Below are 40741 nucleotides of genomic sequence, written 5' to 3'. Positions count from 1 at the left end.
CCCCCGCCTGTGGACGATCAGGCTGCCCATGGTGTCTGCGGTGATCTCGTCGGCATAGGGCTCCGCCAGGGCCCGGATGACCTCCCGGATCTCCCCCTCGTCCCCCGAGGGGCCGTGGGCCCGGTTCAAGGTCTGGATCAATTCAAACAGTTCCATAGTTCACTCCTATTTTCATGCACTCTCATATTCTTTGGGCGGAGGCTGGGCCCCCTCACCCCAGCAGGCCGGGCACCTCCGGCACCGGCAGGGGGCCGAACAGCGCCGCCGCGGTCAGGCAGGCGGCCACCCCAAGGGCGGCCAGCGTCCACCGGGCCCACCGGGCGGTCAGGCAGCGGCCCAGGGCCGCCCAGTATTTCTGGAGCAGCCGGATCTCCACCACCATGAACAAGATCCACAGGGGATCTCTCCGCAGGGCGAAGGCCGCCCCGGACATGGCATAGCTGAGGACCGCGAACTCCACGGTCTCCAGCAGGGCCTCCAGGACCCGGCCCTTTCTCTCGTTCACCTAGCCCGCTTCCTCTCTCACAGCCGGGCGGCCTGGTCGGCCACGAACAGCCGGGTCAGTGCGAGCATGTCCTCAAAATCCGCCAGGCTGCCCACGCTGGCCGGGGCGTGGAGATAGCGCACAGCGGCGGAGAGGGCGGCCACCCGCACCCCGGCCCGGGAGCGCTGGATGGTCCGGGCGTCGTTGCCCCCGGCGATATACTCCTTGGTCTGCCAGGGGATGCCGTTGTCCTCCGCCAGCCGGCGCAGGTCCTCAAAGAGCCCGCGGTCGTAGATGGTCCCCCCGTCCATATAGGAGATCACGGGGCCCCTGCCGGGGGCGCACACTCTGCGGTGTCCCTCCACCCCGGGCAGGTCAGCGGCGGTGGTGGTCTCCAGCACCAGGGCGGTCTCCGGAGCCACAGAGAAGGCGGCCCCAAAGGCTCCCCGGGTGCCCACCTCCTCCTGGGCAGTAAAGACGAAGACCACGTCCATGGGCAGGTCCTCCTCCAGCAGCTTGAGCAGCACGGCACAGCCCACCCGGTCGTCGATGGCCTTGGCCTTGAACAGGCCCTCCCCGAACTCCTCCGGCGTGCAGACGAAGGAGCCGTAGGTCCCCGGCTCCACCCTGGAGAGGGCCTCCTCCCGGTCCCTCGCCCCGATGTCCAGGTAGAAGGCGTCGGTCTTGGGGACCTTCTTCTCCTCGTCCCGGCTGACCAGGTGGATGGCCTTGATCCCCACCACGCCGGGCACCCGGTCCGGGCCCAGGACCACCGGCTTGCCGATGGCCACCCGGCGGTCCACGCCGCCCACGAAGTCGAATTTCAGAAAGCCCTCTTCGGTGACGTGGGTGACGATGAGCCCCACCTCATCCATGTGGGCGCACAGCATCAGCCGGTCCCCGGCCGCTCTGGCCCCCTTCTTCCACACGATCAGGTTGCCCAGGGGGTCCACCTTCATAGACCGGGCCCAGGGCCTGGCCCGTTCCGCCAGGAACTCCCGCACCTGGTCCTCGTCCCCCGACACGCCGTTCAGGGCGCACAGGGTCTTCAGCAGCTCCTTCATCGGGACTCCGCCTCCTCTCCGATCCCCTCCACAAAGGCGGCCAGCAGCCGGGCCAGGTCCTCCAGGTCCCGGCGGCTGATGACCTCGATGGGGGTGTGCATATACCGCAGGGGCAGGGAGAGCACCGCCGTGGCCACCCCCTCCCGGCTCACCTGGAGGGGCCAGCCGTTGGTGCCGGAGTGGCCCGCCATTACCTCGGTCTGGACCGCCATCCCCAGCTCCTCCGCCTTGCGGCGCATCCGCTGTTCCATCCAGCGGGTGCAGTTGGGGCCCACGCCGATGACGGGCCCCTTGCCCAGAGGGAAGGTCTTTTCCTTGGGGGCATCCGGGCTGTCCCCGTGGGTCACGTCCACCGCCGCGCACAGGTCTGGGACCACCCCATAGGCCGCGGTCACTGCCCCGGTGCTGTCCACCTCCTCGCACACGCTGCCCAGCACGTACAGGTCCACATCCAGCCTCCGGTCCTTCAGCAGCTCCAGGGCCCCCAGCAGGGCGGCGAAGCAGGCGCGGTCATCCAGGGACTTGCCGCAGATCAGCTCCTGCCCCAGAGGAAAGCAGCCCCCGCGGAAGACCGCCGGGGTGCCCACCGGCACCCGGCGCTCCGCCTCCTCCTGGCTCAGCCCCACATCCAGGCAGAGCTCCCGGATGGGGATGGACTTGTCCATGTCCTCCCGGGTCTGGACATGGGGGGGCAGACAGGCCACCACCCCAGCCAGGGGGGGATCGGTGAGGACGGTGAGCTCCCGGTCGGGGAGCATCCTGGGGTCCACTCCGCCCAGGGGGGCAAATTTCAGATACCCTTCTTCATGGCCGGTGACCACAAAGCCGATCTCGTCCAGATGGGCGTCCAGCAGCAGCCGCTTCGCCCCCTCCCTGCCGCACCGGCGCAGGGCCAGCACGCTGCCCATCCGGTCCACGGTCACCTCGTCCGCCAGAGGGCGGAGCAGCTCCGCCGCCGCCCGGGACGCCGGCCCCTCGAATCCGCTGGGGGCGCCCAGGCCGCACAGGCGGGAAAGTATCGCATCATGATCCAACTCAGTGTTCCTCCTTTGTGCTTCCGGTCACAGGGACCGGACCAGCTCCTTGAACGCCCGGCCCCGCTCCATGAAGTTCTTGAAGCGGTCGAAGGCCGCGCAGGCGGGGGACAGCACCACCACGTCCCCCGGCCCCGCCGCCCGGCGGGCGGCCTCCACCGCCCCGGCCAGGTCCTCGGTCTGGATGATCTCCGGGCAGCCGCGGCCGCCCTCCGCCTCCTCCACTGCCTGCCGGATGGCCCGGGCCGTGTCCCCGGTGAGGACCAGGGTCTTGACCCGCTCCCGGATCTCCAGGGCCAGGGCGTGGAAGGGGATGCCCTTGTCATAGCCCCCGGCGATGAGGATCACCGGCTCCGGGAAGGACTCCAGGCAGGCCACGGTGCGGCTGGGACTGGTGCCGATGGAGTCATTGTAGTACTTCACTCCGTCCAGCTCCCGCACCAGCTCGATGCGGTGCTCCACCCCCTGGAAGCGGGCGGCCACCGCCCGGACGCACTTGTCCGGCACCAGTCCGTCCACGGCGGCGATGGCCGCCATGTAGTTTTCGATGTTGTGCACCCCGGGCAGCCGGATGTCCCGGGTGGGCAGCACCTCCCGGCTGCCCTGGGCGTTGGTGAGCCAGATGGCCCCGTCCCGGAGGTAGACCCCCTCCTCCAGCCGCTCCCGGCGGCTGAAGAAGGTGACCGCCCCCCCGGCCTTCTCCGCCAGGTCCCGGGTCAGCTGGTTGTCATAGTTGAAGATGGCCCGGTCCTCCTCCCCCTGGTGGAGGAAGATGTTCTCCTTGGCGGCGATATACTCCCCCATGGATCTGTGGTAGTCCAGGTGGTTGGGGGACAGATTGGTCATTACGGCGATGTGGGGGCTCTGCTCCATGGTCATCAGCTGGAAGGAGGACAGCTCCAGCACCGCAAAGTCCTCCGGCTCCATGCCGGACACATCGGGCAGCAGGGGCTTGCCGATATTGCCCCCCACATAGACGTTGTATCCCGCCTCTTTCAGGAACTCCGCAAGGATGGTGGTGGTGGTGGTCTTGCCGTCGCTGCCCGTCACACCGATCAGGCGGCAGGGGCACAGGCGGAAGAACAGCTCCATCTCCGAGGTGACCTCCGCCCCCCGGGCCCGGGCCGCCTCCAGGGCGGGGTGGCCGGGGTGCAGGCCGGGGGTGCGGAAGATCACGTCCTGATCCAGCCCCTCCAGATACGCCTCCCCCAGCCGCAGCCGGGCTCCCAGGCTCTCCAGCTCCTCCGCCTGCTCCTCCACCCGCTCCCGCTGGGCCCTGTCGCACACGGTCACGTCCAGATCCGCCCGCAGCAGCATCCGGATCAGCGGCGTGTTGCTGACCCCCATGCCGATCACGGCGATCCTCTTCCCCCGCAGACTGTCGAAATATTCCCTGATGTCGGACATGGGATACGCTCCTTTCCCGATTTGGGCCGCCGCGGCCTGAGGCCGCGGAAAAAATTTGACTGGTTTTATGGGTTTTATGGTATGTTATCACAGAAGAAGAAAAATTTCAATGAAACACTCCGCCGGAATTTCAACGGGATTCTTGCACTTTTTCCATTCCTGTGCTATTCTTGTTAAGATAGGGGTCTTCTTCCCTTCCCGATCTGAAATCACGACAGAAACGAGGTCTTTTCCATGGAGCAAGCCAACTCCGCCCCCCGCAAGCGCATCTTCAGCGGCATCCAGCCCAGCGGCGATCTGACCCTGGGCTCTTATATGGGAGCCATCAAGAACTGGGTCCCCCTTCAGGATGAGTACGACTGCATCTACTGCATCGTGGACATGCACGCCATCACCGTCCGCCAGGACCCGGCCCTGCTGCGCCGGCGCACCCTGGAGCAGCTGGCCCAGTATATCGCCTGCGGCCTGGACCCGGTCCGGAGCGTCGTCTTCATCCAGAGCCACGTGCCCCAGCACGCCGAGCTGGCCTGGGTGCTGGGCTGCTACACCCAGTTTGGGGAGCTGTCCCGCATGACCCAGTTCAAGGACAAGTCCAAAAAGCACGCCGACAACATCACCGCCGGCCTGTTCACCTACCCGGTGCTGATGGCGGCGGACATCCTGCTCTACCAGGCCGACCTGGTCCCGGTGGGTCAGGACCAGAAGCAGCACGTGGAGCTGTGCCGGGACGTGGCCCAGCGCTTCAACGGCGTGTACAGCGACACCTTCACCCTCCCCGAGCCCTTCATCCCCAAGATGGGCGCCCGGGTGATGAGCCTGGGGGACCCCTCCAGCAAGATGAGCAAGTCCGATCCGGACGGCTGCGTCTTCCTCATGGACGCCCCCGAGGTCATCCAGAAGAAGTTCAAGCGGGCAGTCACCGACAGCGAGACCCAGGTCCGCTTCGACCCGGAGCACAAGCCGGGCATCTCCAACCTGCTGACCATCTACTGCGCCGCCACCGGCAAGAGCCCGGAGGAGGCGGAGGAGGTCTTCCAGGGCCAGGGCTACGGCGTGTTCAAGCCCGCGGTGGGCGACGCGGTGGTGGAGCTCCTCCGGCCCATCCGGGAGGAGGCCGGCCGCCTCATGGCCGACAAGGCGTATCTGGAGGGCATCTACAAGGAGGGTGCGGAGCGCGCCTCCCACCTTGCCGCCAAGACTCTGCGGAAGGTCTATAAAAAGGTGGGCTTTGTGGCCCGCTGACCGGGCGCCCGCTCCCGCCTCCTTCCCCACATCAATTCTGCAAAAGGGGTTTTCCCATGAACGTTCCCACGGATATTTCCCTTCAGGTGGTGGGCTCTGTGGCCGCCGCCCTGCTGGTGGCCGCGGTGGTGGCTCTGATCGCCACCCCGGTGGTCCGCTCCCTGGCCTTCAAGATCGGCGCGGTGGATGTCCCCCGGGACAGCCGCCGGATGCATGACCACCCCATCCCCAGGATGGGGGGGCTGGCCATCTTCTTCGGCTTCATCCTCAGCGTGCTGCTCTTCCTGCCCCTCACCACCCAGCTGCGGGGCATGCTGCTGGGCGCGGTGGTCATCGTCATTCTGGGCATTTTTGACGACATCTATGCCCTGTCCGCCAAGCTGAAGTTCGCCGTCCAGATCGGCGCGGCCCTCATCGCCGTGCTGATGGGCAACCAGATCGACTACCTCTCCAACCCCAACATCTTCAGCAGCGACCCCTACTGGCACCTGGGCGTGCTGTCCATCCCCATCTCTGTGCTGTGGATCGTGGCCATCACCAACGCCGTCAACCTGATCGACGGGCTGGACGGCCTGGCCTGCGGCGTGTCCACCATCAGCTCCATGACCATGCTGGTCATCGCCCTGACGGTGGCCGAGGCCCAGGTGGCCATCCTCATGGCCGCCCTGGCCGGCGCCTGCATCGGCTTTCTCCCCTATAACCTGAACCCGGCTAAGATCTTCATGGGGGACACCGGCTCCACCTTCCTGGGCTTCGTGCTGGCCACCGTCTCCATCCAGGGGCTGTTCAAGTCCTACGCCATCATCTCCTTCGCCGTCCCCTTCCTGGTGCTGGGCCTGCCCATCTTCGACACCTGCTTCGCCATCCTGCGGCGGCTGGCCCGGGGGCAGAGCCCCATGGCCCCCGACCGGGGACACATCCACCACCGGCTCATCGATATGGGCTTCACCCAGAAGCAGGCGGTGGCGGTGCTCTATCTCATCAGCGCCATCCTGGGCCTGTCCGCAGTGGTGCTCACCACCAACAACGCCATGAAGGCCATGCTCTTCCTGCTGGCCCTGTGCATGGCGGGCGCCTTCGGGGGCAGGCTCTACCTGTCCCACAGCGACAGCGGCGGCTCCGGCGCCGCGGGGGAGGCCAAGGGCCGGCAGCACCGCCCCCCCTCCAAGACCCAGATCGCCGGCAACGACAATTTCTTCGGTGAGGAGGACCGTTCCGACAAATGAACCGTATCCGAGTCATGACCATCTTCGGCACCCGGCCGGAGGCCATCAAGATGGCCCCCCTGGCCCTGGAGCTCTCCCGCCGCCCCCAGATCGACGCCTTGTGCTGTGTCACCGCCCAGCACCGGCAGATGCTGGACTCCGTGCTGGACATCTTCCGCCTGGTGCCCGACTTCGACCTGAACATCATGGAGCCCCGGCAGACCTTGTCCACCATCACCTCCAAGTGCCTGCTGGGCATGGAGGAGGTGCTGGAGCAGGCCCGACCCGACCTGGTCCTGGTCCACGGTGACACCTCCACCACCTTCGCCGGCGCCCTGGCCGCCTTCTACCACCGGGTGCCCGTGGGCCACGTGGAGGCCGGCCTGCGCACCTATGACAAATACTCCCCCTACCCGGAGGAGATGAACCGCCGGATGGTCAGCGCCATCGCTGACCTGCACTTCTGCCCCACCCCCTCCAACCGGGACAATCTGGCCCGGGAAGGGATCGAGCAGGGCGTCTTTCTGACCGGCAACACGGTGATCGACGCGCTCCAGACCACAGTTGTAAAAGACTTTCATTTTTCAGAAGGCGTCCTCAATGATTTGGATTATGTCAACCGAAAGGTGATCCTGGTCACCTGCCACCGGCGGGAGAACTACGGAACGCCTATGGCCCACATCATGACCGCCCTGCGCCGGGTGGCCGACGCCTTCCCCGACGTGGAGCTGGTCTATCCGGTCCACCTCTCCCCGGTGGTCCAGGAGGCGGCCCATCAGTACCTGGACGGCCACCCCCGCATCCACCTCATCGCCCCACTGGCGGTGGACGAGATGCACAACCTGATGGCCCGCTGCCATCTGGTGATGACCGACTCCGGCGGGCTCCAGGAGGAGGCCCCCGCCCTGGGCAAGCCGGTGCTCGTCCTGCGTCGGGAGACGGAGCGCCCCGAGGCGGTGGCCGCGGGGACGGTCCAGCTGGCGGGCACCGAGGAGGAGCCCATCTTCCAGATGGCCTCCCGCCTGCTCACCGATCTGGCGGCCTATGCCGCCATGGCCCACGCCGCCAACCCCTACGGCGACGGCCGGGCCTGCGGGCGCATCGCTGACGCCATCGAGTACCGCTTCGGTCTGCGGGCGCAGCCCCCCGCCCCCTTCCATCCCTGACCTCTGTCTGACCCCACGAGAAAGGAGCCGGCCATGGACCAAAAAAACCGCCTGATCATCGCCATCGCCGTCACCCTTCTCATCGTGGCGGCCATGTTCACCAGCTTCGGCCGCAGCCTCTTCTCTATGCGCACCGAACATATCCAGCTCCCTGAGCCCGGCGCCTCCTCCAGCAGCCAGGAGGGGGGAGGCTCCTCTCAGTCCGCCGAGCTGTTCCAGCGGGTGGAGGTGACCCCCCAGACCGTCCAGAGCGTCATCCGCACCCTGGAGCGCTCCACCAGCTATTACTGGGAGCTGACGGTAGAGACCTTCTGGACCGGGGGCTCCAGTGCCACCTCCGTCCAGACCTGGGTGGACGGAGGCTGGTCCCATACCCGTCAGGTCCTCCCCTCCGGTCTGATCCGCCACGACCTCATCAGCGAGGACACCGTCTACTACTGGTATGAGGGGTCCTCCGACTACCTCACCGCCCCGGCGGAGGGCGGCTCCGCCGATCTGGCCCAGCACATCCCCACCTATGAGACCGTGCTGGACGCGGACCCGGAGCAGATCACCGGCACCGGCTACGACGACTCCAGGGGGGGCATCCCCTGCATCTATGTGGAGGTATCCGCCCCCGGCGGGGAGCGGGTGGACCGCTACTGGATCAGCGTGGAGAGCGGGCTGCTCATCTCCTCTGAGACTCTGGAGGGGGAGGAGCTGCTCTACCGCATGACCGCCTATTCTCCCATCCAGTCCTGCCCCTCCGGCACCACCTTTCAGCTGCCGGACGGAACGGTGCTCCACAGCATTTGAGGAGGAGCTCACCCCCCTTGCTTCTCCTCCTTCCTGTCATCCGCCAGCCCCAGCAGGAGCAGCAGCCCCAGGGTGATGACCAGGTCCATGTTGTCCCCCTCCACCAGCAGGAGCAGGATGATCAGGATCAGCAGGATATCCCCGCTGTCCAGCTCCTCCAGCCGGAGGACTTTCAGGATGCCGTTGATCCCCCCCTTGTCCCCGCCGAACAGGGCGTTCAGCGGGCTCTTCTCCCCTGAGAGCAGGTCCCCCAGGCCGCCAAAGCCCATGGGACCCGGGGCAGGCCGGCGGCCTCCTCCTCCGGGCGCGCCCCGGGCTGCCCCGGGTGGAGGTCCTGCGGAGCCCCGGGGCCCGTTCTCCCCCGGCTCCCCCCGCTCCGGCCCGGGCGGATGGGGCGCCGGACGCCGGGCCCCCTCCTCCGGGCCGTCCTGCTCCACCACCCGGGTATAAGTACCATTCTGGGGGATATAGCGGTTATACATCGCCCCGCCCCCCTTCTCCCATGCCGCGGAAGAGGACCCGGATCACCCGGGCCAGCCGGGAGATCTGCACCGCCCGGTCCAGCTTGGCCAGGCGGCTCTCCTTCAGGAAGGGGCGCAGGGCGTTGAGCAGGGCCACCGTTCGGTCGTCCTCCCCCTGATACTCCCGCAGCAGCCGCATCCCCATCTGGATCATGCCGGGGTCGATCTCCCCCAGGGCGGCCAGCGGGTCCTCTCCCCCCGTCAGGGCCGGCGGAGCGCTCCCCGCCGAAGCGGGCGCCTCCGCCTCCCTGGCGCCGGTCTGCTCCGCCCCCTGGGCGGCCTCCCCCGCCGGGGAGGCCTGCGGCCGGGGAGCGCCGCCGCCCAGGGACTGGGCCAGCGCCATGATCTGCCCCATGGCGGACGGGTCATTGAGGATCGCGTTCAGCTTGTCTTCCATCTCCCCCACAGGGCAGCCCCTCCTTTCCCCCTCCTGTGCGGGGACTCAGTCGGTCAGGCCCGACTGCCTGGCCTGGCGGCTGATGCGCTCCACCAGCTCGCCTCCCTCCGGGGTGTTCATCAGCCGCTGCATCATTCCCACCAGCTGGCTGGTGTCCCCTTTCACGGCGGCCTCCGCCGCCCCCTGGATACCGCCCCCCTGCCGCAGCAGCTCCATCAGCCGCTGGGCATCGCCGGATCTGGCCAGACGGTTGAGGGCCTCCTTATTTTTGACCAGATCGGCGGGCAGGCTCTCCTGCCCCTTTTTGCCGCTTCTTTCCTGATTCATACCGGATCTCCCTTCCAAGAGGATTTCATTCCAGTATATGCGCCAGACGAGGTAAGGTGACTCTTTTGAAAATTCTTGTGTTTTCCGACTCCCACCGCTACACCGGCGGCATGATCCAGGCCATCGAGGAGCAGCAGCCCGACCTGGTGGTCCACCTGGGCGACCTCCAGCGGGACGCCGAGGAGCTGGCCCTCCTCTACCCCAAGCTGTCCATGGTCACCGTGCCCGGCAACTGCGACGGTTGGACCACAGATCCTCTGGAGCGCCAGTTCATGGTGTGCGGCAAGCGCGTCCTCCTCTCCCACGGGCACATCTGGCATGTGAAGCAGGGGTATGACGCCGCCCTCCGGGCGGCCCGGAACGCCGGGGCCCACCTTCTGCTCTTCGGCCACACCCACCGCCCCTGCTGCTTCCAGGAACCGGACGGCCTCTGGGTCCTCAATCCAGGCAGCGCCCGCAGCACCTTCGGCCTCGTCCTCCCAGAGGGGGAGGCTCTCTCCTGTTCCCTGCTGGACATGCCCTGATGGGCGCCTCTGTACAAAAAACACCCCCGGGACCCGTTCACGGTCCCGGGGGTGTTTTTTATATGTCTCAGCCCTGGGCAGCGGCCTCCTCAATGGCCGCCTCAATGGCCGCCTCCTCCGCCCGCATGGCTGCCAGAGTGCGGTCCAGCAGCTGGTCCAGCTCCCAGCCCAGCAGCTCCGCCCCCTGGGCGATCACGTCCCGGGAGCAGCCTGCGGCGAATTTCTTGTCCTTGAATTTCTTCTTCAGGGACTTGAGCTCCATGTCGGACACGCTTTTGGAGGGGCGCATCAGGGCGGCCGCCCCGATCAGCCCAGTGAGCTCGTCCACCGCGAAGAGGACCTTCTCCATCTCCTGCTCCGGCTTGATGTCCACACAGTGGCCCCAGCCGTGGCTGGCGGTGGCCCGGACGATCTCCTCCTCCACCCCGGCCTGCCGCATCAGCTCCTGGGACTTTTTGCAGTGCTCCTCCGGCCAGCGCTCAAAATCCAGGTCGTGGAGCAGACCCACGATCCCCCAGAACTCCTCCCGGTCCCCATAGCCCAGCTCCCGGGCAAACCAGCGCATCACGTGCTCCACTGTAACGGCGTGGCGCAGGTGGAACTCCTCCTGGTTATACTGGGTCAGCAGGTCCCAGGCCTGCTCTCTTGTCATGGACATCTCTGAAACACTCCTTTTTCACTTCTGAGCTCCTTCTGTGCTCCTGGGGACGAAGCTCCCCCGACCCTCCCCCGCCGGGGACGGGCATACAGACAGAGCGGGGCTTTTGACTGTTTTAATAGGCCACGACCACGCCGCCGTCGTTGGCGTAGACGGTGGTGATCCCGCCGGCCTCCAGGATCAGGACCTGCTGGAACTGGCATTTGGCCTCGATCTGCTCCTTCAGGGCGAAAGCCCGCTCCAGGCAGTTGCAGTGGCACACCGCCGCCACCCGCCCCTGATGATCCGGGTCCGCCGCCATCCGGTCCACCAGCTTGCCCAGAGCCTGCTTCATGGTCAGGGCCTGGCCCAGCTTGCAGATCTCCCCCTGAGGGGTGGCCCCCATCAGCAGCTTGATCCGCAGCGCCCCGGTGACCACCGCCTGCAGCTTGGTCAGCCGTCCGTTCTTCCGCAGATTCTCCAGGGACTCCAGCACGAAAAGGGTCTGCATCTGGCAGATATACTGCTCCACTTCCCGGACCACCTTCTTGAAGGGCATCCCGGAGGACGCCAGCTCCCGGATCTTCAGCGCCGTCAGCACCTCTCCAGAGGAGGCGGAGCAGGAGTTGAACACGTGGACGTTACGCTCCGGTTCCTCCTCTTCCAGCAGGACCCGGGCCTGGACCGCGCTGTTGTGGGAGCCGCTGAGCAGGGCGGACAGGGTGACCACATAGATGTCATCCGCGCCGCACTGGTAGGCGTCCAGATAGCTCTGGGGGGCGGGGCAGGCGGTGGAGGGGGCGTCCTCGCTCTGCTTCATGGCCCACAGCAGGTCGCTCCGGTCCAGGGAGGCGTCGTCCACGAAGGAGCTGTTCTCCACCCGGATGGTCAGAGGCACCTTCACAAAGCAGGGGTCCTTCAACATGGTCCCGGTCAGGTCGCAGCAGCTGTCCACAATGATCTTGAAACTCATACTATTCATCCCCGAACATGATATTAGATATTAGATTTACGATACTATACCACAGTTCCGCCCAAATGTAAAGTAAAACCGCGGCGCCTCCCGTGTGCAGGATCGCCCCGGAGGGCGCAGTCCCCCGCCGCTTACCGAGGCGGACCTCTGTAACCGCCCAAACCCTCCCCTTTAGGGAGAAATGCTGCGGCGTGGGCTGTCCCCCTCTCGGCCCCGCCCCCAAAGCCTTCCCCCCTCCGGGGGGATGGTGTCACGGCGCACGCCGCGACGGATGAGGGGTCTTCCTTTCCCCGTCCCGCTTTTTCGAGAAGGGCAGGACAAGCTCCGCCCCTACATGGGCCGGAAGGGATCAGCGCCTCCACAGAAAACCGGGGCCTGGGGCAGTGTACTGCTCCAGATCCCCCCGCGGCCCGGGTCAGTCCTCTGGGAACAGCTCCGGCTCCTCGGCGCGCAGCTCCTTCAGGATCTTCTGGTCCGCCTTGGAGGACAGATCCAGCCGCTCATAGAGGTCGGGGCGGCGGCGGCGGGTACGCAGGATGGACTGCTTCCGCCGCCACTGGTCCACCTTGGCGTGGTTGCCTGACAGGAGGATGGGGGGCACCGCTCTCTCGTGCCACACCTCCGGCCGGGAATACTGGGGCGCCTCCAGTGCACCGTTCCAGTGGCTCTCGTTCTCATAGCACTCCGGGTCGGACAGCACCCCGGGCACCAGCCGGCACACCGCGTCCGCCACCGCCATGGCCGGGATCTCCCCGCCGGTGAGCACAAAGTCCCCCAGGGAGATCTCCTCGTCCACGCACTCCTCCACGAACCGCTCGTCGATCCCCTCGTAGTGCCCGCAGACCAGGATCAGCCGCTGGTAGCTGTCCTTCAGCCGCCGGGCATCCCCCTGGCGGAAGGTCCTGCCTGCGGGAGATAAGTAAATGGTATGGACCCGCTCCCCCGCCTCCTCACAGATGTGCTTCCAGCACTGGTAGAGGGGGTCGGCCTGCATCACCGCCCCCCGGCCGCCGCCGTAGGGGTAGTCGTCTACCTGCCGCTGCTTATTCAATGTGTAGTCCCGGATCTGGTGGCACTCGATGCGGATGTAGCCCCGCTCCTGCCCCCGGCCCAGGATGGATTCGCACAGCATGTCCCCCACCACGTCGGGGAACAGGGTCATGATATCGATACGGTACATAGTCAGTCTCTTTCCTCACTTGGCGTTTTATCCCCTTGATTATACGCAATCTCCCCCTGTTTTTCAATGGATGCCGGCCTTTTTCCCCAACTCTTTTTCCCGCCCCGGAAAAAGGGCCCGCGCCGGGCCTCCGCACTTGGGGCCCGGCGCGGGCTGCGCTCCGGTCTTACTGCTGTCCTGTGGGCTTCTGATTGGAGAACTTGGTGTAAGCCTGGCTGATCTTGTCCGCCTGGGCCTGCTCGGGCTGGTACCAGCCCTTGGACTGGGCCAGCTGGAACAGCTCGGTCTGGGTGTGGTGCCCCTGGTTGAACAGGCCGAGGAAGGCGTCCCGCAGGGGGATGTTGACGCACTCCGAGGCGTAGGTGTCATAGTTGGAGGTCATCTTCTTCTCACTGCACAGAAAATCTGTCATACGCTCCTGATCGTTCATTCGTTCTCCTCCTCAGCGCAGCTGATCCAGCAGGGTGTTGTAGTTCTGAAGGTGTTGGCTGGCGCAGTTCTGGAACATGGTCTTCAGCTCCTGGTCGGTGCTCTCCTGGACCGCGGCCAGATACTTGCAGTGGAGCACCCGCTCAAAGTCCAGCTGGTCATTGAGGGCCTGGAGCTCCTTGGTGGTCAAAATGGGCATACGAATTCCTCCTTCAGCCGTCATCGGCTCTGATCTACGGCCTTAGGTTTCCCGCCTTTTTCCAAATTATACGGCATTTTAGGGGTCCCCTGCCGATCAAACAGAAAGATCACATATTCCCTTCCCCGGATCTGGCCCACCGTCCCGAAGCAGAAGAGGGGGACCAGCGGGAACTGCCCGCCGCCGCGGAAGGAGGCGGCCAGCCGCACCTCCTCCCCGCCCCGCTGTACCAGCAGGGGCCCCCAGCTCCGGGCCGCCTGCACCAGCACTGGGTCGGACACCAGCTTCCAGGGCTCCTCCTCCCAGTACCACTCCCCGGCGCTCTCCTCTGTAAAAGGATAGGCCATCACAGCCTTCCCTCCCGCCACCGGCCAGCAGCCCGCATCCTCCAGAGTACGGCGGCTCAGGGTCCGGCTCAGCACCAGCTCTCCCCCCTCCGGCACCAGCGTTCCCAGCAGCAGCCGTCCCTTTCCGCCGCCCCGCAGCCACACCTTATAGAGCCCCTGGCCGTCGTTCTGGCGGCGCGCCTCGGTGTGCACCCTGGGGCCGTCCTCCCGCAGGGAGAGGGTCCCGCCTCCCTCCAGCATGATCTTTTCCACCACGGCCTGTCCCTCCCTCTCCCCGTCTCGCTCCACTTTATGCACCCCGGGGGCGTGGATATGCCGCTGTGGGAAAGGCGCCGGCCGCATGCCCGCGGCCGGCGCCTTTCATCCCGCCTGCTCCTGAAGGGTGAGGGCGATTTCCTCCCGTTCCTCCCCATAACAGATCTCCATGCTGTACTGCTGACGGAAGGGGAGCAGGAGCCCCTCGGTATAGCTCCCGTCCGGCGTGTTGGCCAGCCGGCACCAGACCTCTCCGCCCGCCGCATACCCAGACAGATAAAGCGTCCCGCCGTCAGAGACAGAGTAGCGGAACTGCTCTGCTTCCGTTCCGTTATGGGTCACCAGCAGCTCCGTCAGATAGATCTGCTCCGCCTCCTCCAGCGCCATGGCCTCCTCCGTCGCCTTCAGAGCCAGGGCGTTGTACTCCTCACTGCGCTCCGGGAAATCCGCCCCGCTCTGAGCCATGGTCTCTGCTGAGGCCCACTTTCCCTGTATGAGCACGGACCGTTCCGCCTCGCTGGCCTGTCTGACGTTCAGGACCACAGAAAAATGCGGACCTGCTCCGGCATAGGAATAGGGTGCCCACCCCAGGTCCTCCTGGCTTGGGACATAGCCCTCCACGGGATAGGTGCCCGTAAAATCCTCATAGGATATCGGGCTCCCGAGCTGCCTCCCGCATCCTGTCCCGACGACGCACAGCAGGAGCGCCATCATCCACGCACCGATCCGTCTCATCCCTTTCCCGCCTCCTTGTCCTCTCAATTGTACCACAAGCCGAATCAATATCCCATTTATGTTTTTCCCGCTCCATTAAGATTTTTTAATTTGTCCCCGCCTTTTTCAGGTCTGTCTCATTTTTCTCTTGACAAAGCCGGCCTCCTCCGCTAAAATAACATTCAACAAATGCAGTGACGGGAAAAAAGACAGGGTCAGCCCCCTTCAGAGAGCCGGTGGTTGGTGGGAACCGGCGTGCGGCCCCCTGTGGATACTGGTCCCCGAGCAGCTTGTCCGAATCTGTGAGTAGGATGAGACGTATGGCCCCGTTACCGGCCTCAGCCTTGTTCGAGGCTTATGAGGGCCGCTTTCGGGTAACCGGCGGCCGAACCAGGGTGGTACCGCGTCATTTCCGACGCCCCTGACTTGAAAAAGTCGGGGGCGTCGTTTTTGTCCCCCGCAGAATGTAAAGGAGGCACCCCATATGAAACCCGGATATCAAAAGTACATCCCCTTCCAGCCCCAGCCCATCCAGGGCCGCACCTGGCCGGACCGCGTCATCACCCAGGCCCCCGTCTGGTGTTCTGTGGACCTGCGGGACGGCAACCAGGCTCTGGTGGACCCCATGAACCTGGAGGAGAAGCTGGAATATTTTCACACCCTGGTGGACATCGGCGTCAAGGAGATCGAGATCGGCTTTCCCTCCGCCAGTGAGACCGAGTATGAGATCTGCCGCGAGCTGATCGAGGGGGGCCACATCCCTGACGATGTGACCATCCAGGTGCTGGTCCAGGCCCGGGAGCACCTGATCCGCAAGACCTTCGAGGCCATCCAGGGCGCCAAAAACGTCATCCTCCACTTCTACAACTCCACCTCCACCCTCCAGCGCAAGGTAGTCTTCCACATGGACACCGATGAGATCACCAAGATCGCCACCGATGCCGCCGACCTGATCTACGAGATGTCCCAGCCCCTGATCCAGTCGGGTATGAACCTCCGGTTCGAGTACTCCCCCGAGTCCTTCATGGGCACGGAGATGGACTATGCCGTGGAGGTCTGCCAGGCGGTGCTGGAGCACCTCCACGCCGCCCCGGAGCGTAAGGTCATCCTCAACCTGCCCACCACGGTGGAGAACTGCATGCCCAACCAGTTTGCCGACATGCTGGAGTATTTCATCCGCAGGCTCCCCTCCCGGGACTGCGCCATCATCTCCCTCCACCCCCATAATGACCGGGGCACCGGCGTAGCCACCACCGAGATGGGACTGCTGGCCGGGGCGGAGCGGGTGGAGGCCACCCTCTTCGGCAACGGTGAGCGCACCGGCAACGTGGATATGATCACCCTGGCTCTGAATATGTACACCCAGGGCGTGGACCCCAGGCTGGACTTTTCCAATATCAACAAGATCCGGGAGATGTACGAGCGCTGCACCAAGATGAAGGTGGGCGAGCGGCAGCCCTATGCCGGCGAGCTGGTCTTCACCGCCTTCTCCGGCAGCCACCAGGACGCCATCAACAAGGGCACCCAGTATATGAAGGAGTCCAACTCCGACTTCTGGGAGATCCCCTACCTGCCCATCGACCCCGCCGACGTGGGCCGGCAGTATGAACCCATCATCCGCATCAACAGCCAGTCGGGCAAGGGCGGTTCCGCCTATGTGATGGAGCACAACTTCGGCTTCGACCTGCCCAAGCTGATGCACCCCGAGTTCGGCGCCGTCGTCCAGAAGGAGACCGACCGGGTGGGCACCGAGATCGCCCCCGAGCGCATCTACGAGCTGTTCAAGGAGGAGTACCTGAACATTGACGCCCCCTACCGGATGCTCAAGCACGCCTTTACCGAGAGCATCGACGCCGAGGGGCACTCCCATGTCACCTTCTGGGGCACCATCCAGCACACGGACACGATCTTCCAGGTCTCCGGCGAGGGCAATGGCCCCATCGACGCCTTCTTCAACGCCATCAAGGACGAGAAGATGTCCCACTTCACCTTCCTGGATTACAAGTCCCACGCCATCACCGACGGCTCCGACTCCCAGGGCGTGGCCTACATCCTGCTCCAGGACCAGCGGGACGGCAGGAAGTACTGGGGCGTGGGCGTCTCCCATAACATTAACCTGGCCCCCCTGCGCGGCATCCTCTCTGCCATCAACCGCTCCAAGCGGAGCGCTCAGTAGCCTGAGCAGTGCTTTCCCCCGGCGCACATGCCGCGGGGGAAAACAGATCACAACTTGATTTGCGCCTGCGGGCGCGAACTCTGCGAGGCTCTTCCATAAGCTCCGGCCCGGCGGCCCTCTGGATATTCCAGCGGGCCGTCGGGCCATTTGTTTACTTTAACTCATTCCATAAATTTTATTCACCGTTTTTTAACATATTATTTTTTCTTTTCTTATTGACTTTTTCAATGTTTAGAATATACTAATCCTTGTAAATAGCTTGAAGAAGGAGGCTATCTTATGTCTAACAAGTCTATCACAAAGGAAAAAGCGGTCGCCAAAGCGCCCGCCCGCATGTCCAAGAAGGACCCCCTCACCAAAAGCCAGCTGGAGCTCATCAACGCCTGGTGGCGGGCATCCAACTATCTGGCCGCCTGCCAGCTCTACCTGCTGGACAACCCCCTGCTGCGGGAGCCCCTGAAGCCCGAGCACCTGAAGCGCACCATCGTGGGCCACTGGGGGACCTGCCCTGGTCAGAACTTCATCTACACCCACCTGAACCGGGTCATCAACAAGTATGACCTGGACATGATCTACCTCTCCGGCCCCGGCCACGGCGGTAACGCCATGGTGGCCCAGGACTACCTGGACGGCTCCTATACGGAGATCTACCCCAACATCAGCCGGGACGCCGAGGGCATGAAGAAGCTGTTCAAGCAGTTCTCCTTCCCCGGCGGCATCGCCAGCCACGTGGCCCCCGAGACCCCCGGCTCCATCAATGAGGGCGGCGAGCTGGGCTACTCCCTGTCCCACGCCTTTGGCGCGGTCATGGATAACCCCGACCTGATCGCCGCCTGCGTGGTGGGCGACGGCGAGGCGGAGACCGGCCCCCTGGCCACCGCCTGGCACTCCAACAAGTTCCTCAATCCCAAGACGGACGGCGCGGTGCTACCCATCCTCCACCTCAACGGCTTTAAGATCGCCAACCCCACCGTCTTCTCCCGCATCTCCCACGAAGAGGCGGAGATGTTCTTCAAGGGCTGCGGCTGGGAGCCCCGCTTCGTGGAGGGGGACGACCCCATGGTCATGCACCAGAAGATGGCCGCCGCCCTGGACTGGGCCGTCCGGGAGATCCAGCGCATCCAGGAGTACGCCCGCTCCACCGGCGACGTCACCCGGCCCCGCTGGCCCATGATCGTCCTGCGCTCCCCCAAGGGCTGGACCGGCCCCAAGGAGGTGGACGGCAAGCCGCTGGAGGGCTGCTGGCGCGCCCATCAGGTGCCCATCGCCGTCCACGACGGCGCCCCCGGCCGCGTCCAGGAGCTGGAGCAGTGGCTGAAGAGCTACCGCCCCGAGGAGCTGTTCGATGAGAACGGCACTCTGATCCCTGAGCTCCAGGCCCTGGCCCCCAAGGGGAACCGCCGCATGGGCGCCAACCCCCACGCCAACGGCGGCCTGCTCCTCCGGGACCTGCGCACCCCCGACTTCCGGGACTACGCGGTGGATGTTCCCCAGCCCGGCGCGGTGGAGGCCCAGGACATGACCGTTATGGGCACCTATGTCCGGGACGTGATGGAGCTGAATATGGAGTCCCGGAACTTCCGGGTCTTCGGCCCCGACGAGACCGCCTCCAACCGCCTCTCCCCCGTCTTTGAGGTCACCGGCCGCCGTTGGGAGGACCCCATCGACGAGCACCTGGACGAGAACCTGGACCGGGACGGCCGGGTCATGGACTCCATGCTCTCCGAGCACCTGTGCCAGGGCTGGCTGGAGGGCTATCTGCTCACCGGCCGCCACGGCTTCTTCAACAGCTACGAGGCCTTCATCCGCATCGTGGACTCCATGGTTGCCCAGCACGCCAAGTGGCTGAAGGTGTGCAACCAGCTGCCCTGGCGGCAGAAGATCGCCTCCCTGAACTACGTCCTCTCCTCCAACGTGTGGCAGCAGGACCACAACGGCTTCACTCACCAGGACCCCGGCTTCCTGGATCACGTGGCCAACAAGAAGGCGGACGTGGTGCGCCTCTACCTGCCCCCGGACGCCAACTGCCTGCTCAGCTGCTTCGACCACTGCATCAAGAGCCGCAACTACGTCAACGTCATGGTCGCCTCCAAGCACCCCCGTCCCCAGTGGCTGACCATGGAGCAGGCCGTCAAGCACTGCACCCAGGGCATCGGCATCTGGCAGTGGGCTTCCAATGACCAGGGCTGTGAGCCCGACGTGGTCATGGCCTGCTGCGGCGACACCCCCACTCTGGAGACCCTGGCTGCTGTCACCATCCTGCGCCACTACCTGCCCGACCTGAAGATCCGGGTGGTCAACGTGGTGGACCTGATGAAGCTCCAGCCCCACACCGAGCACCCCCACGGCCTCACTGACGAGGACTATGACGCCCTCTTCACCAAGGACAAGCCCATCATCTTCGCCTTCCACGGCTATCCCACCCTGGTGCATGAGCTGACCTACCGCCGCCGCAACAAGAATCTGCACGTCCGCGGCTACAAGGAGGAGGGCACCATCACCACGCCCTTCGACATGCGGGTGCAGAACGACATCGACCGCTTCGACCTGGTCATCGACACCGTCAAGCGTCTGCCCCAGCTGGGCAACACTGCCTCCTATCTCATTCAGGAGATGCAGGATAAGCTGGTGGAGCACCGCCAGTATATCACCACCTACGGCCAGGACCTGCCCGAGGTCCGGGACTGGAAGTGGAACGACGGCAAGGGGAACTATTGATCCCTCCCCCATCGCAGTCCATCCGTGCAATGCGGAACAGGGACAGGGGGCGGTATGCATCGCATACCGCCCCCTGTCCTTTTGTTATGAGACAGAAAGAGCCGTCCCACTGGTCTCAGGGGGACGGCTCTTATCTATTCTGAATTCTGATCGATCTGGCCGCCCGGTCACAGGTGTTTTCTCGCCACGGCCTCAGCGATCTGCTCCCTGCTCTGCTCTGTCTCCTCAGGGGCCCGCATGCAGAACTCCTGGAACAGCACGTCCAGCACAAAGAGCTGGGCCATCCGGGCATTGACGGAGCCGGCCTGGAGCGGCCCCTCGTCGGCGCCGCACTGGAGCACCACATCCGCCAGCTGGCCCCCCGGCGATTTGGGGAAACGGGACACCAGCACCACCTTCACCTGCCGCTGCCGGGCCACCTCCAGCAGGTCCTGGAAGTCCCGGGTGGAGCCGGAGTAAGAGAAGAACAGGACCAGTTCGTCCGGGTCCATCAGCGCAAGGGTATTCATCTGAAGGTGGGAGTCGGGCACAAACAGGAATTTGGGGGACACGGTGGAAAAGAGGGTCCAGGCCTCCTCTGAGAGCACCATGGAGCTGCCCTGTCCCATGCACACCACCCGGCGGGATCGCCGGAGCAGGTCCACGGCCCGGGACACCTGTCTGGGGTCCAGCAGCTGGATGGTCTGCTCCAGCACCGCCACATTCTCTCCCAGCAGCTTTTTGCACATGGCGTGAAAGCCGCTGCTCTCTTGGAGGATGGCCGCGTCCGCCCGGTGGCTGTCCCGGGTCATCGATGCCTTGGCCAGCTCCAGCTTGAAGGCGTTGTATCCAGTCAGCCCCAGCCTCCGGCAGAAGCGGGAGATGGTGGCGTCAGCCACGGTGCACTCCTCCGCCAGCTCGGAGATGGACATGTACTGGACATCGATCCGGTGCCTCAGCACATAGTCGGCCACCTTCTTTTCCGAGTTGGTCAGCTGAAAATACTGGCTGCTAATGGTCTCAAATATGTTATGCGCCGTCATGCTCTCTCCTTCCTCTTCTCCCCCGGCCGTCCTCCGGCCCTCAGTTCTGCTCCAGGATCTGCCCGATCAGCTGATCCGCCATGATCAGGCTGCGGGGCACGTGGAAGGGCCCTTTGAAGGTGCAGCCCTTGCAGGCGGGCTCGGTGGGCTTGCCGTCCCGGCGGAGATAGCCGTACCACTCGCCGTACTCCGGGTCCGCGAAATAGGTCTTGCAGTAGTCCACGGTCTTGTAGAACCAGTCCAGATACTTCTCGTCCCCGCTGTCCCGGTACATCATCAGACTGGCGATCAGGATCTCGTTGTGGGGCCACCACAGCTTCATGTCGTGCTCATAGGCCTCCGGCGGGAATCCCATGCAGTCCACGAAGTAGAGCAGGCCGCCGTACTCCTTGTCCCAGCCCCGCTCGATGGCCATATCAAAGACCTCCATGGCCTTCGCCCGCAGCTCCGGGTCGTCCTCGTACTTGGCCTCCTCCATCAGGAACCAGCTGCACTCGATGTCGTGGCCCGGATTGACGAAGCGGCCGGCGGAGATGTCGGACCAGAACTCGCCGTTCATGCCCACGGTCTCCAGGGTGCACTTCAGCTCCGGCTTGTGGTGATAGCGGAAGATGGTCTCCACGCACTGCTTGGCCCGGGCGTCATAGACCTCCCGGTGCTCCGGGTCGCAGCGGCGCATCACTGAGGTGATGTTCAGATAGATCATGGGGTCGGCCAGGGCGCGGCCGCTCCGGGTCTCCGGGATGGTCTTGGGGCCCATGCCGGCGGGGTCCTTGATGAGGCCGTTGTTCAGCTGATAGATCAGCTCATAGGCCCGGCGGGCCCGCTCCAGGCACTCCCTGTCCCCCGTGACCGCGTAATACTCCGCGTTGGCCAGGGCGTAGAAGCCCTCGGAGAAGCAGTAGCGGCGCTGGCGCAGCGGCTTGCCGTCGCCGGTGACGGTGAAGTACATCCGGCCGTCCGCCTCCCGGTTGATGCAGTGCTTCTCCATGAAGTCCAGACAGCTCTTGCTGGCCTCCAGCCACTCCGGCCGGGTGCCGTAGACGGTGCACAGATAGGCGTAGGTCCAGCCGCACCGCCCCTGCATCCACACGCTCTTGTCCGTGGAGAACAGGCGCCCTGTCCGGTCGATACAGGTGTAGACGCCGCCGTGCTCCTTGTCCATGCCGTATTTCAGCCAAAATTCGGCACTGGACGCCAGTTCCTTCCTGACCCACTCCCTGGTCTCCTGCAATCTCTTTCTGTCCATAAATTTCAACCCCTTATGACGGCAAAAGCCGCTGTTTTTTGGATTTTTCCACAACGATCCAAATCTGTAACTCCATCATAGCACTCCAGGAAAGTTTTTTCAATGAAATAATTTGTGAAAAATTTTTCCCGCATTTTAGGTGACAATCCACTCCCTGCATGATACAATTATACAAGAGCGTTGGAATATCTCCCCCCTCGATTGGGCGTCTTGCTCCAAACCGCGCTTCCGGCTTCTCATTATATCCCCGAACGACGGGAATCGCAACAGCCAGAAAGAAGGACTTCCAAAAATTTTAGGAGGCGATTTGTCGTGAATCAGTACGGTATCCAATTTGAGGTCAAAAACAAGCCCAGCCTGGACCCGGAGTTCATGCCCATCCTGAAGTTCAACCGCGCGTTTCTTGAGACGGCGAAGAAGCCGGTCTCCATTGCCCTGGAGCGCTCCGGCGGCCAGGTGGCGGTGTGTGACACCTTCATCCACGGCACCCCGGAGATGCGCCAGGCCGACCAATACTACATCGACCGCCTGGTCAAGTCCATGCTGTGGATGAAGGGCGGCTTCAAGGTGTATGTCAGCGGGGACGAGGACATTTACAACTATCTGAAAAAGACCTTCGCCCCCGGCGGCGCCCGGTCCTTTGACTCCGACTTCATGGCCGGCGTGTACGAGCGCCCCTTCGAGGTGGTCTTCTGCGACAAGGTCCCCCAGGAGGCGGGCGCCTCCCAGGCTGTCGGCCGCCATCTGGCGGGCTGCCGGGTGGGCTTCGACGCCGGCGGCAGCGACCGCAAGGTGTCCGCTGTCATCGACGGCGAGCCCGTCTACTCCGAGGAAGTGGTCTGGTTCCCCAAGATCACCGAGGACCCCGACTATCACTATGACGGCATCGTCTCCGCTTTCAAGTCCGCCGCCGAGAAGATGCCCCGGGTGGATGCGGTGGGCGTCTCCTCCGCCGGCATCTACATCGACAACCGGACTATGGTAGCCTCCCTGTTCCTGAAGGTGCCCAAAGACAAGTTCAACGAGAAGGTAAAGGACATCTATATCCGGGCCGCCCGGGACGTGTTCGGCCCCGACATCCCCCTGGTGGTGTGCAACGACGGCGACGTGTCCGCCCTGGCGGGCGCCATGGGCCTGGGCGAGAACAACGTACTGGGCATCGCCATGGGCACCAGCGAGGCTGTGGGCTATGTGGACGAGAAGGGCAACATCACCGGCTGGCTCAACGAGCTGGCTTTCATGCCGGTGGACGTGAACCCCGACGCCATGGAGGATGAGTGGTCCGGCGACATCGGCTGCGGCGTGAAGTACTTCTCCCAGGACGGCGTCATCAAGCTGGCTCCCCGGGCGGGCATCAACCTGTCCGAGTCCCTCTCCCCCGCGGAGAAGCTGAAGGAGGTCCAGAAGCTGATGGATCAGGACGGCAACAACGCCGCCGAGATCTACCGCTCCATCGGCACCTATCTGGGCCACGCCCTGGCCTACTACTACGACCTGTATCACTGCAGGCACGTGCTGCTCCTGGGCCGGGTCATGTCCGGCAAGGGCGGCGACCTGGTTCTGGAGGAGGCCAAGCGGGTGCTGGCCGACGAGTATCCTGAGTGCTCCGGCAAGCTCTTCCCCGCCCTGCCCGACGAGAAATCCCGCCGCGTGGGCCAGTCTGTGGCCGCCGCCAGCCTGCCGGAGGTGTAAGCGCCCATGATCATCGGCAACGCCAAGCTGTTCCTGGACGGCGCCTTCCAGGAGGGCTCCCTCACCTTCGAAAACGGCGTCATCACCGCTGTGGGCCCCGCCCAGGGTCCCTGTGACCTGGACGCCGGGGGAAAGTATCTGGTCCCCGGCTTCCTCGATGTCCACACCCACGGGGCCATGAACGAGGACTTCTCCGACGGGCGGCCCGAAGGACTGCCCATCATGTCCCGCCACTACGCCGCCCACGGCGTCACCTCCTTTCTGGCCACCACCATGACCCTGAAGGAGGAGACCCTCACCCCCGCCATGCACGCCATCCGGGACTTCCGCCGCCCGGCGGACGGCGCCAAGTGCGCCGGCATCCACCTGGAGGGTCCCTTCCTGTGCTACGCCAAGCGGGGCGCCCAGGCGGCGGAGAACCTGCACGAGCCGGACGCTTCCATGTTCCACCGCCTCAATGAGGCCAGCGGCGGCATGGTCCGCCTGATCACCGTGGCACCGGAGGAGGAGGGGGCCATCCCCTTTATCCGGGAGGTCTCCCAGACCTGCACCGTCTCCCTCGGCCACACCACTGCCGGCTATGAGACCGCCATGGCGGCCTATGGTGCGGGGGCCAGCCACGCCACCCACCTCTTCAACGCCATGCCCTCCTTCCTCCACCGGGAGCCCGGGGTCATCGGCGCGGCCCTGGACAGCGGCGCCACGGTGGAGCTGATCTGTGACGGCCTGCACATCCATCCCGCCGTCATCCGGGCCACCCACAAGCTGTTTGGAGACAAGCTGGTCATCATCAGCGACTCCCTGCGCTGCGCCGGCATGCCCGACGGCGAGTATGAGCTGGGCGGGCAGCCCATCGAGATGAAGGGCGGCAAGGCCACCCTGCGCGGGACCGACACCCTGGCCGGCTCCTCCTCCAACCTGCTCTCCGAGCTGCAAAACGTGGTGGCATTCGGCCTGCCTCTGGAGGACGCCGTCACCGCCCTCACCCTTGCTCCCGCCAGGGCCGTCCGGCTGGACCACCAGATCGGCTCCTTGGCCGTGGGCAAGCAGGCCGACCTGGTGCTGCTCAACCCAGACCTCACCCTGGACTCCGTCTATGTGGACGGGGAAAAGGTCCGCTGAATTTAGAAGGAGGAATCCCCCATGAAGATCATTTCCGCAAAGGACTATCAGGCGCTCAGCCGCGCCGCCGCCAATATCATCTCTGCCCAGGTCATCCTCAAGCCCAGCTGTGTCCTGGGCCTGGCCACCGGCTCCAGTCCGGTGGGCACCTATCAGCAGCTCATCGAGTGGTACAAGAAGGGTGACCTGGACTTCTCCCAGGTCCGCACCGTCAACCTGGACGAGTATGTGGGGCTGGACAAGGACCACGACCAGAGCTACGCCTACTTCATGCGCACCAACCTGTTCGACCACATCAACGTGGACCCCGCCAACACCAATATCCCGGACGGCATGGCCCCCGACGAGGCGGAGGAGTGCGCCCGCTACGACAAGGTCATCCGTGACCTGGGCGGCATCGACCTGCAGTTGCTGGGCCTGGGCGTCAACGGCCACATCGGCTTCAACGAGCCCGCCGACGCCTTCTCCACCGGCACCCATCAGGTCACCCTCACCGAGAGCACCCGGGACGCCAACAAGCGCTTCTTCGCCAGCATCGACGAGGTGCCCACCCACGCCCGCACCATGGGCACCCGGGAGATCCTTCAGGCCCGCCGGGTGCTGATGGTGGCCTCCGGCGCCAACAAGGCCCAGGCCATCAAGGACGCTTTCTTCGGCCCCGTCACTCCCCAGGTCCCTGCCTCCATCCTTCAGTACCACCCCGACTTCACCCTGGTGGCCGATGAGGCGGCCCTCTCCCTCCTATAAGGAGCCGGACATATTTTTAAACCCAGCAGGGCCGCGGAACTGTTGTTCCGCGGCCCTTCTTCCATCTCTTTTCTGTCTGCGCTCCCCTCACAGTCGGGCCACGCCGGTCTCCCGGGCCGCCTGGGCCACCGCCTGGGCCACTGCGGGCACCACACGGGGGTCAAAGGGCTTGGGGATGATATTCTCCTCCGACAGCTCCTCCTCCCCGATCAGGCCGGCCAGGGCCCGGGCGGCGGCCATCTTCATCTCCTCGTTGATGTCGCTGGCCCGCACATCCAGCGCGCCCCGGAACACCCCGGGGAAGGCCAGCACGTTATTGATCTGGTTGGGATAGTCGCTCCGGCCGGTGGCCACCACCCGGGCTCCCCCCGCCTTGGCCTCCTCTGGGAAGATCTCCGGCGTGGGGTTGGCGCAGGCAAAGACGACGGCGTCCTTCGCCATGGTGCCCACCATCTCCGGAGTCACCACCTTGGGGGCGGAGACGCCGATGAACACATCTGCCCCCACCATCATCTCCGCCAGGGTGCCAGTGCGGCGCTCCAGGTTGGTCACCTCGGCAATGGCGGCCTGTGCCTCGTTGAGCTGAGGATCTCCTTTACACACCGCGCCAAACTTATCGCACAGGGTGATGTGCCGGAACCCGGCGGACAGCAGCAGCTTGGTGATGGAGATGGCCGCCGAGCCCGCGCCGGAGAACACCACCTTCACGTCCTCCTTCTTCTTCCCCACCACCCGCAGGGCGTTGGTGAGGCCGGCCAGGGCGATGATGGCCGTTCCGTGCTGGTCGTCGTGGAACACCGGAATATCGCACATCTCCTTCAGCCGGCGCTCGATCTCAAAGCAGCGGGGGGCGGAGATGTCCTCCAGGTTGATGCCGCCGAAGGAGCCGGAGATGTTGTACACCGTCTGGACGAACTCGTCCACATCCTTGGTCCTGACACACAGGGGGAACGCGTCGATGCCGCCGAAGGTCTTGAACAGGACGCACTTGCCCTCCATCACCGGCATCCCGGCCTCGGGGCCGATGTCCCCCAGGCCCAGCACGGCGGTGCCGTCGGTGATGACCGCCACCAGGTTGTGCCGCCGGGTGAGCTCGTAGCTCTGGCTGGGGTCCTTCTGGATCTCCAGGCAGGGCTGGGCCACCCCGGGGGTGTAGGCCACCGACAGCTCCTCCTTGTTCCCCGCGGGCACCGTGGCCACCACCTCGATCTTTCCCTTCCACTCCCGATGCAGCCGGAGGGCCTCTTTCGCGTAATCCATAACTCCATTCCTTTCCATGTATCATCTCGGTCCCGCGCACGGGACTTCCTTCCATACCGCTATTATACCGGATCGGACAAAAATCGCAACCGCTTTCTCCTCCCCTCTCCCACATTTCTTTCTCCCGGTGCCGGGGGCCTTTTGGTGCATCTCTCCCCGCCCCGCGGGAAAGATATCCGGTGCGGGAGGCGCCCCTCCCCGCCTACGCCGGCCCAAACAGGTCCCCGTGCGCGAAAAGACGAAAAAAATCACGTTTTTGCTTTTCTTTCAGGGGAAAATATACTATACTATTAGGGACTGTATCCATACTGCATCCCGGGCGCTGGCACATGGTGTTTTCCAGCCCCCGGCCTTTTTCAGAGAGGAGGCGGCCTGCTTTGGAGCAGCAACTGACGAAAAAATACGGCCTGCCTACCGCCATCTGCATGGTGGTCGGCATCGTCATCGGCAGCGGCATCTTTTTCAAAGCGGAAAAGATCCTCAACGCCACCGGCGGCGACCTGCGCACAGGCATCCTGGCCTGGATCATCGGCGGCCTGATCGCCATCTCCAACGCCTGCGCCTTTGCCGTCATGGCCACCCGCTATCAGAAGGTGGGGGGCATGGTGGACTATGCCGAGGCCGCCGTGGGCCGGGCCTACGGCTACTATCTGGGCTGGTTCCTGGCCGCGGTCTACTATCCCTGTCTGACCAGCACCCTGGCCTGGGTGTCCGCCCGCTATACCTGTGTCCTGCTGGGCTACGACATCGTCAGCGGCGAGTGCATGACCATCACCCTGTTCTATCTGGTGGCCGCCTACTTCATCAACACCATGGCCCCCCGTCTGGCCGGCAAGCTCCAGGTCTCCATGACCCTCATCAAGCTGGTCCCCATCCTGCTCATGGCCGGGATGGGCACTGCGGCAGGGCTGCGGAGCGGCATGACCGCCGCCAACTTCGCCCAGGTCACCGCCGACACCGTTACCGCCTACCCCCTCTTCACCGCCCTGGCCGCCACGGCCTTCGCCTATGAGGGCTGGGTGGTGGCCACCACCATCAACGCGGAGCTCAAGGACCCGAAGCGCACCCTGCCCCTGGCCCTGGTCTGCGGGGTGGGCATCATCATGCTGATCTATCTGTTCTACTATGTGGGCATCGCCGGAGCAGTCCCCAACGCCGTCATGATGGAGAGCGGGGAGCATGGCGCAAGGCTGGCTTTCTCCACTATCTTTGGCCAGGCTGGGGGCACCATACTGTTTGTCTTTGTGCTCATCTCCTGCCTGGGCACCTGCAACGGGCTGATGATGGGCTGCACCCGGGGATTTTACGCCCTGGCGGCCCGGGGAACAGGGCCCAAGCCTCAGATCCTCTCCCAGGTGGACCCCTCCACCGGCATGACCTCCAACGCGGCTGCAGCCGGACTGCTGGCCTGCGCCTTCTGGGGGACCTACTTCTATTTCGGCTGCCTCCAAAATCATCTGGGCCCCTTCCGCTTTGACTCCTCCGAGATCCCCATCATCACCCTCTACGCCATGTACCTCCCCATCTTCCTGGGCTTCATGCGGGAAGCCAGGGAGGAGCCGCCCTTCCGCCGCTTCGTGCTCCCCGCCCTGGCCCTGTGCAGCGGCCTGTTCATGGTGATCGCCGGCATCCTGTCCTACCAGTGGGACTGCCTCTATTATCTGCTCTTCTTCGCCGTCTTTATGGCGGCGGGGGCACTCTTCTACAAGCGGAAGAGCCTCTGAGCCCGCTGTCATCGGTCAGCCCGGAGCCCCCCGATGGGGGCTCCGGGCTTTTTTTCAGCAGCCAGAGAGGCAGGAATGTGGGCCGGTCCCCTTTCTTCAGGCAGCGGTGCCTGGGGCAGCCGAGACAGAAAAGAAGAACACAAAAGCGCAGGGGCTGTGAGTCCCTGCGCTTCGCCTCTTTTATTCCGCTCCCGTCTCTGGGCCGCACCCCCGGGATCACTTCTTTTTGACTGCCTCCGCCTGATCCAAGAGCTCCTCCGCACTCCTGCGCAGGGCCGGAGTCACTGCCGCCCCGCCGATGAGCCGGGCCAGCTCCTCGATGCGGCCGGCGCGGTCCAGCCGCTCCACCCGGGTGTAGGTCCGGCCGTCCCGCTCCCCCTTCTCCACCGAGAAATGGGTGTCCGCCATGGCGGCGATCTGGGGCAGGTGGGTGACGCAGAGCACCTGCTTCTTCCGGGCCACCTGGGCCATCTTTTCCGCCACCTTCTGGGCCGCCCGGCCGGACACTCCGGTGTCCACCTCGTCAAAGACCAGGCTGTCGATGCCGTCGTCCTCCGCCAGCACATTTTTCAGCGCCAGCATGATGCGGGCCAGCTCTCCTCCGGAGGCCACCTTCTGGATGGGCTTGAGAGCCTCGCCCACGTTGGCGGACATGAGGAACTGCACCTCGTCCCCGCCGGTCTCATCCAGCCCCCAGGCCCCCTCCTTGGGGGCGAACTCCACCTGGAAGCGGACTTTGGGCATGTCCAGCTGGCGCAGCTCCTCCTGCACCCGGGTCTGGAGAGCCTCGGCCGCCCGTCTGCGGGCCTGGGAGAGCACCCCCGCCCGCCTCGCCGCCTCCTCCCTGGCCTTCTCCAGCTTCTGGCTCAGGCGGGCAATGGTGTCGTCGGCGTACTGGATCTGGTCCAGCTCCTGGCGGCTCCGCTCCAGGTAATCCAGCATCTCCTCCACCGTGGAGCCGTACTTCTTTTTCAGCCGGTAGATGGTATCCAGCCGCCCCTCCAGCTCGTCCAGTTCCTCCGGGGAGAAGTCCAGCTCCTCCTCCAGATCCCGCAGCAGCTCCACCGCGTCGTCCGCCTCACACCGCAGCTGGGACAGCTTCTCCTGGAGCTGGGAGAGGCGGTCGCTGTACCGGGCCACCCCCTGGACGGCCCCCTCGGCCTCTGCGAGCAGGTCGGCCGCTCCCCGGCCGTCCTCGTCCCCGGACAGGGCGTACTGGGCGGTCTGGACCGCATCCATCAGCTTCCCGGCGCTGCGCAGAAGCTGGCGCCGCCCGTCCAGTTCCCGGTCCTCCCCCGGCTTCAGGTCGGCCCGCTCCAGCTCCCCGATCTGGAAGGTGAGGGTGTCCACCCGGCGGGAGCGCTCCGCCTCGTCCATCTCCAGTTCCCCGATCTTTTTCCGCAGCTCCGCCAAAGCTCCGTATGCCTCCCGGAAGGAGGCCAGCTCCCCCTCCGTGTGTCCGGAGCGGTCCAGATAGCCCAGATGGCAGGCCGGGTCCAGCAGCTGCTGTCCGTCGTGCTGGCCGTGGATGTTCAGCAGCTGACGCCCCAGCTCCCGCAGCTGGGCCACGGTCACCAGCCGCCCGTCCACCCGGCAGATATTCCGGCCGTCCCCCTGGATCTCCCGCTGGAGGAGCAGCTCCTCCCCCGCCGGGACCCCGTTCTCCTCCAGCCAGCCCAGCCCGGACACGCCGGTGAACACCGCGTTGACCAAGGCCGACTTCGCCCCGGTGCGGATCAGCTCCCGGCTGGTCCGCTCCCCCAGCACCGCACTGATGGCGTCAATGACGATGGACTTGCCCGCTCCGGTCTCACCGGTCAGAGCGTTGAAGCCAGGATCGAACTGGATATCGGCCCGCTCGATGACCGCGATATTCTCAATGTGAAGCAGAGAAAGCATCTTTGCCCCTCCTGACCTGTCTCAAACTCACTCCAGCAGCTTGTGGGCTTCGCTGCAAAATGCCTCTGCCGAGGCGCTGTCCCGCATGATGAGCATCCCGGTGTCGTCCCCCGCCAGACTGCCCACCATCCCGGCGATCTCCATCCCGTCCAGGGCGGAGCAGGCCGCCGAGGCCAGCCCGGGCATGGTCTTGACCACCACCAGATTCTGGGCCGCCTCCACCGAGACCACCCCCTCCTTGAAGATGTTCCGCAGCCGGCCCGCGGAGCTCTTTCCCTCCTGCCGGTCCGCTGCCACATAGCGGTAGCTGCCGGAGGGGGCCAGCTCCTTCACCAGCCGCAGCTGCTTGATGTCCCGGGAAATGGTGGCTTGGGTGGTGGTGAACCCCCGCAGCTTCAGCTCAGCGAGCAGCTGCTCCTGGGTCTCCACATCCATCATGCGGATCACATTCAAAATCTCCGCCTGTCTCGCTCGCTTCACAGTTCATACCCTCCCAGCTTCTGATAGATGATCTGATAAAAGTTCCGTTCCGTCAGCCGGATCAGCCGGGTGGACTGACGGGCACAGGAGATCTCCACCCGCTCCGTTCCGGTGATGCGCAGAGCCTTGCCCCCGTCCACCGCCAGGTACAGATGCTTCCGGCTCCCCCGGGGGAGCTGGACGGTGACCAGCCGCTCCGGCGCCAGCACCATGGACCGGGTGGACAGCTGGTGGGCGCACACAGGAGTGACGATGATGTCCCGTGAGGTGGGCTCCACGATGGGCCCGCCCGCTGACATGGAGTAGGCGGTGGAACCGGTGGGGGTGGAGACGATGACCCCATCCCCCATCAGGTTGGTGACCAGCACCCCGTCCGCCCGGACCTCCATCTCGGCCACCCGGGCCATGGAGCCCTTGGAGATCACCGCGTCGTTCAGGGCCAGGTCCTCCGAGAGCACCTTCTCACCCCGGAGCACCCGGACGGAGAGCATCATCCGCTCCTCGGTCCGATACTCGCCGGCGGCCAGCAGGGTGAGCAGGCTCAGCTCGCCCCGCTCCAGCTCCGCCATAAAGCCCACGCTCCCCATGTTCACCCCCAGGATGGGCACGTCGTGGAGGGTGGCGTCCCGGGCCGCGTGGAGGATGGTCCCGTCTCCGCCAAAGCAGAGCAGCACATCCGCCCGCTTCAGCTCCTCCTCCATGCTGCCCAGCTTCACCTGCCGGGGCAGATCCAGCCGGTCCCCCTTCCTGGGGGCAAAGGGGAGGCAGAGGGCCGTCTCCGCCCCGGCGTTGTTCAAGATCCTGCGGGCCTCCAGCGCCACCCGCAGGCCCCTGTCCCGATAGGGGTTGGAACTGAGCAGCACTCTCACGGCTGTCCCTCCTTCCCCTGGAGGGACCGGTGGGACTCCTCCACCAGCTCCCTCAGGTCTCCGGACCAGACCGGGCCCTCCCCCTCGGTCCCCAGCCAGCCCAGGTATTCAATATTGCCCTCCGGGCCGGTGATGGGGGAAAAGGTGATATCCTTTACAGAAAATCCCGCCTCCCGGGCATGGTCCAGGAAGTGCTCCAGCACCTCCAGATGGACCGCCGGGTCCCGAACCACCCCTTTTTTGCCCACCTTTTCCCGGCCGGCCTCGAACTGGGGCTTGACCAGGCACACCGCCTGGGCCCCCTCCCGCACCAGGGGGCGCATGGGGGGCAGGATCAGCCGGAGAGAGATGAAGGCCACGTCCACGGAGAAGAAGTCCAGGGGCTCCGGGATCTGCTCCCCGGTGAGGTAGCGGGCGTTGGTCCGCTCCATGCACACCACTCTGGGGTCGCTGCGCAGCCGCCAGTCCAGCTGGTTGTAGCCGGAGTCTACGGCGTACACCTTCTCCGCGCCCCGCTGGAGCATGCAGTCGGTGAAGCCGCCGGTGGAGGAGCCGATGTCGGCACACACCGCCCCCTCCAGACGGATGGGCCAGCGCTCCACCGCCTTCTCCAGCTTCAGTCCCCCCCGGCTCACATAGGCCAGGGTCCTGCCCCGCACCTCGATGGCACAGCCGGGCCCTACCTGGGTGCCCGCCTTGTCCACCTTCCGCCCATCCACATAGACCTGCCCCGCCATGATCATGGCCTGGGCCTTCTGGCGGCTCTCCGCCAGTCCCCGGGCAGTCAGTTCAACATCCAGCCGCTGTTTTGTCAAATCGCAGCACCTCCATGGCCCGCTGGGCCAGCCCGGCTCCGTCCAGTTCCAGGAGCCGCTTCAATTCTCCCACGCTGCCGTGGGGGGTAAAGGTATCGCCGGAGCTGCACAGTGCCACCCGGGCGCTGATGCCGGCCTGCTCCAGCGCGCAGGCGAGCCGCTCTCCCACGCTGCCGGCGGAGACGCTGTCCTCCGCCACCAGCAGGGCGCCCGTCCGGCGCACAGAGTCCAGCACCGGAGCGGCATCCAGCGGTGTAATGATGTTCAGCTTTACAACTTCCGCCTCTACGCCCCGCTCCTCCAGCAGCCGGGCCGCCTGGAGCACATCGTTGATCTCCACACCGTAGGACACCAGCGTGATGTGGGACCCCCGTCGCAGGACGGCCGCCGGGGCCCGGCCGCTGTCCTCCCGGTACTCCCCCTCGCCGCCCCGGGGATAGCGCACCGCCGCCGGCCCGTCCCAGCGCAAGACCGCCTCCTCCAGCATCGCCTTCAGCTCGGCAAAATTGGCGGGGGCATAGACCCGCATCCCAGGGACGCTGTTGAGATAGGACACGTCAAAGACTCCCTGGTGGGTCTCGCCATCCTCCCCAACCAGCCCGGCCCGGTCCACCGCCAGCACCACATGCAGCCGGTCCAGAGCCACGTCGTGGAGCAGCATGTCATAGGCCCGCTGGAGGAAGGTGGAATAGACCGCCACCACCGGGACCGCCCCCTGCTTGGCCATGCCGGCGGCCATGGACACCGCGCAGCCTTCGGCAATGCCCACATCGAAAAAGCGGTCCGGGAACTGGAGGGCAAAGTAATCCAGCCCAGTCCCGGTCTGCATAGCCGCCGTGACGGCGCAGACCCGCGGGTCCTCCCGGGCCAGCCGGGCCACCTCCCGCCCAAACACGGAGGAGAAGCTGGCCCGCCCCTGCTTCAGGGGCTCCCCTGTCTCGGGATCAAAGGGGGACACGCCGTGGTAGGCGTCGGGATTCTCCTCAGCAGGTGTGAAGTCTTTTCCCTTTATGGTCCTGACATGGAGCAGGACCGGCTCCTTCAGGTCCCGGGCGTAGCGGAGGATCTCCGTCAGCTCCCGCAGGTCGTGGCCGTTCACCGGCCCCAGATAGGTGAAGCCCATATTCTCAAACAGGCTGCTGGGGAGCAGGCTCTCCTTCACCGCTTTCTTCAGCCGGTGGGTCACCCGGTAGATCTTCCGCCCGAACCAGGTGGCGTTCATCACCTTCCGGTAGTACTTCTTGAAGGTGAGGTACTGGGGCTTCAGGCGCTGGCGGGCCAGGTGCTCCGCCACGCCGCCCACGTTCTTGGTGATGGACATGCCGTTGTCGTTGAGGATGACCAGCAGCTGGCCCCTGCTCTGCCCCGCGGTGGACAGGCCCTCATAGGCCAGTCCGCCGGTGAGCGCTCCGTCTCCGATGAGAGCCAGCACCCGGTAGTCCTCCCCCAGCATGTCCCTGGCCCGGGCCATCCCCACCGCCACCGCCACCGAGTTGGAGGCGTGTCCGGCGATGAATGCGTCATGGACGCTCTCAGATGGCTTGGGGAAACCGGCGATCCCGCCGAGCTGCCGGATGGTGGACATCTGCTCCCGCCGGCCTGTGAGCATCTTGTGTGGGTAGCTCTGATGGCCCACGTCAAAGACCAGCCGGTCCCGGCTGGTGTCGAACACCCGGTGGATGGCCACGGTGAGCTCCACCACCCCCAGGTTGGAGGACAGATGCCCTCCGGTCCGGGCTACGTCCCGGATCAGCTCCTGCCGGAGCTGGCCGCACAGCTCCCGGGCCTCCTGGTCCCCCATCCCCGCCAGGATGGGGCCATATGAGGTTGTTTTGTCTCTCTTATCCAAAAAAATCCCTCACAGCTTCCTGGGCGGCGCCGCAGCGCCTCCCCTCCCGGTTTACCAGATCATGGGGCCGGTGATGCCAATGGCCGTGCCCAGCAGAGCCCCCATCAGCACCTGGGGGAGCGTGTGGCCCAGGTGCTCATTCAGCTTCTTTTTGGGCTTGAGCTCCTCCGGCATCTCCTTCCAGTGGGCCATCACATAGTTGAGCACCTTGGCCTGCTCCCCAGCGGCCCGGCGCACATTACAGGCGTCGTACATCACCACCAGGGCCACCACCGCCGCCAGGGAGAACAGGGGCGCCTGCCAGCCGTAGATCTGCCCGATGGACGCCGTAGCCGCGCAGATGAAGGAGGAGTGGGAGCTGGGCATGTCGCCGCTGCCTACCATCCGTTTCAGGTCCAAGTTCCGGTTCACGACCAGATTGGCCACTGTCTTGATCAGCTGGGCCAGGAACCACGCCAGGATGGACAGATCCAGCACCAGATTCCCCGTTAAAAAACCGGTACGCCCCTCAAACATTTGCCTTCGCTCCCTTCTGTCCCGTCTGTTTTCACTTCCGCCGGGAGGCCAGCTCCCGGGCCAGCCAGATGAGGAAATCCGGCTGCGGGAATCCGTTCAGTGCGGACACTGCCTCCTCCGTCAGCTGCTCCACCAGCGCGCCGCTCCCCTCCAGCCCCAGGGCCGTGACGAAGGTGCTCTTCTCTCTGGAGCGGTCCGAGCCCACCGGCTTGCCAAACTCCTCGGTGGTGCCCGTCACGTCCAGCATGTCGTCCCGGATCTGGAAGGCCCGGCCCAGCTTCTGAGCATAGCGGGCCACGGCCCGCCGCTGCTCCGGGCTCCCCCCCGCGGCAATACACCCCAGCTCCGCCGCGGCGGAGATCAGGGCGCCGGTCTTCAGGCTCTGGAGCAGCTCCAGCTCACTCAGGGACAGGCTCCGCCCCTCCCCCGCCATATCCAGCACCTGTCCCCCCACCATGCCGGAGGGACCGGCCGCCCGGGAGAGGCAGTCCACTCCCTCTGCCATCTGCTCCGGGGAGAGCAGATCCCGCCGGGCAGTCAGCATCTGAAAGGCCGCGGTGAGCAGGCCGTCCCCGGCCAGCACCGCGGTGGCCTCCCCATACACCCTGTGGTTGGTGGGGCGCCCCCGGCGCAGGTCGTCGTCGTCCATGCAGGGCAGGTCGTCATGGATCAGGGAGTAGGTATGCACCATCTCCACCCCGCAGGCAAAGGGCAGGGCCCGCTCCGGGTCGCCGCCGCACAGGCGGCAGCACTCCAGGGTCAGCACGGGCCGGACCCGCTTTCCCCCCGCCATCAGGCTGTACTCCATGGCCTCCTGGAGGTCCGCGTACCGGTCGTCCTCCCGGAATATGGCCCCCAGGGCCTCCTCGATCCGCTTCTGGTCGCCGGCCAGCCGGCGCTCAAATTCCAGGCTCATATCACAGTTCTCCTCCAAAGGGCTCCTCCCGGGGCTGTCCGTCCTCCCCTGCGGTGAGCAGGGTCACCTTCTGCTCCGCCTGATCCAGGCGCTTGGTGCACTCCCGCATCAGCTTCGCCCCCTCTTCAAAGAGCGCCATGGCCTCATCCAGCGGGGCGTCCCCCCGCTCCAGCAGGCCCACGATCTCCTCCAGCCGGGCCATGGACTGCTCAAAATCCAGCTTTTTTCCCGCCATCACAGGCACTTCCTTTCCTCCACCCGGCACGCCAGGCTGCCGTCCGACAGGCGCAGCTCCAGCCGCTCTCCCGGGGCCGCATCCTTGACAGAGGCGATCAATGTTCCATTCTCATTTCGGGCGATGGAGTAGCCCCGGCCCAGCACCTTCAGCGGGCTCATGGCGTCCAGCGCCGCGCTGTCCCGGGCCAGGCGCTCCCGCGCCCGGGACAGGATCTGTCCGGCCCCGTGTCCCAGCCGCTGTCCCTGGTAGTCCAGCAGCAGCCTCCGGTCCCGGAAATAGGCCCCCGGGTCGGTGAGCATCCGGCTGCGGCCCAGCCGCTCCAGATCCTTCCTGCGCCGGGCCAGCAGGCTGCCGGTCCCCTTCTCCAGCCGCTTGGCCAGCCCGTCCAGCCAGGCGTACAGCTCATTCTGGTCGGGCACCGCCAGCTCCGCCCCGTTGGAGGGGGTGGCCGCCCGCAGGTCGGCCACAAAATCAGCGATGGTCACGTCGGGCTCATGGCCTACGGCGGAGATCACCGGGATCTGGGAGCGGTAGATGGCCCGGGCCACGCACTCCTCGTTAAAGGCCCACAGGTCCTCCATGGAGCCGCCCCCCCGGCCGGTGATGATCAGGTCGGCGGCTTGATGGAGGTTGGCCCAGTCCAGGGCGGCGGCGATCTCCTCCGCCGCCCCCTCCCCCTGCACCCGCACCGGCAGGACGCGCACCTGGGCCAGGGGGTATCTGGCCCCCAGGATGCGCAGCATGTCCCGCACCGCCGCCCCTGCCGGAGAGGTGATCAGGGCGATGCGCCGTGGATAGGCGGGCAGAGGCCGTTTGTGGGCCTGGTCGAACAGGCCCTCCCGCAGCAGCTTCTCCTTCAGCTGCTCAAAGGCTACGTGCAGGTCCCCCGCTCCCTCCGGGGTCAGGCGGACGCAGTACAGCTGATACTGCCCGTCCCGTGGGAACACGGTGATCCGCCCGGCGGCGATGACCTGCATCCCGTTCTCCGGGCGGAAGCGCAGGGAGGCGGCGTCCCCCCGGAACATGACGCACCGCAGTGCCCCCTGGCTGTCCTTCAGCGTAAAATAGTGGTGCCCGGAGGGATACATCTTATAGTTGGACAGCTCCCCCCGCACCAGCAGGCCGGAGAGGAGCCGGTCCCGGTCCATCCAGCTCTTGATATAGCCGCTTACCTGGGAGGGACTGAGGATGGTCTCTTCTCTCATGCCAGCTCCCCTCCCTCCAGGGCCCGCCGGGTCAGGATGGCCACCCCCATGGCGTTGTCCGTGGAGTAGCAGGGCTGGGCGAACAGGGCGCCGCAGCTCCTCTCCATGGCGGCCCGCAGCTGTCGGTTGGAGGCCACACCGCCGGAGCACAGCACCGGCAGGCCGGGGCAGCGGCGCTGGGCCTCCTGGGTGGCCCGGAGGACCACGCTGCACACCGTGTCCAGGGTGAAGCGGGCCACGTTGGCCGGGGCCTCTCCCTCCGCCAGCAGTCTCTTCACCTGATTCTCCATCCCGGACAGGGAGAACGTGAGGTCCTTCAGCTTCACGCGGTACTCCATACAGGCATCCGCCTGAGGATAGAGCTCGTCCAGCGCTTTGCCAGCTGGGAACTGGAGCCCCAGCAGGACGCCGGTGCGGTCGATGAGCTGGCCAGCGGAGATGTCGCTGGTCCCGCCCAGCTTCTCCGCCGCCACATTGGTCCCCTGGGGCCGGACCAGCAGCAGCTCGGTGGTGCCGCCGGACAGGTGCCAGGCCAGGAAGGGACCGTCCAGCAGGTCCGTCCGCCCGGCGGACCAGGCCGCCGCCGCCAGGTGCCCCTGCTGGTGGGAGCAGGCAAAAAACGGCACCCCAAGGGCGGCGGCCAGCGCCCTTCCCTGGGACTCCCCCGCCAGGAAGCAGGGCATGTAGGAGCCCTCCACAGCCCGGGGCCGGGTGCTGGCCCCCACTGCCTTCAGGTCCCGGAGCAGTCCGCGGCCCTCCAGCTCCTCCAGCAGCGCCGGGAGCTGCTTCACATGCTGGAACAGGGCGTCGCTCTGCCGCAGTCCCAGCTCTCCGGGCCGCACCGCCAGCAGGCGGCCGGCGTTGCAGCCATCCGCCCCGTCAAAGACGGCTGCGGAGGTGGTATAGTTGCTGGTATCCAGTCCCAGAACCGGCATGGTCATTCCTCCGGCTCCTCCGGTCCCGCCGCTTCCTCCTCCTTCTTTTCCGGCTTGGGGGCGGAATCGGCAAACTCTGCCCGGACAAAGGAGCCCAGGATGCCGTTGATAAAGGAGACCACCTCGGCCGGCTCATAGTTCTTGGCGATCTCCACCGCCTCGTTGATGGCGGCGGAGTTGGGGATCGCCGGCATATACAGCACCTCATACATGGCGGTGCGCATCACCGCAGCCGCCATGCGGGGGATGCGGGCAAAGCTCCAGCCCACGGAATAGCGGGAGATGTAGTCATCCAGCTCCGGCCCGTGGACATAGACCCCCTGTACCAGATCCCGGATGTACTGCCGCTGCTTCTCGTTGGGAAACTGGGCATAGAGGGGCTCCTCCTCCCCCAGCTGTGCGAACCGCTCCCGGGTCATCTCGTGCTCCAGCAGCTCCTCCGCGCTGCGGCTGCCAAAGCCCAGTTCATAGATCATATGCACCGCGACCTCACGGGCGTTGCTTCTCGTCATTGTGTGATCCCTCCGTCACTTGGGCCCTCTGTCCCAATCTTTCTCTCTGGCCCGCGTCTCCGGGGCTCCGACTTTTCATCCAGATCCATTATATACATGTATATACAAAAAGAAAACCCTAAAATATGTTTTACGGGATTTTTCTCCCGGGTTCCGGGGCGCTGCGCCTCACGGCGTCTCCTCCCGCTCCTCCGGGACGCTGAGCAGCTGGACCAGCTGGTGGTAGAGCTGCTCCGGCGCCTGTTTGAAGCGGGCGGCCGCCCGCTCCCCCTGTCCCGCCGCGGGCATCAGCAGGCTCAGCTCCAGCAGGGGGCCGCTGTCGTCCGCCAGCCGCAGTCGCACCGTGCACGTCCCGTCCGGGTTTGGGAGCACCTCCCCCTGCACCTGCTGCTCCCGCATCAGGGTCTCATTCACCCGCACCAGATTGTCGTCGCACCGGCGGCGCACCGAGTATGGCAGGCTGCTCTCACAGATCTCGCTGTTGCGCCGCCCCTTCTCCGTGATGGCGTAGCGCTCCCCCTCCCGGCTCAGGTGCTCTGTCTCCACCAGATGCTCCACCGCCTGCGTCAGGGAGAAATAGTCCACCCCGGCGTCGCACAGCGCCAGCTCCAGAAGCTGAAGGAACGTGATCGGCGCCGCAATGCGGGCCATAATATACAGGACCAGCAGCTTCAGATCCATCTCATCCTGAATAAATCCCATCCGGGCCATCCAAGCACACCTCTCTCTTCTTGCCCCGGCCCTGGCGGGCCGGCGGCGTCCCGGACACCGCTCCACCTTTGGTGGGAACGTGCCCATGGTCTTTCTATTTTATTATAGAACAAAACGCGCGAAAGGACAACCCCGCATTTCCGGCTCCTCTGGCACCATCCCGCCTGTCGGTCATAGTATGGTATGGAAGCCCTTCACTTCCGGCGGGCCCGGCACCCCCGTGCCCGTCCACTCCACTCAATCTGACGAGGAGGTATCCATATGCCTGAAAAGGTCGCGCCCGGTCCCGTGAGCGATGATCGCTGCATCCGGGAGGCCGTGTGCATACACACGAAAAAAATTTTTGATTCCTGCAAAGACAAAGACTGCATTGAGGATCTGCGGGTCTATCCCACCTGCGGGTCGCAGGAGGTCCTTGACCGGGCCCTGTCGGTCAAGGCCGGGACAGCCGAGCTGCTGTACGCCTACATCGATGTGGAGCCCGTAGGGTTCAACCGCGGGTTCTATACCGTGGATGTGCGGTATTTTTACCGGATCACCGCTGATGCGTTCATCGGGGCCGCCCGCCCCATCGAGGTATGCGGTCTGGCCGTATTTGACAAGCGGGCCATCCTGTTCGGCAGCGAGGGGGGCGCCAAGTCCTTCAGCTCCGACTCCCCCAGCGTGTGCAGCTGCCAGGATCTGATGGGCAGCAGTCTCCCCACCGCACACGTGGAGGCCATTGCCTACAAGAGGCCGTGTCCGGGCCACCGGCGTCAAAAGCCGGTTGACAGATCCCGCTCTCTCCTCTATACTCCCAGATACACCCCTGACATCCCCTGTATCCCGTTCCCGTCCCCTGGGCCGCAGGAGAACCGGAGCGTTTTTATCACACGATAATAAAAGGAGGACTCACCCATGGATCAGATGGAGATCCGGCAGCTCATCGCCCGGCAGAGGGCCTATTTTCAGAGCGGTGCGACCCTGCCGGCCAGGGCGCGCGTTGAGGCCCTCCGCGCCCTGAGGTCCGCAGTGGCTGCCCGGGAGGAGGAGCTGAACGACGCCCTCCGGGCCGACCTGGGAAAGAGCGCCTTTGAGAGCTATATGTGCGAGGTGGGCATGGTCCTCAGTGAGCTGACCTATATGATCCGCCGCACCCCCGCCTTCGCCGCTGACCGCCGGGTCAGGACCCCCCTGGCCCAGTTCG

At 65.2% G+C, this 40741-nt stretch carries 42 protein-coding genes and 1 other annotated feature (1 of these 43 cut by a window edge); of the genes, 13 read left to right on the top strand and 29 right to left on the bottom strand.

Features of this window, described 5'->3' with window-relative positions; translation table 11 throughout:
- Nucleotides 1-211: 211 nt before the first annotated feature.
- The 4 genes from BN1969_RS12755 to murD are packed head-to-tail and all read right to left on the bottom strand — an operon-like array spanning nt 212 to nt 3989.
- Nucleotides 212-505: a hypothetical protein gene (locus BN1969_RS12755; RefSeq protein ID WP_050624643.1), complete on the bottom strand. Its 294-nt coding sequence runs from the start codon at nt 503-505 to the stop codon at nt 212-214.
- 17 nt (nt 506-522) lie between these two features.
- Nucleotides 523-1548, bottom strand: coding sequence for a M42 family metallopeptidase (locus BN1969_RS12750; RefSeq protein WP_050624642.1), 1026 nt, complete (start codon nt 1546-1548; stop codon nt 523-525).
- Nucleotides 1545-2582: a zinc-binding metallopeptidase family protein gene (locus BN1969_RS12745; protein WP_050624641.1), complete on the bottom strand. Its 1038-nt coding sequence runs from the start codon at nt 2580-2582 to the stop codon at nt 1545-1547. Before BN1969_RS12745 ends, BN1969_RS12750 begins: the two co-directional genes overlap by 4 nt.
- A gap of 27 nt (nt 2583-2609) precedes the next feature.
- Nucleotides 2610-3989 (bottom strand): UDP-N-acetylmuramoyl-L-alanine--D-glutamate ligase, encoded by a 1380-nt coding sequence (gene murD, locus BN1969_RS12740; RefSeq protein ID WP_050624640.1) that lies wholly within the window; start codon nt 3987-3989, stop codon nt 2610-2612.
- 234 nt (nt 3990-4223) lie between these two features.
- On the opposite strand from murD, the gene trpS reads away from it, so the two are divergent.
- Genes trpS through BN1969_RS12720 form a run of 4 tightly spaced genes read left to right on the top strand, consistent with a single transcriptional unit; the run spans nt 4224 to nt 8397 of the window.
- Nucleotides 4224-5231, top strand: coding sequence for a tryptophan--tRNA ligase (gene trpS, locus BN1969_RS12735; protein ID WP_050624639.1), 1008 nt, complete (start codon nt 4224-4226; stop codon nt 5229-5231).
- 56 nt (nt 5232-5287) lie between these two features.
- On the top strand, nt 5288-6457 hold the full coding sequence (locus BN1969_RS12730) for an MraY family glycosyltransferase (RefSeq protein WP_050624638.1): 1170 nt from the start codon (nt 5288-5290) through the stop codon (nt 6455-6457).
- Nucleotides 6454-7602 carry a non-hydrolyzing UDP-N-acetylglucosamine 2-epimerase gene (gene wecB, locus BN1969_RS12725; RefSeq protein WP_050624637.1) on the top strand — a complete coding sequence of 383 codons (1149 nt, stop codon included), beginning with the start codon at nt 6454-6456 and terminating at the stop codon, nt 7600-7602. Before BN1969_RS12730 ends, wecB begins: the two co-directional genes overlap by 4 nt.
- Nucleotides 7603-7635: 33 nt before the next feature.
- A complete protein-coding gene (locus BN1969_RS12720) occupies nt 7636-8397 on the top strand; it encodes a hypothetical protein (protein WP_050624636.1) in 762 nt (253 codons plus the stop codon).
- 8 nt (nt 8398-8405) lie between these two features.
- Here BN1969_RS12720 and BN1969_RS18045 read toward each other — a convergent pair whose 3' ends face one another.
- Genes BN1969_RS18045 through BN1969_RS12705 form a run of 3 tightly spaced genes read right to left on the bottom strand, consistent with a single transcriptional unit; the run spans nt 8406 to nt 9642 of the window.
- Complete coding sequence (locus tag BN1969_RS18045) at nt 8406-8879, bottom strand: hypothetical protein (RefSeq protein WP_050624635.1); 474 nt, start codon at nt 8877-8879, stop codon at nt 8406-8408.
- Nucleotides 8872-9324 (bottom strand): hypothetical protein, encoded by a 453-nt coding sequence (locus BN1969_RS18040; RefSeq protein ID WP_050624634.1) that lies wholly within the window; start codon nt 9322-9324, stop codon nt 8872-8874. Before BN1969_RS18040 ends, BN1969_RS18045 begins: the two co-directional genes overlap by 8 nt.
- Nucleotides 9325-9360: 36 nt before the next feature.
- The gene (locus BN1969_RS12705) at nt 9361-9642 is read right to left on the bottom strand and encodes a hypothetical protein (RefSeq protein WP_050624633.1); all 282 of its coding nucleotides are present in this window, start codon (nt 9640-9642) and stop codon (nt 9361-9363) included.
- A gap of 65 nt (nt 9643-9707) precedes the next feature.
- Here BN1969_RS12705 and BN1969_RS12700 point away from each other — a divergent pair, with 65 nt between their 5' ends.
- Entirely contained in the window at nt 9708-10166 is a 459-nt protein-coding gene (locus BN1969_RS12700) for a metallophosphoesterase family protein (protein WP_077138761.1), read from the top strand.
- 67 nt (nt 10167-10233) lie between these two features.
- Here the strand turns inward: BN1969_RS12700 and BN1969_RS12695 are convergent, their stop codons facing one another.
- From BN1969_RS12695 to BN1969_RS12660, 7 genes are all read right to left on the bottom strand, one after another.
- Complete coding sequence (locus tag BN1969_RS12695) at nt 10234-10824, bottom strand: hydrolase (RefSeq protein WP_336454710.1); 591 nt, start codon at nt 10822-10824, stop codon at nt 10234-10236.
- Between the two features lie 115 nt (nt 10825-10939).
- On the bottom strand, nt 10940-11776 hold the full coding sequence (locus BN1969_RS12690; RefSeq protein WP_050624631.1) for a DegV family protein: 837 nt from the start codon (nt 11774-11776) through the stop codon (nt 10940-10942).
- A 415-nt stretch (nt 11777-12191) separates the two neighbouring features.
- Nucleotides 12192-12956 carry a tRNA (guanosine(37)-N1)-methyltransferase TrmD gene (gene trmD, locus BN1969_RS12680; protein WP_050624629.1) on the bottom strand — a complete coding sequence of 255 codons (765 nt, stop codon included), beginning with the start codon at nt 12954-12956 and terminating at the stop codon, nt 12192-12194.
- A 166-nt stretch (nt 12957-13122) separates the two neighbouring features.
- A complete protein-coding gene (locus BN1969_RS12675; RefSeq protein WP_050624628.1) occupies nt 13123-13386 on the bottom strand; it encodes a spore coat protein in 264 nt (87 codons plus the stop codon).
- Nucleotides 13387-13398: 12 nt separating this feature from the next.
- A complete protein-coding gene (locus BN1969_RS12670) occupies nt 13399-13584 on the bottom strand; it encodes a hypothetical protein (RefSeq protein ID WP_050624627.1) in 186 nt (61 codons plus the stop codon).
- 20 nt (nt 13585-13604) lie between these two features.
- Entirely contained in the window at nt 13605-14186 is a 582-nt protein-coding gene (locus BN1969_RS12665; protein WP_133248314.1) for a hypothetical protein, read from the bottom strand.
- 105 nt (nt 14187-14291) lie between these two features.
- Nucleotides 14292-14921, bottom strand: coding sequence for a hypothetical protein (locus BN1969_RS12660; RefSeq protein ID WP_147577105.1), 630 nt, complete (start codon nt 14919-14921; stop codon nt 14292-14294).
- A 164-nt stretch (nt 14922-15085) separates the two neighbouring features.
- Nucleotides 15086-15326: a binding site (T-box leader), on the top strand.
- A 58-nt stretch (nt 15327-15384) separates the two neighbouring features.
- Here BN1969_RS12660 and leuA point away from each other — a divergent pair.
- Together leuA and BN1969_RS12650 are read left to right on the top strand one after the other, a co-directional pair.
- Nucleotides 15385-17076, top strand: a complete 1692-nt coding sequence (gene leuA, locus BN1969_RS12655; RefSeq protein WP_050624624.1) for a 2-isopropylmalate synthase — start codon at nt 15385-15387, stop codon at nt 17074-17076.
- 333 nt (nt 17077-17409) lie between these two features.
- Nucleotides 17410-19794 carry a phosphoketolase family protein gene (locus BN1969_RS12650; RefSeq protein WP_202973721.1) on the top strand — a complete coding sequence of 795 codons (2385 nt, stop codon included), beginning with the start codon at nt 17410-17412 and terminating at the stop codon, nt 19792-19794.
- 167 nt (nt 19795-19961) lie between these two features.
- On the opposite strand, the gene BN1969_RS12645 is transcribed toward BN1969_RS12650, so the two are convergent.
- Together BN1969_RS12645 and BN1969_RS12640 are read right to left on the bottom strand one after the other, a co-directional pair.
- A complete protein-coding gene (locus tag BN1969_RS12645) occupies nt 19962-20816 on the bottom strand; it encodes a MurR/RpiR family transcriptional regulator (RefSeq protein ID WP_050624622.1) in 855 nt (284 codons plus the stop codon).
- A 40-nt stretch (nt 20817-20856) separates the two neighbouring features.
- Nucleotides 20857-22065, bottom strand: coding sequence for an AGE family epimerase/isomerase (locus BN1969_RS12640; protein WP_050624621.1), 1209 nt, complete (start codon nt 22063-22065; stop codon nt 20857-20859).
- Nucleotides 22066-22377: 312 nt separating this feature from the next.
- On the opposite strand from BN1969_RS12640, the gene BN1969_RS12635 reads away from it, so the two are divergent.
- Genes BN1969_RS12635 through nagB form a run of 3 tightly spaced genes read left to right on the top strand, consistent with a single transcriptional unit; the run spans nt 22378 to nt 25626 of the window.
- Nucleotides 22378-23757, top strand: a complete 1380-nt coding sequence (locus tag BN1969_RS12635) for an ROK family protein (protein WP_050624620.1) — start codon at nt 22378-22380, stop codon at nt 23755-23757.
- Between the two features lie 6 nt (nt 23758-23763).
- Nucleotides 23764-24879: an N-acetylglucosamine-6-phosphate deacetylase gene (gene nagA, locus BN1969_RS12630; protein ID WP_050624619.1), complete on the top strand. Its 1116-nt coding sequence runs from the start codon at nt 23764-23766 to the stop codon at nt 24877-24879.
- Nucleotides 24880-24900: 21 nt separating this feature from the next.
- Nucleotides 24901-25626, top strand: coding sequence for a glucosamine-6-phosphate deaminase (nagB, locus tag BN1969_RS12625; RefSeq protein WP_050624618.1), 726 nt, complete (start codon nt 24901-24903; stop codon nt 25624-25626).
- Nucleotides 25627-25713: 87 nt separating this feature from the next.
- Here the strand turns inward: nagB and BN1969_RS12620 are convergent, their stop codons facing one another.
- The gene (locus tag BN1969_RS12620) at nt 25714-26886 is read right to left on the bottom strand and encodes an NAD(P)-dependent malic enzyme (RefSeq protein WP_050624617.1); all 1173 of its coding nucleotides are present in this window, start codon (nt 26884-26886) and stop codon (nt 25714-25716) included.
- A 377-nt stretch (nt 26887-27263) separates the two neighbouring features.
- Between BN1969_RS12620 and BN1969_RS12615 the strand changes: the two genes are divergently transcribed.
- Nucleotides 27264-28610, top strand: a complete 1347-nt coding sequence (locus tag BN1969_RS12615; RefSeq protein WP_050624616.1) for an APC family permease — start codon at nt 27264-27266, stop codon at nt 28608-28610.
- Between the two features lie 216 nt (nt 28611-28826).
- On the opposite strand, the gene recN is transcribed toward BN1969_RS12615, so the two are convergent.
- The 12 genes from recN to BN1969_RS12555 all read right to left on the bottom strand — a co-directional run bounded on the left by recN (nt 28827) and on the right by BN1969_RS12555 (nt 39546).
- Entirely contained in the window at nt 28827-30509 is a 1683-nt protein-coding gene (gene recN, locus BN1969_RS12610) for a DNA repair protein RecN (protein ID WP_050624615.1), read from the bottom strand.
- Between the two features lie 27 nt (nt 30510-30536).
- A complete protein-coding gene (locus BN1969_RS12605; RefSeq protein ID WP_050624614.1) occupies nt 30537-30989 on the bottom strand; it encodes an arginine repressor in 453 nt (150 codons plus the stop codon).
- Entirely contained in the window at nt 30986-31858 is an 873-nt protein-coding gene (locus BN1969_RS12600) for an NAD(+)/NADH kinase (protein WP_050624613.1), read from the bottom strand. Before BN1969_RS12600 ends, BN1969_RS12605 begins: the two co-directional genes overlap by 4 nt.
- On the bottom strand, nt 31855-32673 hold the full coding sequence (locus tag BN1969_RS12595) for a TlyA family RNA methyltransferase (RefSeq protein ID WP_050624612.1): 819 nt from the start codon (nt 32671-32673) through the stop codon (nt 31855-31857). Before BN1969_RS12595 ends, BN1969_RS12600 begins: the two co-directional genes overlap by 4 nt.
- Nucleotides 32648-34522 (bottom strand): 1-deoxy-D-xylulose-5-phosphate synthase, encoded by a 1875-nt coding sequence (gene dxs / locus BN1969_RS12590; protein ID WP_329737564.1) that lies wholly within the window; start codon nt 34520-34522, stop codon nt 32648-32650. Before dxs ends, BN1969_RS12595 begins: the two co-directional genes overlap by 26 nt.
- Before the next feature lie 51 nt (nt 34523-34573).
- Nucleotides 34574-35038, bottom strand: coding sequence for a divergent PAP2 family protein (locus BN1969_RS12585; protein WP_050624611.1), 465 nt, complete (start codon nt 35036-35038; stop codon nt 34574-34576).
- A 31-nt stretch (nt 35039-35069) separates the two neighbouring features.
- Complete coding sequence (locus BN1969_RS12580) at nt 35070-35954, bottom strand: polyprenyl synthetase family protein (protein WP_050624610.1); 885 nt, start codon at nt 35952-35954, stop codon at nt 35070-35072.
- A 1-nt stretch (nt 35955) separates the two neighbouring features.
- Nucleotides 35956-36189 carry an exodeoxyribonuclease VII small subunit gene (gene xseB, locus BN1969_RS12575; RefSeq protein WP_050624609.1) on the bottom strand — a complete coding sequence of 78 codons (234 nt, stop codon included), beginning with the start codon at nt 36187-36189 and terminating at the stop codon, nt 35956-35958.
- On the bottom strand, nt 36189-37397 hold the full coding sequence (gene xseA, locus BN1969_RS12570; protein WP_050624608.1) for an exodeoxyribonuclease VII large subunit: 1209 nt from the start codon (nt 37395-37397) through the stop codon (nt 36189-36191). The genes xseB and xseA overlap by 1 nt, the downstream gene beginning before the upstream one ends.
- On the bottom strand, nt 37394-38338 hold the full coding sequence (locus BN1969_RS12565; RefSeq protein ID WP_413464694.1) for a Kae1-like domain-containing protein: 945 nt from the start codon (nt 38336-38338) through the stop codon (nt 37394-37396). Before BN1969_RS12565 ends, xseA begins: the two co-directional genes overlap by 4 nt.
- Entirely contained in the window at nt 38335-38844 is a 510-nt protein-coding gene (nusB, locus tag BN1969_RS12560) for a transcription antitermination factor NusB (RefSeq protein ID WP_050624607.1), read from the bottom strand. The genes BN1969_RS12565 and nusB overlap by 4 nt, the downstream gene beginning before the upstream one ends.
- A gap of 168 nt (nt 38845-39012) precedes the next feature.
- The gene (locus tag BN1969_RS12555; protein ID WP_242850340.1) at nt 39013-39546 is read right to left on the bottom strand and encodes a DUF4364 family protein; all 534 of its coding nucleotides are present in this window, start codon (nt 39544-39546) and stop codon (nt 39013-39015) included.
- A 270-nt stretch (nt 39547-39816) separates the two neighbouring features.
- Between BN1969_RS12555 and BN1969_RS12550 the strand changes: the two genes are divergently transcribed.
- Nucleotides 39817-40434: a hypothetical protein gene (locus BN1969_RS12550; RefSeq protein WP_242850339.1), complete on the top strand. Its 618-nt coding sequence runs from the start codon at nt 39817-39819 to the stop codon at nt 40432-40434.
- A 27-nt stretch (nt 40435-40461) separates the two neighbouring features.
- Nucleotides 40462-40741, top strand: partial view of an aldehyde dehydrogenase gene (locus tag BN1969_RS12545; RefSeq protein ID WP_336454720.1) — the 5' portion only. Its footprint extends 1091 nt past the window's final position; 280 of the gene's 1371 nt are visible here — the first part of the coding sequence; its start codon is at nt 40462-40464; its stop codon lies beyond the right edge, outside the window.

Source organism: Clostridium phoceensis, assembly GCF_001244495.1.
Lineage (GTDB): Bacteria > Bacillota > Clostridia > Oscillospirales > Oscillospiraceae > Lawsonibacter > Lawsonibacter asaccharolyticus.
Note: the sequence above shows the minus strand (reverse complement) of the source record. Positions and strands in the feature narration are given on the sequence as shown.

What these genes read in the sequence shown, in the direction of transcription:
- BN1969_RS12660 (WP_147577105.1), bottom strand. Translation starts at nt 14,921, where the DNA reads ATGAGACGGATCGGTGCGTGGATGATGGCGCTCCTGCTGTGCGTCGTC.
- nagB (WP_050624618.1), top strand. Translation starts at nt 24,901, where the DNA reads ATGAAGATCATTTCCGCAAAGGACTATCAGGCGCTCAGCCGCGCCGCC.
- BN1969_RS12730 (WP_050624638.1), top strand. Translation starts at nt 5,288, where the DNA reads ATGAACGTTCCCACGGATATTTCCCTTCAGGTGGTGGGCTCTGTGGCC.
- BN1969_RS12670 (WP_050624627.1), bottom strand. Translation starts at nt 13,584, where the DNA reads ATGCCCATTTTGACCACCAAGGAGCTCCAGGCCCTCAATGACCAGCTG.
- BN1969_RS12620 (WP_050624617.1), bottom strand. Translation starts at nt 26,886, where the DNA reads ATGGATTACGCGAAAGAGGCCCTCCGGCTGCATCGGGAGTGGAAGGGA.
- BN1969_RS12555 (WP_242850340.1), bottom strand. Translation starts at nt 39,546, where the DNA reads ATGGGATTTATTCAGGATGAGATGGATCTGAAGCTGCTGGTCCTGTAT.
- BN1969_RS12645 (WP_050624622.1), bottom strand. Translation starts at nt 20,816, where the DNA reads ATGACGGCGCATAACATATTTGAGACCATTAGCAGCCAGTATTTTCAG.
- nusB (WP_050624607.1), bottom strand. Translation starts at nt 38,844, where the DNA reads ATGACGAGAAGCAACGCCCGTGAGGTCGCGGTGCATATGATCTATGAA.
- BN1969_RS12690 (WP_050624631.1), bottom strand. Translation starts at nt 11,776, where the DNA reads ATGAGTTTCAAGATCATTGTGGACAGCTGCTGCGACCTGACCGGGACC.
- BN1969_RS12675 (WP_050624628.1), bottom strand. Translation starts at nt 13,386, where the DNA reads ATGAACGATCAGGAGCGTATGACAGATTTTCTGTGCAGTGAGAAGAAG.
- BN1969_RS12695 (WP_336454710.1), bottom strand. Translation starts at nt 10,824, where the DNA reads ATGTCCATGACAAGAGAGCAGGCCTGGGACCTGCTGACCCAGTATAAC.
- xseB (WP_050624609.1), bottom strand. Translation starts at nt 36,189, where the DNA reads ATGGCGGGAAAAAAGCTGGATTTTGAGCAGTCCATGGCCCGGCTGGAG.
- BN1969_RS12650 (WP_202973721.1), top strand. Translation starts at nt 17,410, where the DNA reads ATGTCCAAGAAGGACCCCCTCACCAAAAGCCAGCTGGAGCTCATCAAC.
- xseA (WP_050624608.1), bottom strand. Translation starts at nt 37,397, where the DNA reads ATGAGAGAAGAGACCATCCTCAGTCCCTCCCAGGTAAGCGGCTATATC.
- wecB (WP_050624637.1), top strand. Translation starts at nt 6,454, where the DNA reads ATGAACCGTATCCGAGTCATGACCATCTTCGGCACCCGGCCGGAGGCC.
- leuA (WP_050624624.1), top strand. Translation starts at nt 15,385, where the DNA reads ATGAAACCCGGATATCAAAAGTACATCCCCTTCCAGCCCCAGCCCATC.
- BN1969_RS12705 (WP_050624633.1), bottom strand. Translation starts at nt 9,642, where the DNA reads ATGAATCAGGAAAGAAGCGGCAAAAAGGGGCAGGAGAGCCTGCCCGCC.
- BN1969_RS12720 (WP_050624636.1), top strand. Translation starts at nt 7,636, where the DNA reads ATGGACCAAAAAAACCGCCTGATCATCGCCATCGCCGTCACCCTTCTC.
- BN1969_RS12580 (WP_050624610.1), bottom strand. Translation starts at nt 35,954, where the DNA reads ATGAGCCTGGAATTTGAGCGCCGGCTGGCCGGCGACCAGAAGCGGATC.
- nagA (WP_050624619.1), top strand. Translation starts at nt 23,764, where the DNA reads ATGATCATCGGCAACGCCAAGCTGTTCCTGGACGGCGCCTTCCAGGAG.
- BN1969_RS12640 (WP_050624621.1), bottom strand. Translation starts at nt 22,065, where the DNA reads ATGGACAGAAAGAGATTGCAGGAGACCAGGGAGTGGGTCAGGAAGGAA.
- trpS (WP_050624639.1), top strand. Translation starts at nt 4,224, where the DNA reads ATGGAGCAAGCCAACTCCGCCCCCCGCAAGCGCATCTTCAGCGGCATC.
- recN (WP_050624615.1), bottom strand. Translation starts at nt 30,509, where the DNA reads ATGCTTTCTCTGCTTCACATTGAGAATATCGCGGTCATCGAGCGGGCC.
- BN1969_RS12565 (WP_413464694.1), bottom strand. Translation starts at nt 38,338, where the DNA reads ATGACCATGCCGGTTCTGGGACTGGATACCAGCAACTATACCACCTCC.
- BN1969_RS12550 (WP_242850339.1), top strand. Translation starts at nt 39,817, where the DNA reads ATGCCTGAAAAGGTCGCGCCCGGTCCCGTGAGCGATGATCGCTGCATC.
- trmD (WP_050624629.1), bottom strand. Translation starts at nt 12,956, where the DNA reads ATGTACCGTATCGATATCATGACCCTGTTCCCCGACGTGGTGGGGGAC.
- BN1969_RS18045 (WP_050624635.1), bottom strand. Translation starts at nt 8,879, where the DNA reads ATGTATAACCGCTATATCCCCCAGAATGGTACTTATACCCGGGTGGTG.
- BN1969_RS12750 (WP_050624642.1), bottom strand. Translation starts at nt 1,548, where the DNA reads ATGAAGGAGCTGCTGAAGACCCTGTGCGCCCTGAACGGCGTGTCGGGG.
- murD (WP_050624640.1), bottom strand. Translation starts at nt 3,989, where the DNA reads ATGTCCGACATCAGGGAATATTTCGACAGTCTGCGGGGGAAGAGGATC.
- BN1969_RS12585 (WP_050624611.1), bottom strand. Translation starts at nt 35,038, where the DNA reads ATGTTTGAGGGGCGTACCGGTTTTTTAACGGGGAATCTGGTGCTGGAT.